This is a genomic window from Hyphomicrobiales bacterium (assembly GCA_030688605.1).
In the GTDB taxonomy this organism is placed as follows: Bacteria; Pseudomonadota; Alphaproteobacteria; order Rhizobiales; family NORP267; genus JAUYJB01.
The window spans coordinates 1-54,917 of the sequence record JAUYJB010000069.1 but is presented as its reverse complement, the minus strand read 5'-3'; the positions used below and the strand labels follow the sequence as shown (position 1 = coordinate 54,917).

Below are 54,917 nucleotides of genomic sequence, written 5' to 3'. Positions count from 1 at the left end.
TCCAAGGGATCGGACCACGCCATCGAGACAGTGGCGCTGCGGAAACTCTAGAGCGGTTCATGGTTATAGGGGTTCGATTCGATGGGCCGATTTGGCCCACCGAAGGCCGGGTTCTTTTGCGCCGTGGCGGTGTTGCGGCTGTTGGCCGATGCACCGCATCGCCCGGCGAGCCGCGCCTGGCCACGGCGCAAAATCATCCCGGTCAAATGGTTCCCTATCACCATGAACCGCTCTAGCCGAGCAATCCTCTTACTCTTGCCAGATGGGCGAGGTCTGTTTCCGGCCGGGCGCCGATGTGCGAGATGATCTCGCCGGCGGCAAGGTTGCCGAAGCGGGCGCAGTCTGAAAGCGGAAGGTCGCGGCCCAGGCCGTAGAGGAAGCCTGCGGCGTAAAGATCGCCGGCTCCGGTCGTGTCGGCGACATAGGAGACGGGCTCCGCCGGCACCACATGGGTCTCCTCGCCGGCGATGACGACCGAGCCGTGCTCGCTGCGGGTGAGCGCCGCGATCGGCACCTGCGGACGCACGGCCTCGCGCGCCTGCTCGAAGGAGTTGGCCTTGTAGAGCGCCATGATCTCCGCCTCGTTGGCGAACAAGATGTCGACCTCGTCCTTGACGAGCACGCGAAATTCCTCGCGGTGGCGCGTAACGCAGAAGGGATCGGAAAGCGTCAGCGCGACCTTGCCGCCATTCTCATGCGCCAGCCTTGCCGCCTTGTAGAAAGCCTCCTTGGCCGGTGGCGGATCGAACAAATAGCCCTCGAGATAGAGGACCTCGGCGCGCGCGACGGCCGCTTCGTCAACATCGTCCGGCCCCAAAAGCTGGCTTGCGCCGAGATAGGTGTTCATGGTCCGCTGCCCATCCTGCGTGACCAGCACGAGGCAGCGCCCGGTCGGCTCGCCCTGCTCGCGCGAGGGGGTGGGAAAATGCACGCCCAGCGAGGTGATGTCGTGGCGGAAGACTTTGCCGAGCTGGTCGTCGCGGACGATGCCGATGAATGCGGCCTTGGCGTTGAGCGCGGCGAGGCCGGCGATGGTGTTGGCCGCCGAGCCGCCGGAGACCTCGACCGCCGGACCCATGGCGTCGTAGAGGCGTTCGGCCTCCGCGGCGTCGATCAGCCGCATCGTACCCTTGACCATGCCGTGATCGACAAGAAAGCGGTCGTCGGCGCGGGCCAGAACGTCGACGATGGCATTGCCGATTCCGAGAACGTCGAGCCGCTTCGACATGAAGATTTTTCCCAGGCACGGGGCGCTTGCGAGAATCGATCCGGAGTATAGCCGCAGCATGCGGTCTCACAAGGCGGCCTTGCTTGCGATGCCGGCGGCGGTAATCTCGTGATTTCCGCTCCGCAGGAGATCGACCGCCATGCTCGAAGCCGCCGTCAAGGCCATCAATCAGGTCCTTTCGCCGCCATTCCGCAACGTTCTGTGGCGCTCGCTCGGGCTGACGTTGGCCTTGCTGGTGGTCATATGGCTTGCGCTGCAAGCCATGCTCGGCCATTTCCTCACCCTGCCCTATCTGTGGCTCGACGCGGCGATCGCGGTTTTCGCCGGGCTCGGGCTCCTGGTCGGCATGGCGTTTCTCGTCGGTCCGATCACCTCGCTGGTGGCCGGCCTGTTCCTCGACGAAATCGCAGCCCATGTGGAGGCCAGCGACTATCCCGACGATCCGCCCGGACGCGATTTGCCGGTCGCCCGCTCTCTGATGCTGTCGGCCAAGTTCGCCGTGGTGGTGGTGCTGGTCAACATCGGCGCCCTGCTCCTTCTGCTCCTTCCGGGCATCAATCTGGTCGTCTTTCTCGTCGCCAACGGCTATCTCATCGGCCGCGAATATTTCGAGCTCGCGGCGCTGCGCCACCTGCCCCAGGCCGAGGCCAAGCGGCTGCGCCGGACAAACCGCGTGCAAGTGTTTCTCGGCGGGCTGATGATCGCAGGCCTGTTGGCGGTCCCGCTCCTCAATCTTCTGACGCCATTGTTCGCCACCGCCTTCATGGTGCATCTGTTCAAACGCGTGCAGGGGGCCGGGGATCAGGGAAGCGTCTTGGCCTCGTAGCGGCAGATATCGTTGATCGGACAGACCGGGCAGTCGGGCTTGCGCGCCTTGCACACATAGCGGCCATGCAGGATCAGCCAATGGTGGGCGTGGAGGCGGAATTCCTCCGGCACCCGCGCCTCCAATTGCTTTTCGACCTCGAGCACGTCCTTGCCCGGCGCCAGGCCGGTGCGGTTGGCGACCCGGAAAATGTGGGTGTCCACCGCGATGGTCGGCATGGCGAAAGCGACGTTGAGAACCACGTTCGCGGTCTTGCGCCCGACGCCGGGAAGCGCTTCGAGGCTGGCGCGGTCGCGCGGCACCTCGCCGCCATGCTCGCCGATGAGCTTTTGCGACAGGGCGATGACGTTTTTCGCCTTGTTGCGGTAAAGGCCGATGGTCCTGATCATGTCGCGCAGCCGGTCCTCGCCGAGCGCGACCATTTTCTGCGGCGTATCGGCGATCGCGAACAGGGGACCGGTCGCCTTGTTGACGCCGACATCGGTCGCCTGGGCGGAGAGTACGACCGCCACCAGCAGCGTATAGGGGTTGATGTAGTCGAGCTCGCTGCGGGGATCCGGTCGCGCCGCCCTGAGGCGGGTGAAAAGCTCGGTGACCTCCGTGTCCGAAAGGCGCGCGCCGCGCGCGGGCCTGGCGCCGGAAGCGGCGCGCTTGCTCGCCTTCTCTTGCGTGCCGCGGGACATCGGCGATCTATACAATGATTCGAAACGCCCCGCCCGCGCAGCTTTCGGGTGGCAAAGGCGCGAAAATGCGCGGAAAGTGGGTTAGATTTAGAAACTACGGAGCAGGGCTATGCAGCCTCTCATGAGCACGATTGCGAGCGCGCATGGGGCGCGTGGCAGCGCCGTTCCGGCGCTGGCTGGGGATTTCGACCCGGAAGACTATAGGCGCGTATGCGGGGCCATCGCCTATCTGACCGAGAACAGGCTCGAGCAGCCGGCGCTAGCCGCCGTCGCCGCCGACGTGGGCTTGAGCGAGGCGCATTTCCAGCGCCTGTTCAAGCGTTGGGCGGGATTGAGCCCGAAAGAGTTCCTGCAGGCTCTCACCCTCGACCATGCCCGCGCATTGCTGCGCGATTCGGCAAGCGTGCTCGACACGGCCCTGGAGGTCGGGCTGTCGGGACCGGGAAGGCTGCACGACCTGTTCGTCGCTCATGAGGCCATGTCGCCGGGAGAGTACAAGGCGGGCGGCGCCGGGCTCAAGATCGTTTACGGCTTTCATCCTTCGCCGTTCGGAGAGGCGCTGGTCATGGCAAGCCCGCGCGGGCTCGCCGGCCTTGCCTTTGCCGATAGCCCGGACGACCGGGCGGGCGTCCTGGCCGACATGATGCGCCGCTGGCCGAAGGCCAACTATGTCGAAGACCCTGCGCGCACATCGAAGCTCGCCGGGCGTATCTTCGATGCCACTTTGTGGAATGCGGGCGAGCCGCTGCGGGTGGTGCTGATCGGCACCGATTTCGAGGTCCGCGTCTGGCGCACGCTGTTAAGGATTCCCCTCGGCCGCGTCACCACCTATGGCGACATCGCCGCCCATCTGGGCAGGCCGAAGGCCGCCAGGGCGGTCGGTGCCGCGGTCGGCCGCAATCCCGTTTCCTTCGTGGTGCCGTGCCACCGGGTGCTGGGCAAGAGCGGCGCGCTCACCGGTTACCACTGGGGGCTGACGCGCAAGCGCGCCATCATCGGCTGGGAGGCGGGGCTGGCGAAGGGCGCCTGACCTCAGTCTTTCAGTATCTCTTTGGACGCGACGGTGGAATCGGCGTTGAGCCGGTAGATCATCGGCACGCCGGTGTCGAGATTGAGCTCGGTCACTTCTTTTTCGGACAGCCGGTCGAGCACCATGACCAGCGCCCGCAGGGAATTGCCGTGGGCCGAGACCAGAATGCGCTTGCCGGAAAGCACGTCGGGCAGGATGTTCCGCAGATAGTAGGGAAGCACGCGCGCGGCGGTGTCCTTCAGGCTTTCGCCGCCGGGCGGCGCCATGTCGTAGGAGCGGCGCCATTTGTGCACCTGCTCGGCGCCCCATTTCTTGCGCGCATCGTCTTTGTTCAGGCCGACAAGGTCGCCATAGTCGCGCTCGTTCAGCGCCTGGTCGCGGCGGGTCTCCAGGTCCGGCTGGCCGATCTCCTTGAGCATCAGATCGAGCGTCACCTGGGCGCGGGAAAGCGCGCTGGTATAGGCGCGGTCGAATTTCATCCCCAGCTTCTGCAGCTTCTTGCCCGCATCCATGGCCTCCGCAACGCCCTGCTCGCTCAGGCCGACATCGCGCCAGCCGGTGAACAGATTCTTCAGGTTCCACTCGCTCTGGCCGTGGCGCACGAGGACGAGAAGCCGCTCCATGGTTGCCTTTGTCTCCTATTCGCTGGCCTGCGGCCCGGCCAGTCCTAGCACATCGGCCATGGAGTAGAGTCCGGGCTTCTTGCCGCGCCCCCACAGTGCCGCCTTGAGCGCGCCGCGGGCGAAGATGCCCCGGTCGGCGGCGCGGTGCGTCAGCTCGATTCGTTCGTCCTGGCCGGCGAAGATCACCGTGTGCTCACCGACCACCGAGCCGCCGCGCAAGCTGGCAAAACCGATATCGCCCCTCCCCCGCGGTCCGGAATGGCCGTCGCGCACCCTGACCGCGTGGGCCGCGGGGCTGATGCCGCGCCCGTCTGCCGCCGCATTGCCTAAGAGCAGCGCGGTGCCGGAAGGCGCGTCGACCTTGTGGCGGTGATGCATCTCCAGGACCTCGATGTCGAAGCCGTCGTCGAGCGCTGCTGCCGCCTGCCGGACCAAGCCGGCGATGAGGTTGACGCCGAGGCTCATATTGCCGGACTTGACGATCACCGCGTGGCGCGCCGCCGCCTTGATCTCTTCTTCCTGCTCGGCCGAAAAACCGGTGGTGCCGATCACATGGACGATGCGCGCCTGGGCGGCAAACTCGGCGAACGACAGGCTCGCCTCGGGCGTGGTGAAGTCGAGGACCCCCTCGGCCTCGGCGAAGACGGGCAGCGGATCGGCGCCGAGCTGGACCCCGATCGGGCCTATTCCGGCAAGTTCTCCCGCGTCGGCGCCGAGATCCGGCGAGCCCGCCTGCTCGATGGCGCCCGTGAGCGCGCAGCCGTCCGTTTCGCAAACGCAACGAATGAGCGTCCGGCCCATGCGGCCCGCGGCGCCGACCACCACCAGCTTCATCTCGCTCATCGCGCATCCTCCATCGCCGCAGATGGCCTATTCGACGCCCTTGACGATCATCAGCTCGCCGACCGAGCTCTCCTGGCGAATCCTGGCCGCAGCCTGATATTCCGGCGAGTGGTAGCAGGCAAGCGCGGACTCGTAATCCGGGAACTCGATGACCACGTTGCGCTCGCGCGCCTCTCCCTCAAGCGCGGTGAATTCGCCGCCGCGGACAAGGAACCTGGCCCCGTATTTCCCGAACGCCGCAACGCTGGCCTTGAGATAGTCCGGGTATCTTTCCGGGTTCGTAACGCTGACCCGCGCAATCCAATAACCTTTCATCCTGTCTCCTCCGCGATGTCCGCGATGATGGCAATCGCCGCCGCGCGCGGATCCTCCGCTGCGACGACCGGCCGTCCGACGACCAAATAATCGGCCCCGGCGGCGATGGCCGCTGCCGGCGTCATGATCCGCTTCTGATCGCCGGCATCGACCCCGGCCGGGCGGATTCCGGGCGTCACCAGCACCATGTTCTCGCCGACAAGTGCGCGCACGGCGGAAACCTCCCATGGCGAGCAGACCAGACCGTCAATACCGATCTTGAGCGCCTGCCGAGCGCGCAGCCGGGCAAGTTCGGCGACGGTGCAGCGGTAGCCGGCCTGCCTGAGGTCGTCGTCGTCATAGGAGGTGAGTACCGTCACCGCAAGGATGCCCAGGGCGCTGTCGCCGCGTCCTTCGAGGGCTGCCTGCATGGTCTGCGGATAGGCGTGGACGGTGGCAAAGCGTGCGCCCGTCGAAGCAAGGCTGGCCACACCCTCCTTCACCGTGCTGGCGATGTCGTGCAGCTTGAAATCGAGAAAGACCTGCTTTCCGGCGTCGATTAGGCGGCGGGAGAGATCGAGCCCGCCGGCAAAGCCGAGGCGGTAGCCGATCTTGTAGAAGCCGACAGCATCACCCAGCCGGGCGAGCAATCGTTCGGCTTCGGCCAAGCTGGCCACGTCGAGGGCGACGATCAGACGGTCCTTGGGGTCAAGCGGAGGTGCTTGCATGAAACCGAGCCAGACGGGGCGAAAGGGACGGCACGGTTTTAGAGCATTATCGGGCGATGGGAAATCACTTGTCCCGGTTCAGGGGTAAAGCTTGCCCGCCACCTCGATCAGCCGCGCGATCTGCGCTTTCAGCATTTGGGCCGCGCGCTCGCCGGTGAGGCTGCCGTCCTCGGCAAAGGCGTCGCGCGCGTGGGCGATGGCGACCTGTTCGGGGATGACCAGCGCGCCGGTGCCGACCATGAGGATCTGGCGCAGCATCAGCAGGGAGCGCATGCCGGCGAACATGCCGGGGGAGGCGGAAGAGATGGCAAAGACATTGCCGCGAAACGCTTGAAGCCCAGCCTCGTCCGTGCCCTTGCGCGAGACCCAGTCGAGGGTGTTCTTCAGGAGCGGCGTGACGCCGGCATTGTATTCCGGAGAGGCGATGAAGATGGCGCGGTGGGACTTGAACAGGTCCTTCAGCTTCACCGCGGTTTCCGGCAGCCCCTTCGACGCTTCAAGGTCCGCATTGTAAATCGGCAGATCGTGATCGGTCAGCTCGATATGCGTCACGTCGCCGCCTTGGGCGCGCGCCTCTGCTGCCGCGGCGCGGGCAAGCCGCCTATTGAACGAGCCTTCCCGGGTGCTGCCGGCGAGAAAGAGGATTTTGACAGGCAAAACGATCTCCGTGTGCCTAAAGCATGACCCGGCAGGATTGTTCCATCCGACCGAATCATGGCCTAGGCGCAGCGCCGATAGACCCAGACGCGAGCCGGAAACAGATTGCGCCACACCCGCGGCGTGCCGCGCACCGTGAAACTGCCGTAACGTCCCGGGATCGGCGGCATCACATGGTATGAAAACTGAACGAAACAGCCGCGCGGATCCATGATCGACAGGGCCTGGGCGAGGAGACGCAGGCGGCGGAACATCGGCTGGTTGAACAGTGGGAGGCCGGAGACGACAGCCGCGACCGGCACGCGGCCGACCGCGCGCAGAATACGCGAGAGCGCGAAGGCATCGTCGGCCACCACCGTGGCACGCGGGAACCGCTCCTTGAGAAGAGCGGCAAAGCCACGATTCGCCTCGACCAGGATAAGCCGATCCTCGGCTACGCCGCGGGCGATGAGGGCGCGGGTGATGACGCCGGTGCCGGGGCCGAGCTCGACGACCGGCCCGGGGATCGACGGGTCAACCTCGCGGGCCATGGCGCGCGCCAAGGACCTCCCGCTCGGCGCGATGGCGCCCACGGCCCGCGGCCGCGCCGCCCATTCGAAGGAAAAGCGAAGGTCATCCTTCAGAGTGTCGAACCGGCGCCGTGCTGCGGTGGCGAATTTCCTGCGGCGGCGTTGCACGGCATATTTGGCCCGCCGGCGCAGGGTCGCAATATCTTTATCTTTCTTAAGCAGGCTCTGGCCGTGACTCACGCCTCTTCTCCCTGCCGGCAAGGCTTTTGGCGTTCATTTGCTTAGTCGCCGATGCCATCCCAGAATTCCTTGACACGGGCGAAGAAGCCCGAGGACTCCGGATGCGTCTGCGGACTCGAGGCCGCGTCGAACTGCTTCAGGAGATCCCTTTGCTTGCGGTTCAGATTCCGCGGCGTCTCGACAACCGTCTGAATGTACATGTCGCCATATTGGTTTGTGCGCAGGATCGGCATTCCCTTGCCGCGCAGGCGGAACTGTTTTCCGGATTGGGTCCCTTCGGGAATTTTCACCCGCGTGCGCCCGCCGTCAACCGTCGGCACCTCGACCTGGCCGCCGAGGCCGGCGGTCACCATGGAGATCGGCACGCGGCAGAAAAGGTCCGCGCCGTCGCGCTGGAACAGCTCGTGCGGTTTGATCGACAGGAAGATGTAGAGATCGCCGGTCGGCCCGCCGCGTACACCGGCCTCGCCCTCGCCCGCAAGCCGGATGCGGGTGCCGTCTTCGACGCCGGCCGGGATGTTGACCGACAGGGTGCGCTCGCGAGCAACGCGGCCAGACCCGGAGCAATCCCGGCAGGGATCTTCGATCACCTGGCCGCGTCCCTGGCAGGCGGTGCAAACCCGCTCGATGGTGAAGAATCCCTGGCTGGCGCGGACCTTTCCCAGGCCGCCGCACATCGAGCAGGTCTTCGGGCTGGTTCCCGCCTTGGCGCCGGAGCCACTGCAGGTCTCGCAGGTGATGCTGGTCGGCACGCGGATTTGGGCGGTTTTGCCGCGGAACGCCTCCTCCAGCGAGATTTCCATATTGTAGCGCAGATCGGCGCCGCGCTCGCGCCCGGAGCGTTGCCGCGGCCGGCCGCGTCCCCCGCCGACAAATTCGCCGAATAGATCCTCGAAAATGTCGGACATGGAGGAGGCGAAATCCTGGCCGAAGCCGGCGCCGGGACGCGCCCCCGGCCCGCCGCCGCCCATTTCGAAGGCGGCATGGCCGAACTGGTCATAGGCCGCGCGCTTCTGCGGGTCCTTCAGCGCCTCGTAGGCTTCGTTGATTTCCTTGAACCGCTTTTCCGCGCCGGCATCACCCGGATTGCGGTCTGGGTGATATTTCATGGCGAGCTTGCGGAAGGCCGACTTCATCGCCGCGTCGTCGGCGTTTTTCGGCACGCCGAGAACGTCGTAATAGTCACGCTTGGCCATGGCGCGATCCGCTATGCGTCAAGAGGCGGCGCCGCCGCGACGCGCACTGGCGGCGCGCCAGCCGGCGCTCGCCGAACTTGATGACAAGGAAGGGCCCGGCCCCCATTGCGGACTGCTCCGGGAGCTCAAGCCGACTTCTTGCTCTCGTCGTCCTCGACTTCTTCGAAGTCGGCGTCGACGACGTCCGATTCACCGGACGCGGATGCGCCGTTGGCGGGCTTGTCACCTCCCTCGCCGCTGTCGCCGGCCTCGGACGCCTCAGACTGGCTCGCCTGGTACATGGCTTCGCCGAGCTTCATCGCCGCTTGCGCCAGCGCCTCGCTCTTGGCCTTGATGGCGACGGCGTCGTCGCCCTCCGCGGTGGTCTTCAGTTCGGAGATCGCCGCCTCGATGGTCGATTTGTCGGCCTCGGAGATCTTGTCGCCGTGCTCCTTGAGCGTCTTCTCGGTGGAGTGGATCAGGGCCTCGGCCTGGTTCTTGGCCTCGACGAGTGCTTTTCGCTTCTTGTCCTCATCGGCGTGCTCCTCGGCGTCCTTGACCATCTTCTCGATGTCTTGGTCGGAAAGGCCGCCGGAGGCCTGGATGCGGATCTGCTGCTCCTTGCCGGTCGCCTTGTCCTTGGCCGAGACGTTGACGATGCCGTTGGCGTCGATGTCGAAGGCGACCTCGATCTGCGGCACGCCGCGCGGGGCGGAGGGAATGCCCACCAGGTCGAACTGGCCGAGCAGCTTGTTGTCGGTCGCCATCTCGCGCTCGCCCTGGAACACGCGGATGGTAACCGCGTTCTGATTGTCCTCGGCGGTCGAAAAGATCTGGCTCTTCTTGGTCGGGATCGTGGTGTTGCGGTCGATCAGGCGGGTGAACACGCCGCCCAGTGTCTCGATGCCGAGCGACAGCGGCGTCACGTCAAGCAGCAACACGTCCTTGACGTCGCCCTGTAGCACCCCGGCCTGGATCGCGGCACCCATGGCGACGACCTCGTCCGGGTTGACGCCCTTGTGCGGCTCCTTGCCGAAGAACCGCTTTACCGTCTCCTGGACCTTCGGCATGCGGGTCATGCCACCGACCAGGATTACCTCATGGATCTCGCCGGCCGAAAGCTCAGCGTCCTTCAGCGCCGACTTGCATGGGCCGACGGTCCTTTGCACCAGATCGTCGACCAGCGCCTCGAACTTGGCCCGCGTCAGCTTCATCGTCAGGTGCTTGGGGCCGGAGGCGTCGGCGGTGATGAAGGGCAGATTGATCTCGGTCTGTTGGCCCGAGGAAAGCTCGATCTTGGCCTTCTCCGCGGCCTCCTTGAGGCGCTGCAAGGCGAGCTTGTCGTTGCGCAGGTCGATGCCTTGCTCCTTCTTGAACTCGTCAGCGAGATAATTGACGAGCCGCATGTCGAAATCCTCGCCGCCGAGGAAGGTGTCGCCGTTAGTCGACTTGACCTCGAACACGCCGTCGCCGATCTCAAGGATCGAAATGTCGAATGTGCCGCCGCCAAGATCGTAGACGGCGATGGTTTTGCCTTCCCTCTTGTCGAGCCCGTAGGCGAGAGCGGCCGCCGTCGGCTCGTTGATGATGCGCAGTACCTCGAGGCCTGCGATCTTGCCGGCGTCCTTGGTCGCCTGGCGCTGGGCGTCGTTGAAATAGGCGGGCACGGTGATCACCGCCTTCTCGACCTTTTGACCGAGATAGGATTCGGCGGTCTCCTTCATCTTCTGCAGGATGAAAGCGGAAATCTGCGAAGGGGAATATTTGTCGCCATTGGCCGCGACCCAGGCGTCGCCATTGTCGGCGCGCACGATCTTGTAGGGGACGAGCTTCTTGTCCTTCTGGGTCATCGGGTCGTCATAGGTGCGCCCGATCAGCCGCTTGATGGCGAAGAACGTCTTTTCCGGATTGGTCACCGCCTGGCGCTTGGCCGGCTGGCCGACCAGCCGTTCGCCCTCGTCGGTGAAGGCGACCATGGAAGGAGTCGTGCGCGCGCCTTCCGCGTTCTCGATGACTTTCGGCGTCTTGCCGTCCATGACCGCGACACACGAGTTCGTCGTGCCGAGGTCGATGCCGATGACTTTGCTCATGTCCTCAAACCTCTGTTCATCTGGCGGACCGTCCGGGCCTTGTTCGCCAAGCACCCGGTCCACTTCACGTTAGAGAAATGGCGCCTGACCGGTCCCCAAGGGGCTTCGCGCCGGTTATTGCGCTCCGCGGCTTATATAAGAAAGTGGCTTTTCGCCCGCAAGTCGCGCGGGCAAGGTTCCCATGGCCGATCCCCGGGCGATTTTCCTGTGCCAGGAAACACAGAACCGCCGGCATGGTTAACAAAAGGTTTCGAAGACAAACGTCGTCGGGACTTTTCTAGCGCGCCGGCGTGATCCAGCCGATCACGGCGCCGCTTGCATCCTTGAGAATGGCGATGCGGCCGACGCCGGGGACCTCGAAGACCGGCCGCAGCACTTCGCCGCCGCCGGCCTTGATCTCGGTCACCCGGGCGTCGACGTCATCGACGGCGATATAGCTGAACCAGTGCGGCGGAACCCCTTCGAACCGATCGCCCTTCATCTCCATGATGCCGCCGACCGGCGTCTCGCCAACCATGGCGATCCAGTAGGTGCCGTTCTCCATCGGCATGCCCTGGAACGACCAGCCGATAGTCTTGCCGTAGAATTCCTTGGCCCCCTCCACATCGCGGGTCATCAGCTCGTTCCAGTAGAAATGTCCATGGTCGGCCATGGCCGCTCTCCCATGCGCAGCTTTTGGTGCGCCGATCATAGGCCGGTGGGCGGGGCCAAGAGAAATCAACAGCCCGAGAGCGCCATCAGGCGAACAACCGAACAGATAACAGGCTACGCCCCCTTGTCGGTGGCGGCGCCGGGTTTGTTGTCGTTTGCGTTCACACTGCCTTCGGCTGTCTCGGCCGCTTCGGCCGGCGCTTCGGCCTCGCTCGCCGTCGCGGCGGCCGGCTTCGGCCCGCCCTTGGAAACGCCGACCATCGCCGGACGCAGCACCCGTTCGCCGATAACGTAGCCGGCCTGGACCACCTCGACCACCGTGCCGCTTGCCACCTCTTCGTTCGGAACCTCGAACATGGCCTGGTGGAAATGCGGATCGAAGCGCTCGCCCTTGGGGTCGATGCGCCTGACCTGGTGCTTTTCCAGCATGTTCTGAAGCTCCCGCTCAGTCATCTCGACGCCTTCGTGCAGAGCCGCCAGCGCCGGGTCTGCGGCCGCCCGCTCGGCCCGAGGGACGGCCTCGATGGCGCGGCGCAGATTGTCGCCGACGGCGAGCACGTCGCGGGCGAAATTGGCGATCGCATAGGCGCGCGCCTCGCGGACCTCGCGCGCCGTGCGCTGGCGGAGATTCTCCATCTCGGCGAGCGCCCGCAGATGCTGATCCTTGAGCTTGTCGTTTTCCGCCTGAAGTGCGGCGAGCGCATCTTCGGCAGCCGCTTCCTCGGCAGCTTCCGCGCCGCCGGCCCACGGCGTCTCGTCGCTCATGGCTTTCGCCTCGGCCGCGCCGCTCTCCTCTTTCGGGGCGGCCTGGGCGTCCGGCTGATCCTCTGCCGGCGTGTCGGGGTGTTTCTTGTCGCTGTCGTCCATGATCATCCCGTCATGCGAAACTGGCATCTCTACGTGCCCTCGCATATCGGCGCTTGGGGGGTGAAATCAAGTCAGCAATCGGCTGACCAGCTTGGCGGTATAGTCGACGACGGGCACGATACGCGCGTAATTGAGCCTTGTCGGGCCGATGACGCCGAGCACGCCGACCACCATCTGATTGTCATTGCGGTACGGCGCCATGATCAGCGAAGAGCCGGACAGTGAGAACAGCTTGTTCTCCGAGCCGATGAAGATGCGCACCCCTTCGGCGTCCTCGGCAAGCCCGAGAAGCTGGATCAGCTCGCTCTTCTTCTCCAGATCGTCGAACAACAGGCGGATGCGCTCGATATCCTCGATCGCATTGAGGTCTTCGAGCAGATTCGCCTGGCCGCGCACGATCAGCGTCTTGGATTCGCCGTCCGACAGCCCCGCCCAGCTTGCAAGACCGGCTTCCACGATCTCGCGAGTCAGCGCGTCGACTTCCCCCTTCTGCAGCGCGTGCTCTTCCTCGATCATCGCCTTGACCTCGGCGATGGTGCGGCCGCGGATCTGCGCACTCAGATAGTTGGAAGCTTCGGTCAGGGCGGCCGCCGGCATGCCCCGCGGAAGGTCGATGACGCGGTTCTCGACGTCGCTGTCCTCGCCGACCAGTACCACCAGCGCGCGCGTCGCCTCCAGGCGCACGAACTCCACATGACGCAGCCGCTTGTCGCGCTTTGACGCCAGCACAATCCCCGCCCCCCGGCTCAGGCCCGACAACAGGCTGGACGCCTCTTCGAGAAGGTCCGCCGCGCCGCCGGAACGCACGCTGCCGGCCACCGTCGCTTCGATCTCCGCTTGCTCCTGTTCGGTAAGATTGCCGATCTCGAGGCAGGCATCGACGAAGAAGCGCAAACCGAGCTCCGTCGGCAGCCGCCCAGCGGACGTGTGCGGCGCGTAGATGAGCCCGAGATCCTCCAGATCGGCCATGACGTTGCGCACCGAGGCCGGCGACAATGCCACCGGCAGCTGGCGGCTGACATTGCGCGAGCCGACCGGCTCGCCGGAGTTAAGATAGGTTTCGACGATGCGCCGGAAAATCTCGCGCGAGCGCTCGTTGAGATCGGTGAAACCGGACTGGGTCGGGGCCATGGTTACGCTGTTGGGCCGATGGCGGTCGCTGTTTCCGTCAAAACCGGATCGTGCTCTAGAGCCGCAATTTAGGAACGCCCGCCATTAGCGTCAACCAAGGTGGTTGAGGTGGAAACCGCACTGCTCCCGGGAAAAGCCTTTGCCGCTCGCACGGCGGGGGGCTAGATAAGCTCGATATTCGCAAACCGGAGCCAGAATGCGCCCTTCTAAACGAGCCGCCGACGAACTGCGCCCGATCACGCTCGAACGCGGCTATTCGCGCCACGCCGAGGGCTCCTGCCTGATCCGCTGCGGCGAGACCCATGTGCTATGCACCGCAAGTCTCGAGGAGCGCGTTCCGCCGTGGCTGCGCGGCCAGGCACGCGGCTGGGTGACGGCGGAGTATGGCATGCTGCCGCGCGCTACCACCGAGCGAACAAGGCGCGAGGCCAAGGCCGGGCAGAGCGGCCGCACCCAGGAGATTCAGCGGCTGATCGGCCGCTCGTTGCGCGTCATTGTCGATCTCGAAGCGCTCGGCGAACGCCAGATCCTCGTCGATTGCGACGTCATCCAGGCCGACGGCGGTACCCGCACCGCTTCGATCACCGGCGCCTGGGTGGCGCTGCGCGACTGCGTCAACTGGATGATGGCGCGCGACATGCTGGCCCAAGATCCGATCAAGGACCATGTCGCCGCGGTCTCCTGCGGTCTCTTCAACGGCGTTCCGATCCTCGATCTCGACTATGTCGAAGACGAAGCCGTCTCCACCGACGCCAATTTCGTCGTCACCGGCGCCGGCGGCATCGTCGAGATACAGGCAACCGCCGAGAGCGAAACCTTCTCCCAAGAGATGTTTCTGCAAATGCTCGACCTCGCCCGCAAGGGCATCGCGCGGCTGGTCGATCTGCAGAAATTGGCGGTGACCTAAGGCGGGAACCGCTGTAGCTGGGTCTGACGGGAAATGCGTGCGCTGAAGGAAGGCAAGCTCGTGGTCGCCAGCCACAATCAGGGCAAGGTGCGCGAAATGCGCGATCTGCTGGCCCCTTTCGCCGTTGAGACGATCGCCGCAGACGACCTTTCGCTCGCCGAACCGACGGAGGCCGGCGATACGTTTGCAGCCAATGCGCGGCTCAAGGCGATGGCTGCGGCGAAAGAGAGCGGCCTGCCGGCGGTCGCCGACGATTCCGGTCTTGTGGTCGACGCGCTCGGCGGCGCGCCAGGCATCTATTCGGCGCGCTGGGCAGGACCGAAAAGAGATTTCTCAAAGGCCATGGAGGGGGTGGAGCTGGAGCTTCGGGCGCAGGCGGCAAGCGGCAAGACTTCGCGTCGGGCCCGCTTCGTCTGCGCCTTGTGCCTCGCTTGGCCCGATGGCCATGCGGAGGCTTTCGAGGGCGAGGTCGAAGGCGCCCTGATCTGGCCGCCGCGCGGCGACAAGGGGTTCGGCTACGACCCGATGTTCGTTGCGGACGGTCAAACGGAGACCTTTGGCGAGATGGAGCCCGCCCGCAAGCACGCAATGTCTCACCGCGCCCGTGCGTTCAAGAAGCTGATCGATGGCTGCCTCGGCAAGACCTGATGCCGCGCCCGCGACGCGGGAGAAAGACGCGATTGCGGTCTATGTGCACTGGCCATTCTGTGCCGCCAAGTGTCCCTATTGCGATTTCAATTCCCATGTCCGCCACGGCGGCGTCGACCAAACGCGGTTTGCGCGCGCCTACCGCGCCGAGTTGCGCCATATGGCCGGGCGCACGGCCGGCCGCACGGTCACAAGCATCTTTTTCGGCGGTGGAACGCCGTCGCTGATGGCGGCTGAGACCGTTGCCGCAATCATCGACGAGATCGCGGCGCTGTGGCCACTGGAAAGCGACGCCGAGGTCACGCTGGAGGCCAACCCGACCAGCGTCGAGGCGGAGCGGTTCAAGGGCTATCGCGCAGCCGGGGTCAACCGCCTTTCCCTCGGCGTGCAGGCGCTGAACGACGCCGACCTGAAGGCGCTGGGGCGGCTTCACGGCGCGGACGAAGCCATCGCCGCCTTCGACATGGCACGCGCCACCTTCCCGCGTGTCTCCTTCGACCTCATCTATGGCCGTCCCGCACAGGGGGTGGGCCAATGGGCTGAGGAGCTTTCCCGCGCGCTCACGCTCGCCGCCGACCATCTCTCGGCCTACCAGCTCACCATCGAGGAGGGCACGCCGTTCTTCGACCTCGCTGCCCGTGGCAGGCTCGAAACGCCCGGCGAGGATCAGGCCCGCGCGCTCTACGATGTCACCCAGGAGCTGTGCGAAAAAGCCGGCCTGCCGGCCTACGAGATCTCCAATCACGCCGTGCCGGGCGGCGAATCGCGGCACAATCTCGTCTATTGGCGCGGCGGCGAATATGTCGGCATCGGCGCCGGCGCACATGGCCGCATCGTCGAGGATGGCCGCCGCCTTGCCACCGAGACCCTCAAAAGGCCTGAAACTTGGCTCGGTCAGGTCGAAAGGCTCGGCCACGGTCTCCTCTCCGACGACGTGCTGAGCCCGCACGAGGCGGCATGGGAATATCTGATCATGGGACTGCGCCTTCGCGATGGGCTCTCGCTTTCCCGCTATGGGGAGATCTGCGGCGCGCGGTTGCCCGAGGAGCGGATAAACGTGCTCGCCGAACTTGGCCTTGTCGAGCAGCCGACCCGGGACCGTCTGCAGGCGAGCAGAAGCGGCCGGCCGCTGCTCAACAGCGTCATCCGTGCCCTGACGGATTAGGGGCTAGACCGAAATCCGCCGCATCTGAATCGGATTTCGGTCCTGTCTACTTGGTTGAGCATGTTTTTCTCGCAAGACCGGTTCCCACTTTTGCGGAACATGCTCTAGAAGCTTCGCGCGGCGAAGCTCTTCGGCGCCGCACGGATCACTCTGCCGCCGCCCGGCTGAACTTCGAGGATGGCGAGCCCGCGCTGGTTCAGGCCGTTGGCCTGAAAGCGGAAGATACCGTCGACGCCGGAAAAGCCGTTCGGGTCGGTGAGCGTGTCGGCGGTGTAACGCTGGCCCGGCTGCTGGCGGGCGAGCGCCGCGGCAAGGCTCACCGCGTCATAGGCAAGGGTTGCGATGCGCGGCGGCGGGGTGCCGTAATTGGTCTCGTAGCGGCTGGCAAAAGCGCGCCAGCCGGCCGGGTCGGGCGCCGCGTACCAGCCCCCGACCAGCGCTTGTTCGGTGCCGATCTTCGGATCGTCCCATTGCCCCGAGCCGAGAAACTTGATCTTGTTCGGATCGACGCCGTTGGTGGTCAGAACCGGCGCCAGGGACGGCAAGGCCGCTGGCCCATCCGGCATCAGAATGGCCGAGACCGTAGGCCGCGGGCCGCTGGTGGCCGCGGCGATGCGCGTCGCCGCCGCAACCATGGACTGGCTATCGGATGCGTATTTTTCGACCGCCCCGACCTGGGCGCGATATTGCGCGGCCGCCTGGTGCAGCACGCCTTCGGCGAGGGTGCCATAGGCATCCTCCGGCAGCAGGGCGGCGAAGGACGTCTGACCCTGGCCAGCCGCGTATTCGACGATCTGGGCGATGTCGTCATTGGGCAGGAAGCTCAACAGATAGACGCCCCGGCCGGCGACATTGGAATCGGTAGAAAAGGCGATGACCGGAATATTGGCATCGCGTGCCACGGTGCCGGCGGCGGCGACGGACTGGGCGAACAGTGGGCCGACGATCAGCTCCGCGCCCTCGGCGATCGCCTGCTGCGCCGCCGCCGTGGCGCCGGCCGCCGTGCCTTGCGTATCCTTGGGAATGAGAACGATGTCCGGATTGTTGAACTCGAACAAGGCAAGCTCGGCGGCCTGCTTGAGCGCCCTCGCCGTGCTGCCGGCATTTCCGGCCGCCGACATGGGCAGAAGCAGCGCCACCTTCACCGAGCCGGAGCCGATGGCGTCGAATGTCTGCGCCGACCGCGGTTCGTCGAGCGCGCCGAAGCCGCTGCTCATGAGATCGCCGCCGGAGCATCCCGACAGCAGAATGCCGACCGACAAGGCCACAAATTGCAGCGCCGCCCCCGCCAGCCGTGCGCGAGCCGTGCCGCCGGCCGCTACAGAGCTGGGCTGTCGCATGCTATGGCTCCCTTGTCTGCCCATGACCCGGTCTCTTCCGGTGCCTCGGCTGCAAGGCTAGGATCGGACGTGGTCGCTGCGGCAATGGCCGCACATTGTCCCCCCAACGGCCATGAGGCCTATGGGTAGACCAGGGAGATCGCGCTTGCCAAGAAGAATCGACCCGGCGACCGGAAGCGCGGGCGCGACCGCTCCGCTCCGAGGCATGCTGATCGAGGGCCGGCGCATCGCGGTCATGGCGCCCGACCCGGGTCTTTATGTGGTGGCGACGCCGATCGGCAATCTTGGCGATGTCACCTTGAGGGCGCTGAGGATTCTTGCCGGCGTCGACCGCATCGCTTGCGAGGATACCCGCATCACCCGCCGGCTCACTGCCCACTACGGCATTGAGACGCGGCTTGTCGCCTATCACGACCACAATGCCGACAGAGTCCGGCCGATGCTGCTTGCCCGCCTTGCCCGCGGCGAGAGTCTGGCGCTCGTCAGCGACGCCGGCACCCCGCTCGTCTCCGACCCCGGCTTTCGCCTCGTCGCCGAAGCCATCGCGCAAGGTCACGCGCTCACCGTCTGTCCCGGGCCGACCGCGGCGATCAGCGCCCTCATCCTTTCCGGCCTGCCCAGCGACCGCTTCTTTTTCGAAGGCTTTCTGCCGGCGAAGCGCGACGCGCGGCGCAAGCGGATCGCCACCCTGAAGGACGTTCCGGCAACGCTCCTATTCTTCGAGTCGCCCCGGCGGCTGGCGGCAAGCCTTGGCGATCTTGCCTCGGTGCTCGGTCCACGTCAGGCGGCCGTCGCGCGCGAAATGACCAAGCGTTTCGAGGAGACAAGACGCGCGCCGCTCGATGAGCTCGCCGCGGCCTATGCCGCCGCGCCGCCGCCCAAGGGCGAGATCGTCGTCGTCGTCGCGCCCCCCGGGGCGGCGACGACGCCGGATGAGGCCGATATCGACGCGCTGCTCGGCAATCTGCTCGCCACCTTGTCGGTGCGTGACGCGGCAACTGTTGCGGCCGAGCGCACCGGCCTTGCCCGCAAGAGCCTCTATGCCCGCGCGCTCAGGCTTGCCGGCGCACAGGGCGCGCGGCGATGAGCGGTCGCCGTGTGTCGTCCACGGCCCGGCGCCGCTCCTATCGCCGCGGCCTTACTGCGGAGACGCTGGCCGCGGCGCTGCTGCGGCTCAAGGGCTACCGTATCCTTGCCAGGCGCTTTCGCGTGCGCCTCGGCGAGATCGACATGATCGCCCGTCGCGGCGCGCATTTCGCATTCGTCGAGGTCAAGGCGCGGCCCGACGCCGGCGAAGTGTTGACCGCGCGCCAGCGCGCGCGCATTCATCGCGCGGCCGAGGCCTGGCTCGCCGCCGCAAGGCTGCGCGGCGCCCTGCCGGAGGAGTTCAGTGCCAGCTTCGATCTCGTTCTGGTCAGACCGTGGCGCTGGCCGCAACATGTGCCGCGGGCATTTGGCGACGGCCTGTGATAGAAATCGGTCGCGTTATCCCCGGCAGTCATCTCGATGAGGAGCAGCCCGCGACCATGAGCCTGCGTATCGCCGTGCAGATGGATCCCATCGAGCGCATCGACATCGCGGGCGATTCGACCTTTGCGCTGATGCTCGAGGCGCAGCGGCGCGGTCATGACATGCTCTATTACACGCCGGACACACTCACCATGCGCGACGGCGAGGTCTCGGCCCGCGTCCATGGCGTCGAGGTGCGCAACGAGAAGGGCAACCATTTCACCCTTTCCGAGCCGCGGTCTCTGGGGCTGAAAGAGCTGGACGTCGTGCTGTTGCGCCAGGACCCGCCCTTCGACATGGGCTACATCACCACCACCCATTTTCTGGAGCGCATCCACCCGAAAACCCTGGTCGTCAACGATCCCGTCCATGTCCGCAACGCGCCGGAAAAGCTGTTCGTCAACGATTTTCCCGACCTCATGCCGGCGACCCTGATCACCCGCGACCCGGCGGCGATCCGCGCCTTCCGCGAGGAGCACGAGGACATCATCCTCAAGCCGCTTTACGGCAATGGCGGGGCAGCCGTGTTCCGCGCCCGCCGCGACGACCCGAATTTCAACGCCCTCTTGGAAATGTTCGAGCAGGTCTTCAAGGAGCCCTTCGTGGTGCAGCAATATCTCACCGACGCGCGCAAGGGCGACAAGCGCATCATCCTCGTCGACGGGGAGCCGGCCGGCATCATCAACCGCGTTCCGGCGGAATACGAGACCCGCGCCAACCTGCATATCGGCGGCCGCCCCGAGGCGATCGAGATGAGCGCGCGTGACCGCGAGATCTGCGCCCGCATCGGGCCGGAGCTCAAACGCCGCGGACTGGTTTTCGTCGGCATCGACGTCATCGGCGACTTTCTGACCGAGATCAACGTCACCTCACCGACCGGCATACGCGAGATACAGCGCTTCGGCGGCGCCGACATCGCGGCGATGATCTGGGACGCCATCGAGAAGAAGCGGGGCTGAGTGGCTCAGCCCGCCGCCGGGGTGATCTGGGCGTAGAGGCGGCTCAGCGTGTCCGAGATCCAGTCGCTGGTCTTGCCGAGTCCGCCGAAGGGGAAGAAGTGGAGGCCCACGACCCGCGCGTCGGGGCGTTCGGTGAGCCCCGCCGCGAGCTCGCGCAGCACCTCCTCGGGGCCTGCTTCGCTGATCAGCCGGCCGATCGTCTTGGTTCGGGTCTGGATCGCGCGAAGCGAGTCTCCGACCCCGCAGCGCAGCGCATAGCGCAACAGCGTCGTCGCCGTTGCCGGCCCCGCCACCCCGATGCGAATCGGAACGGCGATGCCGAGCCGGGAAAGCGAGGCGAGCCAGGCGAGGATGGGCTCTCCCTCGAAGCAAAATTGGGTGACCAGATAGGTCTCAAGGCCACTCTCTGCCGCAAAGGCGATCTTGGCGAGGAGGGCATCCTCCAATACCGCCCGGGCCACGACCGGATGCCCTTCCGGGTGGCCGGCAAGACCGACCCGGCCTATTCCGTGATGCTGAAGCTGCCCGCTCTTCAACAGATCGATGGCAGCGGCAAACGGACCGCGCGGCGGGTCGACATCGCCGCCGATGACCAGCGCCTGCCTGACGCCCGCATCTCCGGCCAGGCGGGCGATGAAATCGACAAGTTCCGTAGGCCGGGCGAAGCTGCGGGCCGGAAGGTGGGGCACCGGGTTGAAGCCGGTGCGGGCGAGCGCGACGGCGGTGGCGAGCGCGTCGCGGTAATCGGCCGATGGCGGAAAGGAGATGTAGACGTCGGTGCCGGGGTCGAACAGTTCGCGCAGCTCATGGACCCCGTCGCGCTGGCGCGCCGGGACCTCGACGGAGGCTGCGTGAAGCAGTCTGATCAGTCTGCGTTGAAAGCTGCGGCCTGCTTCACCCGACATGCTTACCTCCGAGGTGGCCCCCGCCTCTTTCCGATCCCGGCTTCATTTGCGGCGTCGCGAGATCACGAAGGATTCGTCGAAGAACCAGAGCCCGCCGTGCTCATGCAGCACCTCGGCAGTGGCCTCGATATAGCGGGCGTCCCTGACCGCATCGTTCAGCCGCTCGTCCTCGATCTGGGCGACATAGATGGCGGCGTTCCAGGCGGCGAACAGGGTCGAGGTGCCGATCGCGCCGGAGACCTCGCTGGGCAGCGTGTGCATGTCGTAGCGGAAGATCGAGCGGCTGTCGGAATAGGCATTGAAGTTCAGATCGCGCTTGTCGGTGCCGAGATCCTCCTTCACCGCCTTGAGAATGTCATGGCGGCTGCAGCGATAAGGATCTTCATCCGGCCATACGCGCTGGACGATCTCCAGCCCCGGATCGTCGCCGTGGGAATGGATCGCGATCACCCGGCCTCCCGGCCCGAGCGCGCGGGCGAGCGGCGAGACGACCCGCGTGGCCTTGAACTCGGGCGAAGCGCGCAGCCGATAGGGCTGCGAGGCGATGATCAGGTCAAAGTCGGCGATCGCGGTGCCGGGCCGCGGAACGATCGGATCGAGCAGAAACCGGTGGTCCTCGCGATAGAGCACCAGAACGACCGGGCGCTCATAGACGGGGTTTCCGGTCTTTTCGCTGATCCTGACGTTCCAGTTCTCGGCCAGGAACGGCCGCAGGTCGTTGATCTGTTCCTCGAAGCCGTGCGCCGAGTTGCCGGTCAGCGCGACCTCGCGCCACACCATGCTGTTGGCCGCCGCCGGCGACTTGACGCGCAGCCAGGGCGCCTCGGAGTAGAACAGGTTGGTCAGCACGATGACCGAGGCGGGATGCTCGTAGAGCCGGTCGGGCAGCTTGTCGAGGGTCAGGCGGATGTCCTCAAGGCTGATCTCCTTGCCGACGGCGTAAAACGGCATGGTGGGAAAACGCGCATGCATGGAGCGCATGACGCGCGCCAGCACCGAGCCGTCGCCCATGCCGGCGTCGAACAGACGCACCGCCGGCGGGCGCGGGTAGATGTTCGCCAGCTCCAGCGAGACCCTGTTGCCGATTACCGATTTCTCGCTGCATGTATTGACGAACAGCAGATATTTCTGGCGGTTGTCGAAAAAGCGGAAATTCCGCTTGGAATCCTGTGGCGGGACGGTCCGCGGGGCGGCATCCGCCGGCATGCTCGCCACAGCGATCCGCGCCCTGGGCACGCCGCCCCTCAGGAGCGAATCCCGGGCTGGGAAACCGTCTGCGGGGTGCTCGGCGATGAAATCGCGAACCCGGTCGAGGGTCTGCATGGTGATGCGCCCGCCGTTGCGGATCCGCGACATGAATTTGCCGTCATTGACGGCGAGCCGCCCGAAGGTCGATTCCGCAAGCCCCGCCTCGCGGCAATAGGCGCCGATTTCGCCCAGGAATTCGTCGGTGTTCATGAGAACCATCTTCCTTTCGCCGCCGCGGCCGGGAGGCACCCATCCCCGGAAGCGCACCGCAGCCCCAGCCACGCCCCGGCGGATTTAAAGCCGGTCCCACGCTAGCCCACAACCATAAAAGTTCCCACACCGAAAGTGGGATAATGAGTGGGATGCAATGGGCACGGTTGGAGTGCGAGACCGGGTCGCCAGCCCGGCCCGGTCTCCGCTTCGTGATGGCGCGCCGGGATGGTAGAGAAGAAGAGCGCGGCCCGGCGGCCGGCCGATGCGGCGGCGGGCTTGAGAGGGATTGCACGGGAAAGGGTCGATGAGATGAGCGGTTCGGTCCACTGGGTCAGGGAAGGGGACATCAAGGAAGGCAAGCTGGATGCCTTCAAGGAGTTGATGGCCGAAATGGTAGAGGCCGCGCGCGCTGAAGAGCCGGACACGTTGAATTATGAGTGGTTCCTCAGCGATGATGGACAGCGCTGCCAAATCTCCGAGCGCTACAAGGACTCCGCGGCGGCGATGGCACATTTGGCGTCGTTCGGACGCCGCTTCGCGGAGCGCTTCATGGCCGTGCTGACGCCGACCCGCATGGTCGTCTTTGGCGACCCCGACGACGCGGTTCGCGGCGCACTGAGCGGTTTCGACCCGGCATACTATACCTTGATCGGCGGCTTCGCCCGTTAGCTTGGCGCAAGGGCTCGTCCCAGAAGCGGGTGCTAATGTTCTCATTATGTTCTTGCCAGGCGGTGGTGATGCACGCTACACTGCCGCCATCGAATCCACCGGGTGCTGATAAAGGCGGATAGGAGGCTTCTAGGGGGGACGGTCTCATGGTTTCCCGCGTCACGACGGTTGCTTTTGAGGGAATCGAGGTCCGCGCCGTCGATGTGCAGGTGCAGATTTCCCCGGGCCTGCCCGTCTTCACCATTGTCGGACTCGCCGACAAGGCGGTTGCGGAAAGCCGCGAGCGGGTGCGCGCGGCCTTAAGCGCGGTCGGCCTCGCTCTGCCGCCCAAGCGCATCACCGTCAATCTGGCGCCTGCCGACCTGCCCAAGGAGGGGAGCCACTATGATCTGCCGATCGCGCTTGCCCTGATGGCAGCGATCGGGGCCGTGCCGGATGATGCGCTGGAAGGCTTCGTGGTGCTCGGCGAATTGGCGCTTGACGGCTCGGTATCGCCGGTTGCCGGCGTCCTGCCGGCGGCAATCGGCGCCAATGCGCTCGACCAGGGCCTGATCTGCCCCATGGCCTGCGGGCCGGAAGCCGCCTGGGCAAGCGGCGACATGGACGTTTTGGCGCCGCGCAGTCTGGTCGCACTTGTCAACCATTTCAGTGGCGCCCAAGTTCTCTCAAGACCCGAACCGGGGGTCCGCGACCAGCCCGAGCCGCTCCCCGACCTTGCCGATATCAAGGGCCAGGAAGGCGCCAAACGGGCGCTCGAGGTTGCAGCCGCCGGCGGCCACAACCTTATCATGGTCGGCCCGCCCGGCGCCGGAAAGTCGATGCTGGCCAGTCGGCTGCCCTCGATCCTGCCGCCGCTGGAGCCGGCCGAGATGCTGCAGGTGAGCATGGTCCACTCGGTCGCGGGGCTGCTCGCCGACGGCAAGATGTCGCGCCGCCGCCCGTTCCGCAGCCCGCATCATTCCGCCAGCATGGCGGCGCTGGTCGGCGGCGGCGCAAGGGCACGGCCGGGCGAGGTTTCGCTCGCCCATCTCGGCGTGCTGTTCCTCGACGAGCTGCCCGAATTCGCCCCGCAGGTGCTGGACTCCTTGCGTCAACCGCTGGAGACTGGCGAAGTGGTCATCGCGCGCGCCAACCACCGCGTCACCTATCCCTCGCGCATCCAGCTCATTGCCGCGATGAACCCCTGCCGATGCGGCATGGCTGGCGAGCCCGGCTATACCTGCCGGCGGGGCCCGCGCTGCGCGGCCGACTACCAGGCGCGCATCTCTGGCCCGCTGCTCGACCGCATCGACATGCAGATCGAGGTGCCGGCGGTGTCGGCGGCCGATCTGGTGCTGCCGCCGCCGGCCGAAGGCAGTGCCGAGGTCACTGCCCGGGTCGCCCTTGCCCGCACCGTGCAGAGGGAACGCTTCGCGGCCGCGGGGCTCACCGACATCCGCACCAATTCCCAATGCGACCCCAGGATTCTCGAGGAGATCGCGATGCCGGGCGCGGCCGGCCTTTCGCTGCTGCGCGAGGCGGCGAACGCCATGCGACTGAGCGCGCGCGGCTATCACCGCGTGTTGCGCATCGCCCGCACGCTGGCCGATCTCGACGGCGCCAACGAGGTCGCCCGCCCGCACATCGCCGAGGCGCTGAGCTATCGCGGCACCGTGGGGGCGCTCTCCGCCGCTGCCTGATTGCCGCCGCAAAACGTCAATACTTTCGCAACATACATATGGTCTAAGCTCGCTTTACGCGCGCGGATTCGACCGCCCGCGGCGAGTTCAATTGATCAAGCGTATGCGTATCGATCACCAGTCCATTTGTCTGTTCAACTATATCGGCGCGTCCGGCCCTGCCGCCGAATCCGGCAGAAGCGACCTCGGACCGCCGCGACCCGCGTCTCCCGAAAAACGCCCAAACGCCGGTCCGCCGCAACTGTCCTGGCTGTACGCGGCCGTCTTTATCGCGCTTGTTGTCGCGACCGTTCTTGCCGTTTCGCGTCAGTCCCTGGCGCTTGCCGTTTCCGCCGGGGCCCTGAGCGCGGTGGTATTCGCGGCCAAAAGGCGCAAGGGCGGCGCGGCCAAAGACGGCCAGGACGATCAGCTCGCAAAGCTGCGGACGGAGAAGGAGCGCCTCGAGGATCTCGCCTGGGGCTTGCGCGAAAGCGAGGCGCGCTACCGCGACCTGATTGACGCTCAGGGCGACCTCATAATGCGCCGCGATACTGCCGGCCAGGTGACATTTGCCAACGACGCCGCCTGCCGTGCTTTCAATGTCGGGCGCGAGGATCTGATCGGCTCGCGATTCCGCCCGCGGATCGTTGAGATGGGCGAGGGCCCTTCGATTCCCTGGAGCGAGGAGCCGGTGCCGCGCGCCGCTGCCTACGACCAGAAGATCGAGACCGTCGCCGGAGAGCGTTGGTTCTCATGGGAGGATTTCGCCGTGCGGGGCGAAGATGGCGCGATCATCGAGGTGCAAAGCGTCGGCCGCGACATCACCGCGCGTAAGAACTCCGAGGCGGCGTTGGCAGTGGCACGTGACGCGGCAGAAGCCGCGAGCCGGGCGAAATCGCGGTTCCTGGCGGCGATGAGCCATGAGATCCGCACGCCGATGAACGGCATCCTCGGCATGACCGGGCTGCTGCTGGACACAAGCCTGACTGCGGAGCAGCGTTCGTATGCGCACGCCGTCAAGGATTCGGCCGGTCAGCTTCTTTCGCTGATCGACGACATTCTCGACTTCTCCAAGATCGAAGCCGACCGCCTGACGTTGGAACCGACTCCCTTCGACCTGTTCGATCTGGTTCAGGGCGTCGTCGAGTTGCTCGCTCCGCGCGCCCACGCCAAGCGCATCGAGATCGCCTGCTCGATTGCATCGGACGTGCCACGCTGGCTCGTCGGCGACGAGGCGCGTATCCGACAGGTGCTGCTAAATCTCGCCAGCAACGGCGTCAAGTTCACCGACGCCGGCGGCGTTGCCATTGACGTGGCGCTTGCCGCTGCCGGCGATCCCGGCGCCGAAGTCAGGCTGCGCTTTGAGGTCGTGGATACCGGCGTCGGCATCCCCGCGCACCAGCTCGAAAACGCGTTCAACGAGTTTGAGCAAGTGGACCGGTCGCCGGCGCGCCGCCATGGCGGCACTGGCCTCGGCCTTGCGATCTCGCGCCGGCTTGTCGGTCTGATGGGCGGCGACATTTCGGTTTCCAGCACGCCGCTCGTAGGCAGCACTTTTTCGTTCGAGATCGACCTACCGAGCGCAAACGGCACCGCGGCCGCCGAAATCCCCGACCTGTCGGGCCATGCCATAGCGATTGTTTCCCAGTCGGCAATCGATGCGCCAAGGATCGGCGATCTCATAGCCAATGCAAGCGCCGCTGTCGAAATCTTGACCGATGTGGAGGCCGTCTCAGGCTGGCTTGACCGCACCGGCCAGAATTGGGCGCAGCGTACGCTCATGTGCGACCGCACGCTGGCCGAGACGCTGGCGCGGAAAATCGCGAATCCGTCCGGTGCCGGCGAGCCGGTGCTCGGCGCTCTCCGCCGCATCGTTCTATTGTCCGCAAGCGAGCGCCACGACCTTGCAGCGCTGAAGGAGCTCGGCTTTGATGCCTATCTGATCAAACCGGTGCGCCGGCGCTCTCTGTTTGCCCAGATTCTCGGCCAGGATACCTTGTCCGACACGGCGCGTCCCCCGGGGATGGATGAGCCGGCGGAAGCGCCGGCACTGCTGCGGCCGCTGCGGATCCTGCTCGCCGAAGACAATGAAATTAATGCCCGCCTCGCCATTGCGCTCATCGAGCGTATGGGCCATGAGGTCGTCCGCGTGCCGAACGGCCTTGCCGCGCTTCGCGAACTGTCCCATTCCGCCGAGGACGGCACCGCCGCCTTTGACCTGGTGCTGATGGACGTGCATATGCCGGAGATGGACGGCATGGCCGCGACCCGGCGCATTCGAGCACTGGCGCACGGCGATGCCGGGCAGGGTCCGGGCGCGATTCCGATCGTGGCGTTGACCGCCAATGCCTTCAGAGAAGACCGTGAAGCGTGCTTCGAAGCCGGCATGGACGATTACCTTCCGAAGCCGGTTACCGCCGCCGATTTGAATACGGTCTTGGCGCGATGGTCGACCCAGCGTTCGCGCGCGTCGGGCTCGGCCCTGGCGTAGAGCAAGCCCGGGGAAACTGAGACCATTTAACCGGGGAATGCTCTTTCCGGCCCATTGCGCGGCTGCCGCTGGCTCTGTCATAATACCGGCACAAAAGATTTGTCTGATCCGGTGGACCTGAGGATCTGGCTTGATTGGGGCCAGATTCAAGGCCGCGATTGACGGCCGGCCGGCGCGCGAAGCCGATGCACGGCAAGTTGGGGCAGAGTTGGCAAGTCGAGGAGACGTCGCGCCACGAAGCAGGTCTGCTGAGGGGGAGGCACGGGCCGGATGAAGCTCGATACGGGTCCATTCGCGCGCAAAGCGAAGGCCAAGGGCATAGGCGCACCCGGCCGGCGCATGTTCCGCCGGACGCGGCCGGCTCCGACCATGCGCTGGCGCCGTGGACCGGCGCCACCGGGAACGAGCTTCGCTCGCGTCAATTCGCTTGAGGCACGTTTGGCACGCACGCCACTTGAGGTGCGCTACGCCCAGAAGTTGCGCTATCACGTCTTTTACGAAGAGATGTCGGCAGTCCCCAGCGCCAAGGCGCGCCTGGCCAGGCGCGACGCTGATCCGTTCGATGCATTCTGCGACCATCTGCTGGTGCTCGACCATGCCGTTATTCAGACGCGCAAGCTTGCCCGCTGGCGGCGCAATCCGCGCGTCGTCGGCACCTACCGCCTGTTGCGCCAGAATGTCGCTGCCCGCCACGGCGGCTTCTACACCCAGAGCGAATACGACATCGCGCCGCTTATCGCCGCGCATCGCGACCTGCGGTTTCTCGAGCTCGGCCGCTCCTGCGTCTTGCAGCCCTACCGTAACCGGCCCACCGTCGAGCTGCTCTGGCAGGCCATTTGGTCCTATGCGAAGCGGCACAGTATCGACGTCATGATAGGGTGTGCGAGCCTGACTGGAACCGATCCAGCGGAACTGGCCCTGCCGTTAAGTTTCCTGCACCATTTCGCTCGGGCGCCGGCGGAATGGCGGGCCCGCGCGCAGCCCTCGCGCCATATCGACATGAACCTGATGGCCAAGGACGAAGTCGACCCGAAAGCGGCCCTGCGTGCTCTGCCGCCGCTGATCAGGGGCTATCTCAGGCTTGGCGCCTATATCGGCGATGGCGCGGTCATCGACCACCAATTCGGGACGACGGATGTGCTCATCATTCTGCCAGTACCGGCGATCGACAAACGCTACGCCACCCATTTCGCCAATTACGACAGGGCCTTTGCGCTGAGCTAGACCAGCGCCGCGAATGCGCACGGACCGGTTCTCCCTGCAATGATGCGGTCGGTCGACAAGGCGGGGTGGGGTTTTTGAGCCTGGCGACGCGGCCGCGCCCGCCCGACGGCCTCGGTCTGGACCGGAAACTGCCTTGGCAATTGTTGATTGGCCGTAGTGCCTTGGCCTGATAGACAAGGAGCCGGACAATGAACAGTGCGCCCGCCATTGGACCGGCTTCGGCGGTGGCGGGGCCCTTGGGTTTCGGGCAAGGCGCAAGATTATGGTGAGGAAAATCGGACATTTCATCGGCGGAAGGCCCGTCGCCGTCAAGACCGGACGGTTCGGAGACGTCTTCGACCCGACCAGCGGCGAGGTGCAGGCGCAGGTGGCGCTCGGCTCGGCCGCCGAGGTGCGGGCCGCGGTCGACGACGCGGCCGCCGCGCAGCCGGCGTGGGCGGCGAAAAACCCGCAGCTGCGCGCCCGCGTGATGTTCAATTTCGCGCGCCTCATCGAGCAGGAGATGGAGCCGCTCGCCAGGCTTCTCTCCAGCGAACATGGTAAGACGATACCCGACGCCAAGGGCGACATCCAGCGTGGCCTCGAGGTGGTCGAGTTCGCCTGCGGCATCCCGCATCTGATCAAGGGCGAATTCACCGAGGGTGCCGGTACCGGGATCGACATGTACTCGATGCGCCAGCCGCTCGGTGTCGTCGCCGGCATCACGCCGTTCAACTTCCCGGCGATGATCCCTTTGTGGAAATGCGCGCCGGCCATCGCCTGCGGCAACGCCTTCATTCTCAAACCGTCCGAACGCACGCCGTCTGTGCCGATGCGGCTTGCCGAGCTGATGATCGAGGCGGGGTTGCCGGCGGGAATATTCAACGTCGTCAACGGCGACAAGGAGGCGGTCGACGCGATCCTGACCGAGCCGCGGGTGCGCGCCATCGGCTTTGTCGGTTCTTCGCCGATCGCCGAATATATCTATGTGACGGCGGCGGCAAACGGCAAACGGGTGCAGTGCTTCGGCGGCGCCAAGAACCACATGGTCGTCATGCCTGACGCCGACATGGACCGCGCCGTCGACGCCCTGATCGGCGCTGGGTACGGCTCGGCCGGTGAACGCTGCATGGCGGTTTCGGTGGCGGTGCCGGTCGGCGAAACGACGGCCGACGCGCTGATCGAGCGGCTGGCGCCGCGTATCGAATCCTTGAAGGTCGGGCCGTCGAGTGACCCGGAGAGCGATTTCGGGCCGCTGGTCACGCGCCAGCACTTGGAGCGGGTGCGCGCCTTTGTCGAAATCGGCATCGAAGAGGGCGCCGATCTCGTCGTCGACGGGCGCGAGTTTACCTTGCAGGGCTATGAAGGCGGCTTTTTCATGGGCGGCTGCCTGTTTGACCGCGTCGAGCCGAAGATGCGCATCTACAAGGAAGAGATATTCGGGCCCGTGCTGTCTGTGGTGCGGGCGAAAAACTATGAGGATGCGCTGCGGCTGCCGAGCACGAACGAATTCGGCAACGGCGTTGCCATCTTCACCCGCGACGGCGATGCGGCGCGCGACTTCGCCAGCCGTGTCGATGTCGGGATGGTCGGGGTGAATGTGCCGATTCCGGTGCCGCTTGCCTATCATGGCTTCGGCGGCTGGAAGCGCTCCGGCTTCGGCGATCTGAACCAGCACGGGCCGGATTCGATCCGCTTCTACACCAAGACGAAGACTGTAACGTCGCGCTGGCCGTCGGGAATCAAGGACGGGGCGGAGTTCATCATCCCGACGATGAAATAGAAGCTTTTTTGTTCAGCTTGGTGCAATTGACCGGATAATGCGCTAAATGAGGGCAACGGGCTTGAAGCCGAGGGGCAGAATGGGCTTTTATTGCAAGCCTGGGTGGAAGGTCTGTACATGACTGCGTGTAGAAGAGGAGGCCTTCAGGTGAGATGCGGATTTGTTAGGCCGGTTTGCGCCGGCCCGATGATGCTCGCGTTAATGACCGGGCTTGCCGCCTGCGGCTCCGTCGATTCGATCGAGCAGGTATTCGACGACGTCACCGGACCGCCGCGGGTCGAGCGTGAGGTGGCCCGCGCGCCGGGAGCCGAAACGCCGCTGCCGCCGGGCGGCGCTACGAGCCGTCCGACGCCGACGGCGCCACCGGGCGCAGCGTCGCAGGAGCCGCCGGCGCCGCCGGCACGGCCGGAAACGGCGGAGGGCCAGCCGACGACCGGCGGGCCGCAGCTGCTGGCTGGGCAAGAGGCCGAACCGCAGCCGACGCCAGCGGCGCCAGCGACCGTGGTACCGCAGGCACGGCCGGAGCCGCCGCAAACGGCGGCGGGCCAACCGACGCCAGGCGGACCGGTATTGCTGGCGGAGCAAAGGGCTGAGCCGGAACAGACTTCAGACGCGCCGCCGCCAGCCCCGCGGCCGCAGGTTCAAGCACGGGCCGAAGAGCGCCCGCCGGCCCCGCAAGCCACGCCGCCGGCCGCAGCCGGCCAAGGCAGTCTGGCAGAAGCAGCGCGCAGCAACGAAACCGATGACGGCCGCAAGGTCGTGCCCGGTCCCGAGGGCGGCAGCATCACCGGGGCGCTGGAGCGGCGTATCGACTCGCTTTTCGGTTCGTCGGCGCCGGCGCCGGTCGTCGAGTCGAGCGTTACCGAAGCGAATATCACCGGCGGTTGGGTGCTGAATGAGGAGGACGGCCTGCGCACGTGCGCACTGACCTTCTCCTCGCGTGAAGCCGGCAGCCAGGTCGCCGCCGCGCAAGGCTGCTCGGGCCTCGCCGCGAGGGTTTCCTCCTGGGGCCTGTTCGGCAGTGACCTCCTGCTCAACGATTCGGGCAAGACGGTCGTTGCCCGGCTCAGGCCGAGCGGCGAACAGTGGTTCGGCTTCACGCTGGGTACCGGAATACCGGTCATCCTCGCTCGCGGCGGTTAGGTTCCTTCCTGGCGGTTAGGAATTGTTAACCGACAACCTGCGACAATTCGGGCATTGGCCGGAACCCGGCCAATGTCAGCAGGGGGCGCCGTGGCGCCGTAACGAAGCCGTCCGTCGGAGACCGCGCATGCGGCGTTGAGCGCCCGAAAGGAGTGCCCGATGGACCGGCTCGTTCGCAGCAGAGGATTTTGCAGTACGGCTGGCGCGCTTGCGCTCGCAGGCGGCGTGTTGTTCGCGCCCGCCGCGGCGGATGCCGCCGTGTGCATGCAGCACAAGATGCTGGTGTCCTATCTCACCGAAAGATTCGACGAGACGCCCCGCGCCCTCGGCCTCGTCGCCAGCCGCAACGTGATGGAGGTCTATGTCTCCGAGAAGGGGACCTGGACCATCGTCATGACAACGGTTCAAGGGGTTGCCTGCATCATCGCCGCCGGCGACACCTGGGAGGCCGTCAAGGTCGCGATGGCCGAGGACCCGGAGTACTGAGTCTCGCAACATTGCTTTGCCGGGTGGGATTGGACCTTGTCGCCGCGCCGCCGCCACGACGGTCATGTGCCGCACCGGCGCCATCTCACACCCGCGGTGCGTTGAAGGTGTCGCAGTCCTCCGGGCTTCCCGATTCCAGACCGCGTTCGAACCAGTTGTGCCTCTGCTCGGAGCTGCCGTGGTTGAACGCCTCCGGCACCACGGTGCCTTGGGTGCGCCGCTGGATCATGTCGTCGCCGATCTGGGCGGCGGCATTCAGGGCCTCCTCGACGTCGCCTTCTTCCAGCAGGCCCTTCCGATCGGTGTGGCTTGCCCACACGCCGGCCAGGCAGTCGGCTTGAAGCTCGAGCCGGACGGAGAGTTCGTTGCCTTGCCTTTCGGTCATCGCCTGGCGGCGGCGCTGGAACTCCGGCAGCGTGCCGAGCAGGTTCTGTACGTGATGGCCCACCTCATGGGCTATGACATAGGCCTGGGCGAAGTCGCCGGGCGCATTGAAACGCCGCCGCAGCTCCTCATAGAAAGCAAGGTCGATGTAGAGCTTCTCGTCGTTCGGACAGTAGAACGGCCCGGCGGCGGCGCCTGCGAAGCCGCAGGCGGACTGCACCTGTCCGCTGAACAGGACCAGCGTCGGCTCCCTGTAGTCGCCGCCGTTGGCCGAGAAGATCCGCTGCCAGACGTCCTCCGTTTCCGCCAGCACGACGGCGACGAAGTCGCGCAGCTCGTCTGCCCCTGAAGCGCTCTGGCCGGACGGGCCACTTTGTTCGGTGGACGTGGTTGTGTCTTCCAGAAGCTGCATCGGGTTGATGCCGAACACCAGCATCAGGACGACGATCACGATCAGCCCGCCGATGCCGCCGCCGGTCCCGCCGACCGCAATGCGGCCGCCGCGACCGAAGCCTGCCCGGCTGAACCCGCTTTGGCCGCGGCGGTCCTCGACATTGGCGCTCTGCCGTCGTCCTCGCCAACGCATCTCTTGCTCCCCGCGCTCATGATCTGCGGGGTAAGCTAAAGCCGCGCCGCAGACCGGTCAACATACAGGCCGCGACGCCGCCCGGCCCCTGAGACATTCCGCGTCATCGCGTCGGCTTGAACGCCGGCTCCATTCGAGCTAGTCAAGCGGCGGCGGCTCTGGCCTGTATCAGAACGGGGAGAAAAACTTCATGGCGCGCAGCAAGATCGCACTCATTGGCTCGGGCATGATTGGCGGCACCCTTGCCCATCTCATTGGCCTCAAGGAGCTTGGCGACGTGGTTCTGTTTGACGTCGTCGACGGCTTGCCGCAAGGCAAGGCGCTGGACATCGCCCAATCGTCGCCGGTGGAGGGTTTCGACGCCGGCTTCAGCGGCGTCAACTCTTATGAAAAGATCAAGGGTGCGGACATCTGCATCGTCACCGCGGGCGTGCCCCGCAAGCCGGGCATGAGCCGCGACGATCTGTTGGGCATCAATCTGAAGGTGATGGAGCAGGTCGGCGCCGGGATCAGGAAATATGCGCCCGACGCCTTCGTCATCTGCATCACCAACCCGCTCGACGCCATGGTCTGGGCGCTGCAGAAGACCAGCGGCCTGCCCAAAAACAAGGTCGTCGGCATGGCCGGCGTGCTCGATTCAGCCCGCCTTCGCTATTTCATCGCCGAGGAGCTTGGCGTGTCGGTGGAGGATGTAACGGCCTTCGTCCTTGGCGGCCACGGAGACACGATGGTGCCGCTGACGCGCTACTCGACGGTGGCCGGCATCCCGCTCACCGACCTTGTCAAGATGAAATGGATTACGCGCCAAAAGCTCAACGCAATCGTTCAGCGCACCCGCGACGGCGGCGCCGAGATCGTCGGCCTGTTGAAGACCGGCTCGGCCTATTACGCACCGTCCTCTGCCGCGATCGCCATGGCCGACGCGTTTCTCAAGGACAAGAAGCGGGTGCTGCCATGCGCCGCCTGCCTGCGCGGCGAATATGGCCTCAAGGACATCTATGTGGGGGTTCCGGCGGTGATCGGCGCCAAGGGCGTGGAGCGCATCGTCGAGATCAACCTCAACCGGTCCGAACGCAAAATGTTCGAAAAATCGGTCGCCGCAGTGCAGGGACTTATCGAGGCCTGCAAGAAGATTGCGCCGGGGCTGGGCAAGAACTAAGAGCGGGGATCGCGCCAAATCCCGGCCGCGATGGCCTGCGGTCCCGCGGATAGGCCATGGCATTGCGGTCAGCGATGATGTGATGGCCTGGGCACGTGGCGCGCCACGCCCCGGCCGTCTGACGCCGACCCAGGCGAACGCTAGGAAATCCATGAATATTCACGAATATCAGGCAAAGCAGGTTCTCAAAGCGTTCGGCGTGCCGATGCCGCGCGGCAATCCGGCGTTCACCGCCGATGAGGCGGAAGCGGCGGCGAAAAAACTCAGCGGGCCGGTCTGGGTGGTCAAGGCCCAGATTCACGCCGGCGGCCGCGGCAAGGGCGGCGGCGTCAAGCTGGTGAAATCCATTGGCGAGGTGCGCCGCGAGGCCGAGCGCATGCTCGGCAGGACGCTCGTCACCCACCAGACCGGGCCTCAGGGCCGGATCGTCAAGCGTCTCTACATCGAGGAGGGCTCACGGATCGCACGCGAGCTTTATCTCTCCTGCCTGGTCGACCGGGGAAGTTCGCGCATCGCCTTCATCGCATCGACGGAGGGCGGCATGACCATCGAGCAGGTGGCAGCGGAAACGCCGGAAAAAATCGTCACCCTCACCATCGATCCGGCCTCGGGACTGCAGCCGTTTCACGGCCGCCGTATCGCCTACGCGTTGAAGCTTGAAGGCGACCAGGTCAAGCAGTGCGTCAAGCTGGTTCAAAGCCTCTACCGCGGTTTTATCGACAAGGACGCAAGCCTCATCGAGATCAATCCGCTCGTCGTGACCGAGGATGGCGATCTGGTCTGCCTCGATGCCAAGATGAATTTCGACGACAACGCGCTTTACCGCCACCCCGAGATCGTCGAATTGCGCGATCTCGACGAAGAGGACCCGGCCGAGGTCGAGGCCTCCAAGCATGACCTCAACTACATCAAACTCGACGGTACCATCGGCTGCATGGTCAATGGCGCGGGGCTTGCCATGGCGACCATGGACATCATCAAGCTTTACGGCGGAGAGCCCGCCAATTTCCTCGACGTCGGCGGCGGCGCGACCAAGGAGCAGGTGATGAACGCCTTCAAGATCATCCTCTCCGACGAAAACGTGCAGGGGATCCTGGTCAACATCTTCGGCGGCATCATGCGCTGCGACATCATCGCCGACGGGGTGGTGGCGGCGGCAAAAGAACTCGATCTCAAGGTGCCCCTGGTCGTGCGGCTCGAGGGCACCAATGTCGACAAGGGCAAGGAGATTCTGAACCAATCGGGGCTTGCCATCATCCCCGCCGACGATCTCGCCGACGCCGCCGAGAAGGTGGTTGCCGCTGTGAAGGAGACGGCCTGATGTCGGTGCTGGTCGACAAGGATACCAAGGTTATCTGCCAGGGCTTTACCGGGGCGCAGGGCTCGTTTCATTCCGAGCAGGCAATCGCCTATGGCACGCGGATGGTCGGCGGGGTTACGCCTGGCAAGGGCGGCACGACCCATCTCGGCCTTCCGGTGTTCGACACGGTTTCCGACGCGGTTGCAACGACCGGCGCGACCGCCAGCGTCATCTACGTGCCGCCGGCATTTGCCGCCGATGCCATTCTCGAAGCCATCGACGCAAGGCTGGCGCTCGTCGTCTGCATCACCGAGGGCATCCCGGTGATCGACATGGTCAAGGTCAAGCGGGCACTCGCCGGCTCCGCGACCCGCCTGATCGGCCCCAACTGCCCCGGCATCATCACGCCCGGCGAATGCAAGATCGGCATCATGCCGGGCCACATCCACAGGCCCGGCTCGGTCGGCATCGTCTCGCGGTCCGGCACCCTGACCTACGAGGCGGTGGCGCAGACGACGGCCGCCGGCCTCGGCCAGACGACCTGCATCGGTATCGGCGGCGATCCCATCGGCGGCACCAACTTCATCGACTGTTTCGACCTTTTCCTCGCCGACCCGAAGACGGAATCGATCGTCATGATCGGCGAGATCGGCGGCGCGGCGGAGGAGGAGGCGGCGGAATTCCTCAACGCCTCGAAGGTCAAGAAACCGGTGGTCGGCTTCATCGCCGGCGTCACCGCGCCGCCCGGACGGCGCATGGGCCATGCCGGCGCCATCATCGCCGGCGGCAAAGGAGGGGCGCAGGACAAGATGGAGGCGATGCGGGCTGCCGGGATCCGGGTCGCCGCTTCGCCCGCTGCTCTCGGCACCACCTTGTTGGAACTCCTGAAATCATAGGCCGTTCAGGCGAATTTTTTCCCCGTGCACTAGCGCCCTCCAGCGCAAGCGCCTACCTTAAAAACTGAAACGGCAACCATTTTCGGTGTATCGGGGTGGCACGCCCCCACCTCTCGGAATTGGATATGGCACGACAAGACGCCAACGACGCCTTCCAGCGGACGTCTTTCCTGTATGGCGGCAACGCCTCCTATATCGAAGACCTCTACGCGCGCTATCAGGACAATCCCGGCGCGGTCGACACCCAGTGGCAGGCGTTTTTCGCCAGCCTCAAGGACGAGCGCGCCGACGTGGCCGCCGAGGCGCGCGGCCCCCGCTGGAAGCGCCCCGACTGGCCGGTGGCGCTCAACGGCGAGTTGGTCGCGGCTTTCGATTCAAACTGGGAGCCGGTCGAGCGCGAACTTGGCGCCCGCATCGAGGCCGGCGCCCAGGCCCGCGGCGTTGAGATCACCCAGGCCGACATCCTGCAGGCGACCCGGGATTCGGTGCGCGCGCTGATGATGATCCGCGCCTACCGCGTGCGCGGCCACCTTTACGCCGATCTTGATCCGTTGAGGTTGGAGTTGCCGAAGCACCATGCCGAACTCGACCCGGCCAGCTACGGCTTCACCGATGCCGACCGCGACCGGCCCATCTTCCTCGACAAGGTTCTGGGGCTGGAGTTCGCTTCCATTCGGCAGATGCTGGCGATCCTCAAGCGCACCTATTGCTCCACCATCGGCGTCGAGTTCATGCACATTTCCGAGCCCGACCAGAAGCGCTGGATCCAGGAACGTATCGAGGGGCCGGACAAGGGCGTCGGCTTCACGCCGGAAGGCAAGAAAGCGATCCTCAATAAGCTCATCGAGGCGGAGAGCTTCGAAAAGTTCCTCGACCTGAAATATACCGGCACCAAGCGGTTCGGCCTAGACGGCGGCGAATCGATGGTTCCGGCGCTCGAGCAGATCATCAAGCGTGGCGGCCATCTCGGCGTCGAGGAGATCGTCATCGGCATGTCGCATCGCGGCCGGCTGAACGTGCTCGCCCAAGTCATGGCCAAGCCGCACCGCGCCATCTTCAACGAATTCAAGGGCGGTGCCGTCAACCCCGAGGACGTGGCGGGCTCGGGCGACGTGAAATATCACCTCGGCGTTTCCTCGGACCGCGAGTTCGACGGCAACAACGTGCACCTGTCGTTGACCGCCAACCCCTCTCATCTGGAGGCGGTCGATCCGGTGGTGCTCGGCAAGGTGCGCGCCAAGCAGGACCAGAGGAACGACGGCGACCGCAGCCGCGTGCTGCCGCTGATCCTGCACGGCGATGCCGCCTTCGCCGGACAGGGCGTGGTCGCCGAGTGCTTCGGCCTGTCCGGGCTGCGCGGCCACCGCACCGGCGGCGCGGTCCACTTCATCATCAACAACCAGATTGGGTTCACCACCACCCCGCATTGGGGGCGCTCCTCGCCCTATCCCTCCGACGTTGCCAAGATGATCGCGGCGCCCATATTCCATGCCAATGGGGACGACCCGGAAGCGGTTGTCTACGCCGCCAAGGTGGCGACCGAGTTCCGCCAAAAATTTGCCAAGCCGGTGGTCGTCGACATGTTCTGCTACCGGCGCTTCGGCCACAACGAAGGTGACGAGCCGGCCTTCACCCAGCCCTTGATGTACAAGAAGATCCGCAGCCACCCTCCGGTCGCCGAGATCTACGGCAGCAAGCTTATCGGCGAAGGACTGGTGCCGGCGGACGAGATCGACCAAATCAAGGCCAAGGTTCGAGCCCATTTCGACGCCGAGTTCGAGGCGGCGCAAAGCTACAGGCCGAACAAGGCCGACTGGCTGGACGGCGCCTGGGCCGGCTTCAAGACCGTTGACCGCGGCGACGAGCGCCGCGTCGGCAAGACCGGCGTCAAGAGCGACGCGCTGAAGGCGATCGGCCGGTCCCTGTGCGATGTGCCGCCCAACTTCAACGTCCACCGCACCATCCACCGCTTTCTCGACAATCGCCGCAAAATGATCGAGGAGGGCGCGGGGATCGACTGGTCGACCGCCGAGGCGCTGGCCTTCGGCACGCTGCTCAAGGAAGGCTTTCCGGTGCGCCTGTCCGGCCAGGACACAGAGCGCGGCACCTTCTCGCAGCGCCACGCGGTGCTGTTCGACCAGGAGAACGGGGAGCGCTTCACGCCGCTCAACAATCTCGGCGCCGACCAGGCACGCTTCGAGGTCATCAACTCCATGCTCTCCGAGGCGGCGGTTCTCGGCTTCGAATATGGCTACAGCCTGGCCGAGCCCAAGGCGCTGGTCATGTGGGAAGCGCAGTTCGGCGATTTCGCCAACGGTGCACAGGTTATCATCGACCAGTTCATCTCGTCGGGCGAGCCCAAATGGCTGCGAATGTCCGGTCTGGTCATGCTGCTGCCGCACGGCTATGAGGGCCAGGGACCGGAACATTCCTCGGCACGGCTCGAGCGCTTCCTGCAATTGTGCGCGGAAGACAATATGCAGGTCGCCAACTGCACCACGCCGGCCAATTATTTCCATATTCTGCGCCGCCAGCTGCATCGCGACTTCCGCAAGCCGCTGGTGCTGCTGACGCCGAAGTCGCTATTGCGCCACAAGCGCGTCGTCTCCCAGCTCGACGCGTTCGGCCCGCGCTCGGCATTTCGCCGCGTCTTGTGGGACGACGCCGAGGGCAAGGCCGACGGCGGCAACAAGCCCGTCAAGGACGACAAGATACGCCGCGTCATCCTGTGTTCCGGCAAGGTCTATTACGACCTCTACGAGGAGCGCGAGAAGCGGGGACTGAACGACGTCTATCTGTTGCGCGTCGAGCAGCTCTACCCGTTCCCCGTCAAGGCGCTCATCGGCGACCTTTCGCGGTTCAAAAAAGCCGACATCCTCTGGTGCCAGGAGGAGCCGCGCAATATGGGCGCCTGGTTCTTCGTCCAGGACTATCTGGAGTGGGTGCTGCGCCAGATCGGCGCCAAGCGGACCCGTCCCCGTTATGCCGGCCGGCCGGCTTCGGCGTCGACGGCGTCCGGGGTGATGAGCAATCATCTGAAGGAACTCAAGGCGTTCATGGATGAAGCGTTTGCCGACTAAGCGGCGCGGACGAACCGCCCGATCGGGCATTGAGAGGATGGGAGCGGCATGACAGTCGAAATTCGGGTTCCAACCCTCGGCGAGTCGGTCAGCGAGGCAACGGTCGGGCAATGGTTCAGGAAGAAGGGCGAGGCCATCCGGGCCGACGAGCCGTTGGTCGAGATCGAAACCGACAAGGTGACCGTCGAGGTGCCGGCGCCGGTCTCCGGCACCGTCTCGGAGATCCTGGTCGGCGATGGCGAGACCGTCGAGGTCGGCGCCCTGCTTGGCGCGATTGCCGAAGGCGAAGTCGGCGCCACGGTAATTTCTGGCGGGCCCGAGCCGATCGGTTGCAAACCCGAGCCGGCTGCCCCGCCACCCGCGCCGCCGGTCGCGCCGGAGGCCAAGCCCAAGCCGCACGGCGATGGCGGCGAGCTCCCGCCGACGCCGGCCGCCCGCAAGATGCTGGCGGAAGCGGGGCTCACCGCCGAAGACGTCGCGGGCACCGGCAAGCGCGGCCAGGTTCTCAAGGAGGACGTGCTCGCGGCCCTCGGAAAGGTTGCGCCCGCAGCGCCCGAGGCGCCGCCGCCGCCGCCCGCGCCTTCAGCCCCGGCTCCGGCCCCCATCGAGGTCCGTGCGCCGTCGCCGGCCGACGATGCCGCCCGCGAAGAGCGGGTGCGCATGAGCAAGCTGCGCCAGACCATCGCCCGCCGGCTTAAGGATGCCCAGAACACGGCTGCCATGCTGACCACCTTCAACGAGGTGGACATGAGCCGGATCATGGCGCTGAGGGCCGAGTTCAAGGAGCTTTTCGAGAAGAAGCACGGCGTCAAGCTCGGCTTCATGGGCTTTTTCGTCAAGGCGGTGATCCAGGCCCTGAAGGACATCCCCTCGGTCAACGCCGAGATCGACGGCACCGACCTGATCTACAAGAACTACTATCATATCGGCGTCGCCGTCGGCACCGAGAGGGGGCTGGTGGTTCCGGTGGTGCGTAACGCGGACAGCCTGAACCTCGCCGGAATCGAGATGGCCATCAACGACCTGGCGCGGCGCGCCCGCGACGGGCAGTTGACCATCGAGCAGATGCAGGGCGGCACCTTCACCATCTCCAACGGCGGTATCTACGGATCGCTGATGTCGACGCCGATCCTCAACGCGCCGCAGTCGGGCATTCTCGGCATGCACAAGATCGAGGACCGGCCGGTGGCCATCGACGGCAAGGCCGAAATCCGGCCGATGATGTATCTGGCGCTCTCCTACGATCACCGTATGGTCGACGGCAAGGACGCGGTCACTTTTCTGGTCCGCGTCAAGGAGGTGATCGAGGACCCGCAGCGGTTGGTGCTCGACCTGTGACGAGCTACGACCTCGCTATCATCGGAACCGGGCCGGGCGGATATGTCTGCGCCATCCGCGCGGCGCAGCTCGGCATGAAGGTCGCGGTGGTCGAGAAGCGTCCGACCCACGGCGGCACCTGCCTCAATGTCGGCTGCATCCCTTCCAAGGCGCTTCTGCACACCTCCGAACTGTTCGCCGAGGCCGGCCACGCTTTGCCCAAGATGGGCATCGGCGTCGGCAAGCCGAAGCTCGATCTCAAGACAATGATGGACCACAAGGCCGAGACCGTGGAGGCCAACGTCAAGGGCGTCGAATTCCTGTTCAAGAAGAACAAGATCGATACCCATCGTGGGACGGCGAAGATTCTCAGCCCGGGCAAGGCCGAGGTGAAGCCCGACAAGGGCAAGGCGCAGCTCCTTGAAACCAAGAATATCGTCATCGCTACGGGCTCCGACACGGCCCGGCTTCCCGGCATCGACATCGACGAGGAGCGCATCGTCTCGTCCACCGGCGCGCTGGAGCTCGCCAACGTCCCGAAAAAGCTGATCGTCGTCGGCGCCGGCTTCATCGGCCTTGAGCTCGGCGCGGTGTGGCACAGGCTCGGCGCGCACGTCACGGTCATTGAGTTTCTCGACCGCATCCTGCCCGGCATGGACCTGGAGATAGCCAAGACCTTCCAGCGCAGCCTCGCCAAGCAGGGTTTTTCCATCAGGCTGTCGTCGAAAATCGCCGGCATCGACGCCAAGGGCAAGAGGCTCAAACTCTCGGTCGAGCCGGCCAAAGGCAGCAAGGTGGAGAAGCTGGAGGCGGACGTGGTGCTCGTCGCCGTCGGCCGGGTGCCCTACACCGAGGGCCTCGGTCTCGAGGAGGCGGGCGTCGCCCTTGACGAGCGCGGCCGGGTGAAGACCGACGGCCGCTTCAAGACCAGCGTCGAGGGCATCTACGCCATCGGCGACGTCATCGCCGGCCCCATGCTCGCCCACAAGGCGGAGGAGGACGGCGTCGCGCTCGCCGAAATTCTCGCCGGTCAGGCGGGCCACGTGAATTACGATGTGATCCCCGGCGTCGTCTACACCCAGCCGGAGATCGCCGCGGTGGGCAAGACGGAAGAAGCGCTGAAGGAGGCGGGCATGGCCTACAATGTCGGCAAGTTCCCGTTTTCCGCCAACGGCCGGGCCCGCGCCATGCTGAAGACCGAGGGGCTGGTCAAGATCCTCGCCGATGCCGCGACCGACCGCGTTCTCGGCGCCCACATCATCGGCCCGATGGCCGGCGAGCTGATCGCCGAATGCGCGGTGTTGATGGAGTTCGGCGGCTCGGCTGAGGATCTGGCGCGCACCTGCCACGCCCACCCGACGCTTTCGGAAGCCGTCAAGGAGGCGGCGCTCGCCGCCGGCAGGCGTGCCATCCACATCTAATCCAGATAAAGCTCGACGCGGTCGGCGCGGCCGGCGGCATCGATCACCGTCACGGTGGAAAAGCCCTTGCCGTCCGGCGTCCAGAGGATTTGCCGGCGGCGGGCGGGCATCGTCAGCGGCACGCCGTTGGCAAGCCAGCGGAACGGCGCGAGCCCGCCCTGCACCTTGATGACCAGCGGCTCGGCCGCGCCGTACTCAAGACCCAGTTCGACGCGGGCGCCGTTCGGCGGATAGGCGATGCTCGGCGCGGGCGCCGCGGCCATCATCCGGCCCCGCCCGTCGGACGGGGTGAAATGGCGCAGCGGCAGGGGCAGCTCGGCGGTCGTGGCAAGAACCGCGTCCCGCGGCGCTGGCGGCAGCGGCGCGCGTTCTGGCGAGATGCGCGCGAAGGCGTCGAACAGGATGGGCGCCGCGGCGTTCCGCCCAGTGAAATCCGCGACCGAGCTTCCGTCCGGCCGCCCGACCCAGACGCCGATAACGTGCCTGCCGTCGAAGCCGATCGCCCAGGCGTCGCGATAGCCGTAAGACGTACCGGTCTTGTAGGCGATGCGCCCTCCGGCGGCATGGACCGGCGGCGGCACGCCGGTGAGGATGTCGCTCACATACCAGGCCGCTGTCGCGCTCACGACGTTTGCCGGGGAATCCTGCGGCGGCGCGTCGGCCCGCTCGGTGAGCGCGACCGCCCTGCCGCCGCGCGGAAAGGCGGCATAGAGCGATACCAGGTCCTCAAGCGTCACCCCGACGCCGCCGAGCCCGATGGCAAGCCCCGGGGCTTCGCCGCGCGGCAGCAGCGGCGCGGCATTTGCGCGGCGCAGCCTCGCCATCAGCCGCGCCGGCCCGACGGCATCCAGAAGCATGACGGCCGGCACGTTGAGCGACATTTGCAGCGCCTCGCTGACGGAGACGCTGCCCTGATAGGAAAGGTCGAAATTGTGCGGCCGGTAGCCGGTGAAATCGGCCGGGCGGTCCTCGATCAGCGTCGCCGGATGGACGAGGCCGGCTTCGAAGGCAAGGGCGTAGATGGCAGGCTTCAGCGTCGAGCCCGGCGAGCGCAGCGCCCGCGTCATGTCGATTTGGCCGGCGCGGGCTTCATCGAAAAAGTCGGCCGAGCCGACGCGCGCCAATATCTCGCCGGTGCCATGGTCGGCGACCAGGACCGCCACCGAAAGCTTGGCGCCGAGGGCGCGCGCATGCTCGCGCGCCAGCTCTTCCAGGGCCGCCTGCCAGGGCCGTGAGATCGTCAACCGGACGCTCCGGCTGGGCGTTTTGGCCAGGGCGGCATCGGCGGCATGGGCGGCAAGGGCGGGAAAATCGCGGCGGAGCGCATTGAGCGGCCGGGCCGCGGCGCGTTCGGCTTGCGCCGCGTCGATGACACCCGCATGGGCCATCCGCGCCAGCACCCGGTCGCGTGCCGTCTTGGCGGCCGCCGCGTCGCGGTCGGGCCGACGCGCCTCCGGCGCCTGCGGCAGGGCGACGAGCAGCGCCGCTTGAGCGGGGTCAAGCTTGCGCGGCTCCGTGCCGAAATAGGCGAGCGAGGCCGAGCGCACCCCTTCGAGATTGCCACCATAGGGCGCAAGCGTCAGATAGGCGGTCAGGATCTCGCGTTTGGTCAGCCGCCGCTCGAGCTGCAGCGCGGTCAGGATCTGGCGAAGCTTGACCGTCAGCGAGCGGCCGGCGCGGGGCTTGAGCAAACGGGCAAGCTGCATGGTCAGCGTCGAGCCTCCGGAGACGATGCGCCCAAAGCGGATCATCTGCAGCGCGGCGCGGCCAAGCGCCAGCATGTCGACGCCGCGATGGGCGTGGAAGCGCTTGTCCTCATAGGCGACCAGCATGGCGAGAAAGGCGGGGTCGATCTCGTCGAGCACCACCGGCAGCCGCCAGAGGCCGTCCGCGACCGCGTAGGGCCTGAGCAGCGCGCCGTCGCGGTCGACCACGGTGGCCGAAGTCTCGATCGCCTCGACGCGCGGCGGCGGAAAGGCCCGGTCGAGTGCGTAGAGGCCGCCGACGCCTGCAAACACGAGCGCCGCGAGCGCAAGCAGGATGAGCGGCGCGCGCCTCATTGGGCGCGCACCCAGACGACCTCCGTTCGCCCGGTCTCGGTGCGCGCGTTGAGGTGCGGCCGGTACATGTCCTCGACCAGCGCCGCGGGTCGGACATAGCGGCCGGGCGAGACGGCGCGGACCACATAGGCGAGCGTGAAGCCGCGCGCTTCGTCGCCCTTGCGGTCGAGCGCCGCGACGAAGCGGTCGTCACGGAACTCCAGATGCGCTGCTTCGGGCTTTTCCGCAAGCCAGGCGAAGGCGGAAAGATCGGCGCTGTCGACGAGCCCCGGATTGTCGATCTCGAAGCCCGCCGGCAGCATGTCGACGACGAGCACCCGCGAGGGCCATGCATTGTCCTCGCGCACCTGCAGCACCACGACGAAGCGCTCGTTCTGGCCGACGGTCGCCGGATCGACCGGCGTTCCGTCGAGCGCGTAATAGGCCCGCCCGATCGCAAAGCCCTCGCCGCCTGAGGGCTCCGGCGCGTCGCGTACACCGGTGAGCGTCAGCACCGCCTCGACCGGCCCGTCGCCCGTGTTGGCGATGCTGACGGGCGCCGCGGCCAGCGTCTCGGCAGAGTAGTTGCGCACGAAATTGCCGGTGACGGGCGCACCGTCGAGCGCCAGCGCGATCGCGTTGTCGCCTTCGAGCAGCGCGTGGGCTGCCAGCAGCAGCCAGGCATTCTCCTGGGTGCTGGTGAGGCGTTTTTCGGCTTGCGCGGCGGCGACGAAGTCGACGAGCTGCGGAAGGGGCACAAGCGGCGGCGCGACCTCGGCGGCGAGCGCCAGCATCGCCGCCCCGTCACGCAGCCTCGTCCCATAGTCCGACCGCGACAGATTTTCCGGCCCGACGGTGCGCAGCACGGAAAGAGCGGCGGCGAAGGCAATGCTGGCGCGGCTGCGCTCTCCATAGAGCGCCAGCGCCGCGCCGATCTGCGCCTTGGCGAGCGGCGAGGCGAAATCGCCAAGCTTGGTGTCGGCGTAGTAGCGCAGATCGCCGACGGCCGCCCGCCGGTTGCGCGCCAGCACATAGAGCGCATAGGCGATGTCGGCGCCGCCGCCCGTGACTTCGCCGGAAAAGCTGAGCGTGTTCCGCAGGTTGTCGAGGGCCTGGGAGAAGGTCCGCTCCGGCACCTCGAAGCCGCGCTCGCCCGCGCGGGTCAGAAAGTCCGTCACATAGGCATCGAGCCACAGATCGCCGCTGCCGGGGCCCCACAGGCCGAAGCCGCCGGCCGCGGACTGAAATGAAGCAAGCTTGTAGACCGCGTCCTGGATGCGCTTGCGCAGCTCGGGCTCCTCACCGAGCCCGCTCGCTGCGGCGACCTCGGAGAGATAGAGGAGCGGCAGGGCACGGCTGGCGATCTGTTCCGCGCAGCCATAGGGGTAGCGGTCGAGCGCGTGCAGGAAGGAGGGCATGTCGAGGCGGCCGGCGCGCGAGATCGACACGCTCACCGCGCCTGTGCCTGCGACGCGGTCCGCCAGCATGTCGGCGGTCAAAGCCAGCCGCCCGCCCGGCTCGAGCGTGACGATGCGCCGCTCGGTTACCGGCGGCTCAGCCGGGCGCACGGCGAGCGTCAGGCTTTGCGAGATTTCCGCGCCGTCAGGCGCAACCAGACGCACATTCAGTTCTCCGGTGCCGACCGCGCGCGCGGAAAGGGTCACGTCGAGGGCCGCGCGGCTTTCCGCGGCGAGTTCGATCGCCTGTCGCGGCGTGCCGACGGCGATCTCGTCGCTGGCCTCGACGATCAGCTCATAGGCGCCCGCCGGCCCCTCCCGATTGTCGATGTCGAGGCGCAGGCGCGAGGAATCCTCAGGCGCAAGAAAGCGCGGCAGGCTGGCTGTCACGACCACCGGATCGCGGACGATGACGTCGGCGACGCCGTGGCCGACGCCGGCGGCGCTCCAGGCGACCGCCATCAGCCGCAGCGTGCCGTTGTATTGCGGCACGTCGAAGCTCACCTGCGCCCTACCGTCGGCGTCCGTCTCGACGATGCCGGAAAACAGCGAGACCGGCTCCTGCGTCGGCGGGCTTGCGGCAAGCGCCACAGGCGTGATGTCGCCGCCGGAGCGGATTTGGCCACGCGCGCCCTGCATGCCGTCGATAAGCTGGCCGTAAACGTCGCGGATCTCGACACCGAGCTTGCGCTGGCCGTAATACCAGGCCTCCGGGGCCGGTGGATCAAAGCGGGTCACGTTGAGGATGCCGACATCGACCGCGGCGACGGTCAGAAAGGCCTTTTCTCCGGGTTTGAGGCCGGCAAGGCGCAGCGGCACCGTCAGGCTCCCGCGGGGACGGGCGATCTCCGGCGCGTCCATGGAGATGTTCAGCGTGCGGGCGCTGGTGTCGAGCTTCGCCCAGCTAAGGCCGAGCGCGCGTGCCGGCATGTGGCCCGCGGCGATATCGGTTGGCCGATAGAGCGAAACGGCGACGTAGGCGCCGGCGCCCCATGCCTCGGTCACCGGCAGTTCGACGCTGGCGCGGCCCTCATCCACCTCGACCGCCTGCAGGGCGATCAGGCTCTCGCCCATCACGGTGACGAGCGCCGCGCCCTTGTGGCGGGCCGTAAAGCTGACGGTGGCCATATCGCCGGGGCCGTAGGCTTGCCTGTCGAGCGACACTTGGAGATTGTCCGGCGTATCGGCGGCGCGCGCCTCGACATACCAGCCGGCGGTGAAGTCGATGCTGGTCGCAGGCGCCCCGGCGCCAGCGCCCGTCACCTCCAGCCGGTAAAGGCCCCATTCGACGCGCGCCTCGATGCGCGCCGGGGCGCCGGCGGCAACATCGATCCTTCCGTCTGCGACGCGGCGGGTGAAATCGACCGCCTCGAACGACCAGGAGCCGTTCAGCCGGTACCACTGATAGTTCCGCTCGACCTTGGAGAGCTGCCAGGCGAGGCCGCCGAGCGCCGAGCGCCTTCCCGCTTCGTCGATGGCGATGACGCTGAAGCCGGCGTTCTCCCCTTCGCCGACGCGGTCGTCGGCGAATAGCGGCCGGATGCCGATCATCGCGCTCTCGGGCGCGACCGGCAGGGCGAGCGCGCGCTCCACCGCGCGGCCGCCGCCCTCGCGCATGCGCACCGTAACGGCTGCCTCCAGCGGGCGGGTCGTATCGGGCAATGCGCCGACGCTGAGATCGAAGCCGGCGTGGCCCGCCTCGTCGGTGACGGCCAGGCCGGCGAGCGGCTCGCGCAGCGGCGCCACCTCCTCGTCGGCAAGGCCAAACCGGTATCCTGGATAGGCGGCAAGCGTTTCTGTCGGCTTGACCGTGATCTCGCCTTCGAGCCGCAGGCCCGCGGCCGGCGCGCCATAGAGGAACCGGCCCTCGACCTCGGCCGCAACCGCGCCGTCGCGCGGCAGCATGTCGGCTTCGGCGGTCAGGTCGAACTCGATCCGGTCGGGCACGAAGTCCTCGACCAGGAAACGCGCTTCGGCGATCGCCGGGTCCTTGGGCGCGGCGTGGGCGGCGACCCGCCAGGTGCCGCGCATGGCGCTGTCCGGCACGGCAAAAGCGACCGCATAGCCGCCGAAGCCTGCGTCCTGGCCGACGATGCGGCGATATTCGACGCCGTCCGGCCTATGGAAGATGAAGGTCAGCGGCAGTCCTTCCACCGCCTCGGCTTGGCGGTCGCGGGCAAGGCCGACGAGGTGGACGATGTCGCCCGGCCGGTAGATGCCGCGCTCGGTATAGAGGAAAGCGTCGATCGGCTGCGGGGCTTCGCGCCCGGCAACCCCGCGGTCGGACAGATCGAAGCCCGGCGCGGTGAGGTCGAGGAAGGCATAATCGCCCAGAGCGCCGCTCGCCGTGACCAATGCCGGGGCAAGGCCGCCCGTGCCGCGCGTCAGGCCCGCTTCGAAGATAGCATGGCCCTCGGCGTCGGTCTGCGCCTTGCCGAGCACCTCATTGTTGCGGGCAACCAGTATCAGCGCGGCGTCGGCAAGCGGCGCCGCACTCGACAGCGATCGGGCGAAGACATTGAGGCCGTCCGACCCGGTGATCCCCGCCAAGCCGATGTCGGAGACGATGAACCATTGCGTCGCACGGGCTTTCCAAGTTTGCGCCTCGTCGCCCTTTGGCCGCGCCACCATCACATAGACGCCGGGAAGACGCTCGCTCAAGGCCTCGTCGATGGGAAAGCTGGTCGTCACTTCCCTGTTGAGCTCGGTGTCTACGGCAAGGGTGCCCTGCCACAGGCGCTGGCCGAGCCGGTCTGAAATCTCGTCTGAGTCATATTCGTTGAGCTGGCTCAGGAACTTGCCGTCGACGACGGCCTCGGCCAGCGCCCGGTCGCCGATCCGGTAAAGCTCGATTTCGACGCTGTCGGTATTGACCGAGACGAGCGGGATGCCCTGGGCGCCGGCGCGCGGCAGCACGAAGTTGCGGCCGGTAAAGCGCACCGAAGGCGTCCGGTCGCGCACATAGACGTTGAGCACCACCGGCGTCTCGATTACCTCGTCGACGGTCGAGGGCAGGCCGGCGCGCAGCGCGATGCGGTAGCGCCGGCCGTGGGAAAGCCCCTCGACGCAAATCTGCCGGCCTTCAGGCTCGACGGCGGCGGGCGGCGCTCCGTCGACGGTCACGAAGCTTAAAAAATCGGTGCGCCCGCCGGGCAGGTCCTCGGAGAACTGGACGCAGACGCGCGGGGAGGCTGCATCCGAATCGACCGAATAGTCGATGACCCTGAACCCCTTCTCGGCGCGCAGCCTGTTGAAGGCGGCGTGGATGGCCGGGGAGTCCGCCTCGGCGAGGCTCGCCTTATAGGCTTCGAGCGCCGGGCGAAAGACCTGCTGGCGCTCCAGCGCCCGGGCGAGAAGCGCCAAGGCCTCGGCGCGCTCGGACCCGGCCGCAGACAGGCCGTAAGCGTTCAGGGCGGCAAGGCCGGCATCGGCCGGAAACCGGTAGCGCTCATCGTAATCGGCCGGCTCGGCATCGAGCAGCGCCCGGGCAAGACCGGTCCAGGCGGAGAAAAACTCCGGCGTAACGGAAAGCACGCCGCGGAAATGCTCCGCCGCTCGGCGCGCGTCGCCGCTCGCAAGAGCCGAAGCCGCGGCGGACAGCAGCACCGTCAGGCTGGCGGCCGGCGCTGTGGCGGCGCGGCGCAATTGAAGCGCATATCTTTCCGCCTCCTCGGGCATCGATTCCGGCAGGAAGGCGAGCGCCGGCGGCCTTTCCGCCGTCTCGGGGCCGGCGACGACGCGGCCGGCGACGGCGCCGGGAAACAGTCTCGGCTCGCCATGGTCGCTCTTCAGGAAGCACCATCTGGCGCGCACATTGTAGGTGAAGGCCCTGCAGGCGCTGTCGCCAAGGCAGGCTGCCTTGCACTGGTCGAGGTCGACCTCTTTCACGGTGCGCAGGTCGAAGCCGAAATAGTCGGCATCCTCCGTGACGATAATGCGGGCGCCGGGCGACAAGTCCTGTGCCTCGGATGCTCCGGAAACCAGCGCGAACAGGGAAGCCAGCAGGAAGACCAGTCTCCAAGACGAGCGCATGACTGCACCTCCGAAGCTCCGAGAAAGGCTGAGCCGCCATTGTGGGCGCAGTCGGAGATTTTGTCACGCCGGCGCGGCAAAATCTTGATGGCCGGACTGGCGCCCGCGCCCGCCGGGCCGGACTGTGGCGGCGGGAGGAAGCGGATCGCCGCTTCGCCGGCGCTCACACGTCGAAGAACACCGTCTCCCGGTCGCCTTGGATGTTTATGTCAAAATCGTAGACGGGGATGTCGCCGTCCTTGCGCGGCGCGATCAGGGTTGACCGGCGCGCCAGGTCGATCGATTCCAGCACCGGGTCCTCGGCGTTGGCCGCCGTCTCGTCCTCGAAATAGATCCGGGTCACGATCCGCTTGAGGACGCCGCGGGCGAAGACGGCGACGCAGATATGCGGCGCCTGCAGCGTGTTGCCGAGGCCGGGCACGCGGCCGGGCTTGAGCGTGGTGAAGGAGAACGAGCCGTCTTCGGCGGTGGCGCAGCGGCCGAAGCCCCTGAACCCCTCGGTCAGCGGCTTGTCCTGCTGGTCTTCCGGGTGCGTGTAGCGGCCTGCCGGGTTTGCCTGCCACAGCTCGATCAGCCCGTCTTTGATCGGCGCGCCGTCGCCGTCGAGAAGCCGGCCGACGATGCGGATCTTGTGCTCGTCCGCGCCGCTGACGCCGGCGGTCAGATCGTTGGCGACGAGCTCCGGGAAACCGTAGGAGCGCCCGGCGAGCGCATAGTGGAAGAACGGCCCGATGGTCTGGCTCGGGCTGACATTGCGTTCGGACATCTCAGTTGTTCTCCCTCGGCGTCGCCTCGCGGCCGCGCAGCACGATGTTGAAACGGTAGCCGAGCGCCCATTCCGGCCTGGTCAGGCTCAGATCGAACTCCGAGATCAACCGCTGGCGCGCCTTCTCGTCGGGAACCGAGTTGAAGATCGGGTCGAACGGGAACAGCGGGTCGCCGGGGAAATACATCTGCGTCACCTGGCGGGTGACGAAGCTCGGCCCGAACAGCGAGAAATGAATGTGCGCCGGGCGCCAGGCATTCGGGTGGTTCTTCCAGGGGTAGGCGCCGGGCTTCACCGACAGAAAGGTGTAGTTGCCCTTTTCGTCGGTGACGCAGCGCCCCGCGCCGGTGAAATTGGGATCGAGCGGCGCGTCGTGCTGGTCGTTGACGTGGATGTAGCGGCCGGCGGCGTTGCACTGCCAGATCTCGATCAGCGTGTTTGGCACCGGCCTTCCGCTCTCATCGCGCACCTGGCCTGAGACGATGATCCGCTCGCCGAGCGGCTCGCCGTCGTGCTGGCGGGTCAGATCGTGGTCGAGCGGCCCGACCGATTCTTGGCCATAGACCGGCCCGGTGATCTCCGACAGCGTATGAGCCAGGGGAACCAGCGGCCGATTCGGGTGGCGCAGCGCGGTGCTCCGGTAGTCGGCAAAATCGTAAGGCGGCTCGTCCTCGCTCGCCAGCTTGTATCCGATCGGATCGGCCACGGCGTATCCTCCTTTTTTTGTTTGCGCCCTTACACTTTGGTTCCATGCGCCTTGGCGGTGCGTTCGTTGAGCGCGCGCAGCGCCGCAAGCTCCTCGGCGCTCGGCGCGGGCGTCTCGGCGACATCGGCCGCGAAGGCGAGCTTCCATCCAGTGTTATCGGCGATTCTCTCGTGCGTCACGCCGGGATGGATCGACTCCACCGTGAACGCCTTGGTCGCCGGATCCGGCTTCATGATACATAAATCCGTCACCAGCAAGGTCGGACCTTTCGTCCCGATGCCGAGGCGGGCGCGCGCGCCGGGTCCATCGCCATGGCCCAGGGAGGTGATGAAATCGAGGCGCTCGACGAGGCCGCGCTTGGATTGCGGCATGACCAGGAATATCTCGCCGCAGGCGGTCGCGATCTCCGGCGCGCCGCCGCCGCCGGGAAGCCGCACTTTGGGTTTGTCGTAGGGGCCGATGACGGTGGTGTTGATGTTGCCGAACCTGTCGAGCTGGGCGGCGCTCAGAAAGCCCACCGAGATGCGCCCGCCCTGTAGCCAGTAGCGGAACATTTCCGGCACGGAAACGACCGTCACTGCGGTGTCGGCGAGCTCGCCGTCGCCGATGGAAAGTGGTAGCACGTCGGGCGCGGTGCCGATGGTGCCGGATTCGTAGATCAGCGTGATGCCCGGCGCGTGGGTGAGCCGGGCGAGATTGGCCGCCGCGCTCGGCAGGCCGATGCCGACGAAGCAGACATGCTCGCTGTCGAGCGCCCGCGCGGCGGCAACGGTCATCATTTCGCTGGCGGTGTAATCCATCGCTTGCGTCATTTGGCCCGGTGGCGGGCGAAGTCTTCGGGCCCGCATTCGAGCACGTTTTCCGTCATCCACGCCAGGAAGGTGTCGCGGTCGCGCGCGATGGCGTCCCAGGCGGTGTAAAACGCGTTGTCGCGCTTGTAATAGCCGTGCGCGTAGGACGGATGAGCGCCGCCGGGAACATGGGCGATGGCCGAGACGGTCCAGGCGGGCAGGATGCAGGCATTGGCCGACACGCCCTCAAGATCATCGACGATCTCCTCGACCGTGACCACGGCCTTCTTGGCGGCAAGAACCACTTCCTTCTGAACCCCGACAATGCCCTCGATGAGCACGTTGCCGGCGCGGTCGGCCCTTTGTGCGTGGATCACGGCCACGTCGGGGCGGATCGCCGGCACCGCGGCAAGGCGCTCGCCGGTGAACGGGCAGGCGATCGACTTGATGTTGGGATTGACCTTGACAAGGTCGGTACCGAGATAGCCGCGGAACACCGCGCAGGGCAAGCCGGCCGCGCCCGCCTCGTAGGCGTTGGCCATGGCGGCGTGGCTGTGCTCCTCTATTTCAAGCGGCCGCGGCCAGCCATTCTCCACCGCGTCACGCAACCGGTGCAGCGAGCCGACCCCTGGATTGCCGCCCCAGGAGAAGATCAGCTTGCGGGCACACCCCATGCCGATCATCTGGTCGTAGATCAGGTCCGGCGTCATCCGCACCAGGGTCAGCTCGCGCCGCTTCTGGCGGATGATCTCGTGCGCCGCGGCGAAGGGGATGAGATGGGTGAAGCCTTCAAGCGCGACGGTGTCGCCGTCGCGCACCATCTCGGCCACCGCGGCGGCAAGGGATGTGATGTCGGGGGCCGCCATGCCCTGTCCTTCCAGATCGCGCCCGTCCCGCGAATGATCGCGGCAATCCTCTAGCGAACGGGGCCCGCGGGAGCAAGTCGTGTCGCGCGGTGACGCTAGGAAAAATCGCTCGGCAGGGTGCCCGTACTCCGTTCGTACTCTTTTCTCGAATTGCCATAATGAAATATAGTCACCTTGCATTGGAGGGAGGCGCGACCAAAAAGAAGCCGTCTTCGTCCATTATCAAAAAAATCGGACGAGCCGCTTTTCGGCGGCGAGACCTTGATCACACGAGGGAGGATTACATGCGAGTGAAATACTTGTTGGCGGCGGCCTGCGGCGTCATTGCGATTGCCGCAGCCGCGCCGGCTTTCGCCCAGACCAACCTGGAAAAGCTATCCGGTTTCAAGACCACCGGCGTGACCGAATTCCAATATATCGAGCAGGGCGGCGACTATGCGGCCCAACTGCGCAAGAATCTCGAGCGGATCAAAATGCCCGCGGGATTCAAGATCGGGCTCTACGCCGTCGTCCCGGATGCCCGGCATATGACGGTGGGCCCGCAGGGCATCGTCACCTTCGTCGGCACCCGCAAGACCAAGGTGTGGTCGGTGACCGACCGCAACAAGGACCGCGTCGCCGACGAGGTGAAGGACTTCGCGCCGTCGCTCACTTTTGCGATCCCGAACGGCCCGTGCTTCTCCAAGGACGGCCATCTCTATCTCGCCGAGCAGAACCGCGTATTGTGGTTCCCGGCGGCGGAGTTCTTCTACGAGAGCCCGGACGTGGCGGCCTTCGCCGTCATCAAGCAGGGCGAACTGATCCCCGTCGAGGAGGAGAGCTTCAATCACACCGCGCGGGTCTGCAAGGTCAGCCCGGACGGCAAGCTCTACATCTCTCTCGGCCAGCCCTTCAACGTCCCGGCGCCTGAGAAGCTGGACTTGTATAGGGAATGGGGAATGGGCGGCATCATCCGCGTCAACACCGACGGCACGGACCGCCAAGTCTACACCTACGGCATACGCAACTCGGTCGGTCACGACTTCAACCCGGCCAATGGCGAGCTGTGGTTCACCGACAATCAGGTCGACGGCATGGGCGACGACATCCCGCCGGGCGAGCTCAACCGCCAAACCGAAATGGGCCAGCATTTCGGCTTCCCGTGGTATGGCGGCGGGTCGGTGCGGACCAACGAATACAAGGACTCCGAGCCGCCGGCGGACATCGTGTTTCCGGCGGTCGAGATGACCGCCCACGCGGCCGACCTGGGCATGATGTTCTACACCGGAACGATGTTCCCGGAGAAATATCGCAACGGCATCTTCTCCGCCCAGCACGGCTCCTGGAACCGGACGAACCCGTCCGGCGCGCGGGTGATGTTCACATCCGTCAATGAGGATGGTTCTGTCGGCGAAAGCATGGCGTTTGCCGAAGGCTGGATCGACGAGAATGGCGAGTTTCTCGGCCGTCCCGTCGACGTCGCCCAGTTGCGCGACGGCTCGATCCTGGTGTCCGACGATCTTGCCGGCGCCATCTACCGCATCTGGTATGAACCGCAGGGCTGACAGGCCTTTGTTGACCGCCCGGGGCGCGCGTCGCCCCGGGTGGCTTCCCGAACGATCCAAGAGCCAATATCCCTATCGAGGGCGCGCCATGCGGTATCCCCATTCGCTGTTTGTGAAGATGGCTCCCCGGACGCTTGCCGCGGTCTTCATTCTGTCCGTCGCCTGCGGCCCGGCGCTGGCCGGCGATGCCCGCGCCGGCCATGACAAGGCGCGCCAGTGCCAGGTCTGCCACGGCCTGGACGGGCTTGCGAAACTGCCGGACGCGCCGCACATCGCCGGCGACAGCGCCATCTACATCGAGATGCAGCTCAAGGCGTATCGCTCCGGCGAGCGCACCCACCCGCAAATGTCGATCGTCGCCCAGGCGCTGAGCGACGAGGACATCTCCGACCTTGCCGCTTACTATTCCGCCATCGAGGTGACCGTTAAGGTCCCGGAGCTTTAGAGCCTTTTCCATCCAGGTTGATGCGCTAGAGCGGTTCATGGTTATAGGGAACTATTTGACCGGGATGATTTTGCGCCGTGGCTAGGCGCGGCTCGCCGGGCGATGCGGTGCATCGGCCAACAGCCGCAACACCGCCACGGCGCAAAAGAACCCGGCCTTCGGTGGGCCAAATCGGCCCACCGGGTTCGTTGCGGCGCTCGCCCGATATCCCGTATCGCGCGTCGCG

47 protein-coding genes are annotated in these 54,917 nt (G+C 66.2%); 23 read left to right on the top strand and 24 right to left on the bottom strand.

All coding sequences use genetic code 11. The features are described 5' to 3' along the window. Positions 1–47: 47 nt before the first annotated feature. Both Q8P46_08305 and Q8P46_08300 read right to left on the bottom strand, forming a co-directional pair. Complete coding sequence (locus Q8P46_08305; GenBank protein ID MDP2620165.1) at positions 48–197, bottom strand: hypothetical protein; 150 nt, start codon at positions 195–197, stop codon at positions 48–50. Between the two features lie 35 nt (positions 198–232). Beyond that, entirely contained in the window at positions 233–1,228 is a 996-nt protein-coding gene (locus Q8P46_08300; protein ID MDP2620164.1) for an adenosine kinase, read from the bottom strand. Positions 1,229–1,367: 139 nt separating this feature from the next. Here Q8P46_08300 and Q8P46_08295 point away from each other — a divergent pair, with 139 nt between their 5' ends. Next, the gene (locus Q8P46_08295; GenBank protein ID MDP2620163.1) at positions 1,368–2,054 is read left to right on the top strand and encodes a sulfate transporter family protein; all 687 of its coding nucleotides are present in this window, start codon (positions 1,368–1,370) and stop codon (positions 2,052–2,054) included. Here Q8P46_08295 and nth read toward each other — a convergent pair. After that, positions 2,030–2,737: an endonuclease III gene (gene nth / locus Q8P46_08290; protein MDP2620162.1), complete on the bottom strand. Its 708-nt coding sequence runs from the start codon at positions 2,735–2,737 to the stop codon at positions 2,030–2,032. The two genes, Q8P46_08295 and nth, sit on opposite strands and share 25 nt — an antisense overlap. Before the next feature lie 121 nt (positions 2,738–2,858). Here nth and Q8P46_08285 point away from each other — a divergent pair, with 121 nt between their 5' ends. Further along, a complete protein-coding gene (locus tag Q8P46_08285; GenBank protein ID MDP2620161.1) occupies positions 2,859–3,767 on the top strand; it encodes a bifunctional helix-turn-helix domain-containing protein/methylated-DNA--[protein]-cysteine S-methyltransferase in 909 nt (302 codons plus the stop codon). Positions 3,768–3,769: 2 nt separating this feature from the next. On the opposite strand, the gene Q8P46_08280 is transcribed toward Q8P46_08285, so the two are convergent. The 11 genes from Q8P46_08280 to hrcA all read right to left on the bottom strand — a co-directional run bounded on the left by Q8P46_08280 (position 3,770) and on the right by hrcA (position 13,575). Beyond that, positions 3,770–4,390, bottom strand: coding sequence for a 2,3-bisphosphoglycerate-dependent phosphoglycerate mutase (locus Q8P46_08280; GenBank protein MDP2620160.1), 621 nt, complete (start codon positions 4,388–4,390; stop codon positions 3,770–3,772). Between the two features lie 15 nt (positions 4,391–4,405). Continuing rightward, positions 4,406–5,233 carry a 4-hydroxy-tetrahydrodipicolinate reductase gene (gene dapB / locus Q8P46_08275; GenBank protein MDP2620159.1) on the bottom strand — a complete coding sequence of 276 codons (828 nt, stop codon included), beginning with the start codon at positions 5,231–5,233 and terminating at the stop codon, positions 4,406–4,408. Positions 5,234–5,260: 27 nt separating this feature from the next. Beyond that, positions 5,261–5,548: a DUF1330 domain-containing protein gene (locus tag Q8P46_08270; protein ID MDP2620158.1), complete on the bottom strand. Its 288-nt coding sequence runs from the start codon at positions 5,546–5,548 to the stop codon at positions 5,261–5,263. After that, positions 5,545–6,255: an orotidine-5'-phosphate decarboxylase gene (pyrF, locus tag Q8P46_08265; GenBank protein MDP2620157.1), complete on the bottom strand. Its 711-nt coding sequence runs from the start codon at positions 6,253–6,255 to the stop codon at positions 5,545–5,547. Before pyrF ends, Q8P46_08270 begins: the two co-directional genes overlap by 4 nt. A 78-nt stretch (positions 6,256–6,333) precedes the next feature. Further along, positions 6,334–6,912 (bottom strand): NAD(P)H-dependent oxidoreductase, encoded by a 579-nt coding sequence (locus Q8P46_08260; protein MDP2620156.1) that lies wholly within the window; start codon positions 6,910–6,912, stop codon positions 6,334–6,336. A gap of 62 nt (positions 6,913–6,974) precedes the next feature. Then, positions 6,975–7,535, bottom strand: coding sequence for a methyltransferase (locus Q8P46_08255; GenBank protein ID MDP2620155.1), 561 nt, complete (start codon positions 7,533–7,535; stop codon positions 6,975–6,977). A 167-nt stretch (positions 7,536–7,702) separates the two neighbouring features. Beyond that, entirely contained in the window at positions 7,703–8,857 is a 1,155-nt protein-coding gene (dnaJ, locus tag Q8P46_08250) for a molecular chaperone DnaJ (GenBank protein ID MDP2620154.1), read from the bottom strand. A gap of 125 nt (positions 8,858–8,982) precedes the next feature. Further along, positions 8,983–10,926, bottom strand: a complete 1,944-nt coding sequence (dnaK, locus tag Q8P46_08245; protein MDP2620153.1) for a molecular chaperone DnaK — start codon at positions 10,924–10,926, stop codon at positions 8,983–8,985. Positions 10,927–11,203: 277 nt separating this feature from the next. Next, on the bottom strand, positions 11,204–11,578 hold the full coding sequence (locus Q8P46_08240; protein MDP2620152.1) for a VOC family protein: 375 nt from the start codon (positions 11,576–11,578) through the stop codon (positions 11,204–11,206). 113 nt (positions 11,579–11,691) lie between these two features. Next, on the bottom strand, positions 11,692–12,471 hold the full coding sequence (grpE, locus tag Q8P46_08235) for a nucleotide exchange factor GrpE (GenBank protein MDP2620151.1): 780 nt from the start codon (positions 12,469–12,471) through the stop codon (positions 11,692–11,694). 39 nt (positions 12,472–12,510) lie between these two features. Then, the gene (hrcA, locus tag Q8P46_08230) at positions 12,511–13,575 is read right to left on the bottom strand and encodes a heat-inducible transcriptional repressor HrcA (GenBank protein MDP2620150.1); all 1,065 of its coding nucleotides are present in this window, start codon (positions 13,573–13,575) and stop codon (positions 12,511–12,513) included. Positions 13,576–13,771: 196 nt separating this feature from the next. On the opposite strand from hrcA, the gene rph reads away from it, so the two are divergent. The 3 genes from rph to hemW are packed head-to-tail and all read left to right on the top strand — an operon-like array spanning position 13,772 to position 16,295. Beyond that, positions 13,772–14,482, top strand: coding sequence for a ribonuclease PH (gene rph / locus Q8P46_08225; protein ID MDP2620149.1), 711 nt, complete (start codon positions 13,772–13,774; stop codon positions 14,480–14,482). A gap of 33 nt (positions 14,483–14,515) precedes the next feature. Then, a complete protein-coding gene (rdgB, locus tag Q8P46_08220) occupies positions 14,516–15,130 on the top strand; it encodes an RdgB/HAM1 family non-canonical purine NTP pyrophosphatase (protein MDP2620148.1) in 615 nt (204 codons plus the stop codon). Beyond that, positions 15,108–16,295 (top strand): radical SAM family heme chaperone HemW, encoded by a 1,188-nt coding sequence (gene hemW / locus Q8P46_08215; protein ID MDP2620147.1) that lies wholly within the window; start codon positions 15,108–15,110, stop codon positions 16,293–16,295. Before rdgB ends, hemW begins: the two co-directional genes overlap by 23 nt. A gap of 104 nt (positions 16,296–16,399) precedes the next feature. Here the strand turns inward: hemW and Q8P46_08210 are convergent, their stop codons facing one another. After that, a complete protein-coding gene (locus Q8P46_08210; protein MDP2620146.1) occupies positions 16,400–17,635 on the bottom strand; it encodes a penicillin-binding protein activator in 1,236 nt (411 codons plus the stop codon). A gap of 205 nt (positions 17,636–17,840) precedes the next feature. Between Q8P46_08210 and rsmI the strand changes: the two genes are divergently transcribed. Genes rsmI through gshB form a run of 3 tightly spaced genes read left to right on the top strand, consistent with a single transcriptional unit; the run spans position 17,841 to position 20,103 of the window. Continuing rightward, positions 17,841–18,722, top strand: coding sequence for a 16S rRNA (cytidine(1402)-2'-O)-methyltransferase (gene rsmI / locus Q8P46_08205; GenBank protein MDP2620145.1), 882 nt, complete (start codon positions 17,841–17,843; stop codon positions 18,720–18,722). Continuing rightward, positions 18,719–19,105 carry a YraN family protein gene (locus tag Q8P46_08200; protein ID MDP2620144.1) on the top strand — a complete coding sequence of 129 codons (387 nt, stop codon included), beginning with the start codon at positions 18,719–18,721 and terminating at the stop codon, positions 19,103–19,105. The genes rsmI and Q8P46_08200 overlap by 4 nt, the downstream gene beginning before the upstream one ends. A gap of 56 nt (positions 19,106–19,161) precedes the next feature. After that, positions 19,162–20,103, top strand: coding sequence for a glutathione synthase (gene gshB, locus Q8P46_08195; GenBank protein ID MDP2620143.1), 942 nt, complete (start codon positions 19,162–19,164; stop codon positions 20,101–20,103). Positions 20,104–20,108: 5 nt separating this feature from the next. On the opposite strand, the gene Q8P46_08190 is transcribed toward gshB, so the two are convergent. Together Q8P46_08190 and Q8P46_08185 are read right to left on the bottom strand one after the other, a co-directional pair. Then, positions 20,109–21,008, bottom strand: coding sequence for a methylenetetrahydrofolate reductase (locus tag Q8P46_08190; protein MDP2620142.1), 900 nt, complete (start codon positions 21,006–21,008; stop codon positions 20,109–20,111). A 42-nt stretch (positions 21,009–21,050) separates the two neighbouring features. Next, the gene (locus Q8P46_08185; GenBank protein ID MDP2620141.1) at positions 21,051–22,466 is read right to left on the bottom strand and encodes a hypothetical protein; all 1,416 of its coding nucleotides are present in this window, start codon (positions 22,464–22,466) and stop codon (positions 21,051–21,053) included. A 312-nt stretch (positions 22,467–22,778) separates the two neighbouring features. On the opposite strand from Q8P46_08185, the gene Q8P46_08180 reads away from it, so the two are divergent. From Q8P46_08180 to Q8P46_08150, 7 genes are all read left to right on the top strand, one after another. Beyond that, on the top strand, positions 22,779–23,138 hold the full coding sequence (locus tag Q8P46_08180) for an antibiotic biosynthesis monooxygenase (GenBank protein ID MDP2620140.1): 360 nt from the start codon (positions 22,779–22,781) through the stop codon (positions 23,136–23,138). Positions 23,139–23,284: 146 nt separating this feature from the next. Further along, positions 23,285–24,817: a YifB family Mg chelatase-like AAA ATPase gene (locus Q8P46_08175; protein MDP2620139.1), complete on the top strand. Its 1,533-nt coding sequence runs from the start codon at positions 23,285–23,287 to the stop codon at positions 24,815–24,817. Positions 24,818–24,920: 103 nt separating this feature from the next. Beyond that, on the top strand, positions 24,921–27,287 hold the full coding sequence (locus Q8P46_08170; protein MDP2620138.1) for an ATP-binding protein: 2,367 nt from the start codon (positions 24,921–24,923) through the stop codon (positions 27,285–27,287). A gap of 270 nt (positions 27,288–27,557) precedes the next feature. Next, positions 27,558–28,511, top strand: a complete 954-nt coding sequence (locus Q8P46_08165; GenBank protein ID MDP2620137.1) for a GNAT family N-acyltransferase — start codon at positions 27,558–27,560, stop codon at positions 28,509–28,511. 265 nt (positions 28,512–28,776) lie between these two features. Next, the gene (locus Q8P46_08160; protein MDP2620136.1) at positions 28,777–30,273 is read left to right on the top strand and encodes a CoA-acylating methylmalonate-semialdehyde dehydrogenase; all 1,497 of its coding nucleotides are present in this window, start codon (positions 28,777–28,779) and stop codon (positions 30,271–30,273) included. Positions 30,274–30,459: 186 nt separating this feature from the next. Then, entirely contained in the window at positions 30,460–31,416 is a 957-nt protein-coding gene (locus tag Q8P46_08155; protein MDP2620135.1) for an AprI/Inh family metalloprotease inhibitor, read from the top strand. Positions 31,417–31,575: 159 nt separating this feature from the next. After that, complete coding sequence (locus Q8P46_08150) at positions 31,576–31,902, top strand: hypothetical protein (protein MDP2620134.1); 327 nt, start codon at positions 31,576–31,578, stop codon at positions 31,900–31,902. 85 nt (positions 31,903–31,987) lie between these two features. Here Q8P46_08150 and Q8P46_08145 read toward each other — a convergent pair whose 3' ends face one another. Further along, positions 31,988–32,872, bottom strand: a complete 885-nt coding sequence (locus tag Q8P46_08145) for a neutral zinc metallopeptidase (GenBank protein ID MDP2620133.1) — start codon at positions 32,870–32,872, stop codon at positions 31,988–31,990. A 190-nt stretch (positions 32,873–33,062) separates the two neighbouring features. Here Q8P46_08145 and mdh point away from each other — a divergent pair, with 190 nt between their 5' ends. The 6 genes from mdh to lpdA all read left to right on the top strand — a co-directional run bounded on the left by mdh (position 33,063) and on the right by lpdA (position 42,045). Beyond that, positions 33,063–34,031, top strand: a complete 969-nt coding sequence (gene mdh / locus Q8P46_08140) for a malate dehydrogenase (protein ID MDP2620132.1) — start codon at positions 33,063–33,065, stop codon at positions 34,029–34,031. A gap of 82 nt (positions 34,032–34,113) precedes the next feature. Next, complete coding sequence (sucC, locus tag Q8P46_08135; GenBank protein MDP2620131.1) at positions 34,114–35,352, top strand: ADP-forming succinate--CoA ligase subunit beta; 1,239 nt, start codon at positions 34,114–34,116, stop codon at positions 35,350–35,352. Continuing rightward, a complete protein-coding gene (gene sucD / locus Q8P46_08130) occupies positions 35,352–36,227 on the top strand; it encodes a succinate--CoA ligase subunit alpha (protein ID MDP2620130.1) in 876 nt (291 codons plus the stop codon). The genes sucC and sucD overlap by 1 nt, the downstream gene beginning before the upstream one ends. Before the next feature lie 125 nt (positions 36,228–36,352). Further along, entirely contained in the window at positions 36,353–39,307 is a 2,955-nt protein-coding gene (locus Q8P46_08125; GenBank protein ID MDP2620129.1) for a 2-oxoglutarate dehydrogenase E1 component, read from the top strand. A gap of 48 nt (positions 39,308–39,355) precedes the next feature. Beyond that, a complete protein-coding gene (gene odhB, locus Q8P46_08120) occupies positions 39,356–40,645 on the top strand; it encodes a 2-oxoglutarate dehydrogenase complex dihydrolipoyllysine-residue succinyltransferase (protein ID MDP2620128.1) in 1,290 nt (429 codons plus the stop codon). After that, the gene (gene lpdA / locus Q8P46_08115; protein MDP2620127.1) at positions 40,642–42,045 is read left to right on the top strand and encodes a dihydrolipoyl dehydrogenase; all 1,404 of its coding nucleotides are present in this window, start codon (positions 40,642–40,644) and stop codon (positions 42,043–42,045) included. Before odhB ends, lpdA begins: the two co-directional genes overlap by 4 nt. Here the strand turns inward: lpdA and pbpC are convergent. From pbpC to Q8P46_08085, 6 genes are all read right to left on the bottom strand, one after another. After that, entirely contained in the window at positions 42,042–44,105 is a 2,064-nt protein-coding gene (gene pbpC / locus Q8P46_08110) for a penicillin-binding protein 1C (protein ID MDP2620126.1), read from the bottom strand. The genes lpdA and pbpC overlap by 4 nt on opposite strands. Beyond that, entirely contained in the window at positions 44,102–49,573 is a 5,472-nt protein-coding gene (locus Q8P46_08105; protein MDP2620125.1) for an alpha-2-macroglobulin family protein, read from the bottom strand. The genes pbpC and Q8P46_08105 overlap by 4 nt, the downstream gene beginning before the upstream one ends. A gap of 163 nt (positions 49,574–49,736) precedes the next feature. Further along, complete coding sequence (gene pcaG / locus Q8P46_08100) at positions 49,737–50,339, bottom strand: protocatechuate 3,4-dioxygenase subunit alpha (protein ID MDP2620124.1); 603 nt, start codon at positions 50,337–50,339, stop codon at positions 49,737–49,739. Position 50,340: 1 nt separating this feature from the next. Beyond that, on the bottom strand, positions 50,341–51,033 hold the full coding sequence (gene pcaH, locus Q8P46_08095; protein MDP2620123.1) for a protocatechuate 3,4-dioxygenase subunit beta: 693 nt from the start codon (positions 51,031–51,033) through the stop codon (positions 50,341–50,343). A 41-nt stretch (positions 51,034–51,074) separates the two neighbouring features. Beyond that, entirely contained in the window at positions 51,075–51,845 is a 771-nt protein-coding gene (locus Q8P46_08090) for a CoA-transferase subunit beta (GenBank protein ID MDP2620122.1), read from the bottom strand. 8 nt (positions 51,846–51,853) lie between these two features. Next, a complete protein-coding gene (locus Q8P46_08085) occupies positions 51,854–52,702 on the bottom strand; it encodes a CoA transferase subunit A (GenBank protein MDP2620121.1) in 849 nt (282 codons plus the stop codon). Positions 52,703–52,986: 284 nt separating this feature from the next. On the opposite strand from Q8P46_08085, the gene Q8P46_08080 reads away from it, so the two are divergent. Continuing rightward, positions 52,987–54,246: a PQQ-dependent sugar dehydrogenase gene (locus tag Q8P46_08080; protein MDP2620120.1), complete on the top strand. Its 1,260-nt coding sequence runs from the start codon at positions 52,987–52,989 to the stop codon at positions 54,244–54,246. A gap of 88 nt (positions 54,247–54,334) precedes the next feature. Further along, positions 54,335–54,691 carry a cytochrome c gene (locus Q8P46_08075; protein MDP2620119.1) on the top strand — a complete coding sequence of 119 codons (357 nt, stop codon included), beginning with the start codon at positions 54,335–54,337 and terminating at the stop codon, positions 54,689–54,691. Positions 54,692–54,917 lie beyond the last annotated feature (226 nt).

Coding starts and splice junctions, on each gene's coding strand:
- Q8P46_08305 (MDP2620165.1), bottom strand. CDS start 197: ATGATTTTGCGCCGTGGCCAGGCGCGGCTCGCCGGGCGATGCGGTGCA.
- Q8P46_08300 (MDP2620164.1), bottom strand. CDS start 1,228: ATGTCGAAGCGGCTCGACGTTCTCGGAATCGGCAATGCCATCGTCGAC.
- Q8P46_08295 (MDP2620163.1), top strand. CDS start 1,368: ATGCTCGAAGCCGCCGTCAAGGCCATCAATCAGGTCCTTTCGCCGCCA.
- nth (MDP2620162.1), bottom strand. CDS start 2,737: ATGTCCCGCGGCACGCAAGAGAAGGCGAGCAAGCGCGCCGCTTCCGGC.
- Q8P46_08285 (MDP2620161.1), top strand. CDS start 2,859: ATGAGCACGATTGCGAGCGCGCATGGGGCGCGTGGCAGCGCCGTTCCG.
- Q8P46_08280 (MDP2620160.1), bottom strand. CDS start 4,390: ATGGAGCGGCTTCTCGTCCTCGTGCGCCACGGCCAGAGCGAGTGGAAC.
- dapB (MDP2620159.1), bottom strand. CDS start 5,233: ATGAGCGAGATGAAGCTGGTGGTGGTCGGCGCCGCGGGCCGCATGGGC.
- Q8P46_08270 (MDP2620158.1), bottom strand. CDS start 5,548: ATGAAAGGTTATTGGATTGCGCGGGTCAGCGTTACGAACCCGGAAAGA.
- pyrF (MDP2620157.1), bottom strand. CDS start 6,255: ATGCAAGCACCTCCGCTTGACCCCAAGGACCGTCTGATCGTCGCCCTC.
- dnaJ (MDP2620154.1), bottom strand. CDS start 8,857: ATGGCCAAGCGTGACTATTACGACGTTCTCGGCGTGCCGAAAAACGCC.
- dnaK (MDP2620153.1), bottom strand. CDS start 10,926: ATGAGCAAAGTCATCGGCATCGACCTCGGCACGACGAACTCGTGTGTC.
- Q8P46_08240 (MDP2620152.1), bottom strand. CDS start 11,578: ATGGCCGACCATGGACATTTCTACTGGAACGAGCTGATGACCCGCGAT.
- grpE (MDP2620151.1), bottom strand. CDS start 12,471: ATGCCAGTTTCGCATGACGGGATGATCATGGACGACAGCGACAAGAAA.
- hrcA (MDP2620150.1), bottom strand. CDS start 13,575: ATGGCCCCGACCCAGTCCGGTTTCACCGATCTCAACGAGCGCTCGCGC.
- rph (MDP2620149.1), top strand. CDS start 13,772: ATGCGCCCTTCTAAACGAGCCGCCGACGAACTGCGCCCGATCACGCTC.
- rdgB (MDP2620148.1), top strand. CDS start 14,516: ATGCGTGCGCTGAAGGAAGGCAAGCTCGTGGTCGCCAGCCACAATCAG.
- hemW (MDP2620147.1), top strand. CDS start 15,108: ATGGCTGCCTCGGCAAGACCTGATGCCGCGCCCGCGACGCGGGAGAAA.
- Q8P46_08210 (MDP2620146.1), bottom strand. CDS start 17,635: ATGCGACAGCCCAGCTCTGTAGCGGCCGGCGGCACGGCTCGCGCACGG.
- rsmI (MDP2620145.1), top strand. CDS start 17,841: ATGCTGATCGAGGGCCGGCGCATCGCGGTCATGGCGCCCGACCCGGGT.
- Q8P46_08200 (MDP2620144.1), top strand. CDS start 18,719: ATGAGCGGTCGCCGTGTGTCGTCCACGGCCCGGCGCCGCTCCTATCGC.
- gshB (MDP2620143.1), top strand. CDS start 19,162: ATGAGCCTGCGTATCGCCGTGCAGATGGATCCCATCGAGCGCATCGAC.
- Q8P46_08190 (MDP2620142.1), bottom strand. CDS start 21,008: ATGTCGGGTGAAGCAGGCCGCAGCTTTCAACGCAGACTGATCAGACTG.
- Q8P46_08185 (MDP2620141.1), bottom strand. CDS start 22,466: ATGAACACCGACGAATTCCTGGGCGAAATCGGCGCCTATTGCCGCGAG.
- Q8P46_08180 (MDP2620140.1), top strand. CDS start 22,779: ATGAGCGGTTCGGTCCACTGGGTCAGGGAAGGGGACATCAAGGAAGGC.
- Q8P46_08175 (MDP2620139.1), top strand. CDS start 23,285: ATGGTTTCCCGCGTCACGACGGTTGCTTTTGAGGGAATCGAGGTCCGC.
- Q8P46_08170 (MDP2620138.1), top strand. CDS start 24,921: ATGCGTATCGATCACCAGTCCATTTGTCTGTTCAACTATATCGGCGCG.
- Q8P46_08165 (MDP2620137.1), top strand. CDS start 27,558: ATGAAGCTCGATACGGGTCCATTCGCGCGCAAAGCGAAGGCCAAGGGC.
- Q8P46_08155 (MDP2620135.1), top strand. CDS start 30,460: ATGATGCTCGCGTTAATGACCGGGCTTGCCGCCTGCGGCTCCGTCGAT.
- Q8P46_08150 (MDP2620134.1), top strand. CDS start 31,576: ATGGACCGGCTCGTTCGCAGCAGAGGATTTTGCAGTACGGCTGGCGCG.
- Q8P46_08145 (MDP2620133.1), bottom strand. CDS start 32,872: ATGCGTTGGCGAGGACGACGGCAGAGCGCCAATGTCGAGGACCGCCGC.
- mdh (MDP2620132.1), top strand. CDS start 33,063: ATGGCGCGCAGCAAGATCGCACTCATTGGCTCGGGCATGATTGGCGGC.
- sucC (MDP2620131.1), top strand. CDS start 34,114: ATGGCCTGGGCACGTGGCGCGCCACGCCCCGGCCGTCTGACGCCGACC.
- sucD (MDP2620130.1), top strand. CDS start 35,352: ATGTCGGTGCTGGTCGACAAGGATACCAAGGTTATCTGCCAGGGCTTT.
- Q8P46_08125 (MDP2620129.1), top strand. CDS start 36,353: ATGGCACGACAAGACGCCAACGACGCCTTCCAGCGGACGTCTTTCCTG.
- odhB (MDP2620128.1), top strand. CDS start 39,356: ATGACAGTCGAAATTCGGGTTCCAACCCTCGGCGAGTCGGTCAGCGAG.
- pbpC (MDP2620126.1), bottom strand. CDS start 44,105: ATGAGGCGCGCGCCGCTCATCCTGCTTGCGCTCGCGGCGCTCGTGTTT.
- Q8P46_08105 (MDP2620125.1), bottom strand. CDS start 49,573: ATGCGCTCGTCTTGGAGACTGGTCTTCCTGCTGGCTTCCCTGTTCGCG.
- pcaG (MDP2620124.1), bottom strand. CDS start 50,339: ATGTCCGAACGCAATGTCAGCCCGAGCCAGACCATCGGGCCGTTCTTC.
- Q8P46_08090 (MDP2620122.1), bottom strand. CDS start 51,845: ATGGATTACACCGCCAGCGAAATGATGACCGTTGCCGCCGCGCGGGCG.
- Q8P46_08085 (MDP2620121.1), bottom strand. CDS start 52,702: ATGGCGGCCCCCGACATCACATCCCTTGCCGCCGCGGTGGCCGAGATG.
- Q8P46_08080 (MDP2620120.1), top strand. CDS start 52,987: ATGCGAGTGAAATACTTGTTGGCGGCGGCCTGCGGCGTCATTGCGATT.
- Q8P46_08075 (MDP2620119.1), top strand. CDS start 54,335: ATGCGGTATCCCCATTCGCTGTTTGTGAAGATGGCTCCCCGGACGCTT.